59 protein-coding genes and 1 pseudogene (1 of these 60 only partly in view) are annotated in these 53,865 nt (G+C 68.6%); 26 read left to right on the forward strand and 34 right to left on the reverse strand.

What is annotated here, in order from left to right; all coding sequences use genetic code 11:
* The first annotated feature begins 180 nt into the window (after positions 1–180).
* Positions 181–1,257 (forward strand): pirin family protein, encoded by a 1,077-nt coding sequence (locus tag ACG00X_RS19705; RefSeq protein ID WP_394490674.1) that lies wholly within the window; start codon positions 181–183, stop codon positions 1,255–1,257.
* A gap of 22 nt (positions 1,258–1,279) precedes the next feature.
* Here ACG00X_RS19705 and ACG00X_RS19710 read toward each other — a convergent pair whose 3' ends face one another.
* Positions 1,280–2,191 (reverse strand): AraC family transcriptional regulator, encoded by a 912-nt coding sequence (locus tag ACG00X_RS19710; protein WP_394490676.1) that lies wholly within the window; start codon positions 2,189–2,191, stop codon positions 1,280–1,282.
* Positions 2,192–2,428: 237 nt separating this feature from the next.
* On the opposite strand from ACG00X_RS19710, the gene ACG00X_RS19715 reads away from it, so the two are divergent.
* Entirely contained in the window at positions 2,429–3,190 is a 762-nt protein-coding gene (locus ACG00X_RS19715; protein WP_394490678.1) for an SDR family NAD(P)-dependent oxidoreductase, read from the forward strand.
* 136 nt (positions 3,191–3,326) lie between these two features.
* Here ACG00X_RS19715 and ACG00X_RS19720 read toward each other — a convergent pair whose 3' ends face one another.
* The 5 genes from ACG00X_RS19720 to ACG00X_RS19740 all read right to left on the reverse strand — a co-directional run bounded on the left by ACG00X_RS19720 (position 3,327) and on the right by ACG00X_RS19740 (position 6,452).
* Positions 3,327–4,058 (reverse strand): SEL1-like repeat protein, encoded by a 732-nt coding sequence (locus tag ACG00X_RS19720; protein WP_394490680.1) that lies wholly within the window; start codon positions 4,056–4,058, stop codon positions 3,327–3,329.
* 72 nt (positions 4,059–4,130) lie between these two features.
* On the reverse strand, positions 4,131–4,517 hold the full coding sequence (locus ACG00X_RS19725; RefSeq protein ID WP_394490682.1) for a VOC family protein: 387 nt from the start codon (positions 4,515–4,517) through the stop codon (positions 4,131–4,133).
* A 42-nt stretch (positions 4,518–4,559) separates the two neighbouring features.
* The gene (locus ACG00X_RS19730; RefSeq protein ID WP_394490684.1) at positions 4,560–4,859 is read right to left on the reverse strand and encodes a cyclic-phosphate processing receiver domain-containing protein; all 300 of its coding nucleotides are present in this window, start codon (positions 4,857–4,859) and stop codon (positions 4,560–4,562) included.
* Between the two features lie 319 nt (positions 4,860–5,178).
* On the reverse strand, positions 5,179–5,925 hold the full coding sequence (locus ACG00X_RS19735) for a hypothetical protein (protein ID WP_394490686.1): 747 nt from the start codon (positions 5,923–5,925) through the stop codon (positions 5,179–5,181).
* A gap of 212 nt (positions 5,926–6,137) precedes the next feature.
* Positions 6,138–6,452 (reverse strand): hypothetical protein, encoded by a 315-nt coding sequence (locus tag ACG00X_RS19740; RefSeq protein ID WP_394490688.1) that lies wholly within the window; start codon positions 6,450–6,452, stop codon positions 6,138–6,140.
* A gap of 227 nt (positions 6,453–6,679) precedes the next feature.
* Here ACG00X_RS19740 and ACG00X_RS19745 point away from each other — a divergent pair.
* Together ACG00X_RS19745 and ACG00X_RS19750 are read left to right on the forward strand one after the other, a co-directional pair.
* Positions 6,680–6,820: pseudogene (locus ACG00X_RS19745) on the forward strand (HNH endonuclease); the annotation flags it as partial.
* A 33-nt stretch (positions 6,821–6,853) separates the two neighbouring features.
* Complete coding sequence (locus tag ACG00X_RS19750) at positions 6,854–7,342, forward strand: DUF4265 domain-containing protein (RefSeq protein WP_394490873.1); 489 nt, start codon at positions 6,854–6,856, stop codon at positions 7,340–7,342.
* 160 nt (positions 7,343–7,502) lie between these two features.
* Here ACG00X_RS19750 and ACG00X_RS19755 read toward each other — a convergent pair whose 3' ends face one another.
* From ACG00X_RS19755 to argC, 4 genes are all read right to left on the reverse strand, one after another.
* Positions 7,503–7,841: a hypothetical protein gene (locus ACG00X_RS19755; RefSeq protein WP_394490690.1), complete on the reverse strand. Its 339-nt coding sequence runs from the start codon at positions 7,839–7,841 to the stop codon at positions 7,503–7,505.
* Complete coding sequence (locus ACG00X_RS19760; RefSeq protein WP_394490692.1) at positions 7,838–9,208, reverse strand: esterase/lipase family protein; 1,371 nt, start codon at positions 9,206–9,208, stop codon at positions 7,838–7,840. The genes ACG00X_RS19755 and ACG00X_RS19760 overlap by 4 nt, the downstream gene beginning before the upstream one ends.
* Positions 9,205–11,664, reverse strand: coding sequence for a hypothetical protein (locus ACG00X_RS19765; protein WP_394490694.1), 2,460 nt, complete (start codon positions 11,662–11,664; stop codon positions 9,205–9,207). The genes ACG00X_RS19760 and ACG00X_RS19765 overlap by 4 nt, the downstream gene beginning before the upstream one ends.
* A 64-nt stretch (positions 11,665–11,728) precedes the next feature.
* Positions 11,729–12,676, reverse strand: a complete 948-nt coding sequence (gene argC / locus ACG00X_RS19770; RefSeq protein ID WP_394490696.1) for an N-acetyl-gamma-glutamyl-phosphate reductase — start codon at positions 12,674–12,676, stop codon at positions 11,729–11,731.
* 54 nt (positions 12,677–12,730) lie between these two features.
* On the opposite strand from argC, the gene ACG00X_RS19775 reads away from it, so the two are divergent.
* From ACG00X_RS19775 to ACG00X_RS19785, 3 genes are all read left to right on the forward strand, one after another.
* Positions 12,731–13,219, forward strand: a complete 489-nt coding sequence (locus ACG00X_RS19775; protein WP_394490698.1) for a hypothetical protein — start codon at positions 12,731–12,733, stop codon at positions 13,217–13,219.
* 80 nt (positions 13,220–13,299) lie between these two features.
* On the forward strand, positions 13,300–13,659 hold the full coding sequence (locus ACG00X_RS19780) for a DUF2846 domain-containing protein (protein WP_394490700.1): 360 nt from the start codon (positions 13,300–13,302) through the stop codon (positions 13,657–13,659).
* 55 nt (positions 13,660–13,714) lie between these two features.
* The gene (locus tag ACG00X_RS19785) at positions 13,715–14,269 is read left to right on the forward strand and encodes an RBBP9/YdeN family alpha/beta hydrolase (protein ID WP_394490702.1); all 555 of its coding nucleotides are present in this window, start codon (positions 13,715–13,717) and stop codon (positions 14,267–14,269) included.
* Here the strand turns inward: ACG00X_RS19785 and ACG00X_RS19790 are convergent.
* A complete protein-coding gene (locus ACG00X_RS19790) occupies positions 14,240–15,274 on the reverse strand; it encodes a tetratricopeptide repeat protein (RefSeq protein WP_394490704.1) in 1,035 nt (344 codons plus the stop codon). The genes ACG00X_RS19785 and ACG00X_RS19790 overlap by 30 nt on opposite strands.
* 62 nt (positions 15,275–15,336) lie before the next feature.
* Between ACG00X_RS19790 and ACG00X_RS19795 the strand changes: the two genes are divergently transcribed.
* From ACG00X_RS19795 to ACG00X_RS19815, 5 genes are all read left to right on the forward strand, one after another.
* Entirely contained in the window at positions 15,337–16,236 is a 900-nt protein-coding gene (locus ACG00X_RS19795) for a ParB/RepB/Spo0J family partition protein (protein ID WP_394490706.1), read from the forward strand.
* 435 nt (positions 16,237–16,671) lie between these two features.
* On the forward strand, positions 16,672–18,594 hold the full coding sequence (locus ACG00X_RS19800; RefSeq protein WP_394490708.1) for a PrkA family serine protein kinase: 1,923 nt from the start codon (positions 16,672–16,674) through the stop codon (positions 18,592–18,594).
* Between the two features lie 48 nt (positions 18,595–18,642).
* Positions 18,643–19,923 (forward strand): YeaH/YhbH family protein, encoded by a 1,281-nt coding sequence (locus tag ACG00X_RS19805; protein ID WP_394490710.1) that lies wholly within the window; start codon positions 18,643–18,645, stop codon positions 19,921–19,923.
* Complete coding sequence (locus tag ACG00X_RS19810) at positions 19,920–21,521, forward strand: SpoVR family protein (RefSeq protein WP_394490712.1); 1,602 nt, start codon at positions 19,920–19,922, stop codon at positions 21,519–21,521. Before ACG00X_RS19805 ends, ACG00X_RS19810 begins: the two co-directional genes overlap by 4 nt.
* Positions 21,522–21,546: 25 nt before the next feature.
* Entirely contained in the window at positions 21,547–21,891 is a 345-nt protein-coding gene (locus ACG00X_RS19815; protein ID WP_394490714.1) for a hypothetical protein, read from the forward strand.
* Positions 21,892–21,901: 10 nt separating this feature from the next.
* Here ACG00X_RS19815 and sugE read toward each other — a convergent pair whose 3' ends face one another.
* From sugE to bla, 7 genes are all read right to left on the reverse strand, one after another.
* The gene (sugE, locus tag ACG00X_RS19820) at positions 21,902–22,216 is read right to left on the reverse strand and encodes a quaternary ammonium compound efflux SMR transporter SugE (protein ID WP_394490716.1); all 315 of its coding nucleotides are present in this window, start codon (positions 22,214–22,216) and stop codon (positions 21,902–21,904) included.
* A gap of 76 nt (positions 22,217–22,292) precedes the next feature.
* Positions 22,293–22,670: a VOC family protein gene (locus tag ACG00X_RS19825; RefSeq protein WP_394490718.1), complete on the reverse strand. Its 378-nt coding sequence runs from the start codon at positions 22,668–22,670 to the stop codon at positions 22,293–22,295.
* Between the two features lie 24 nt (positions 22,671–22,694).
* Positions 22,695–23,153 carry a GNAT family N-acetyltransferase gene (locus ACG00X_RS19830; protein WP_394490720.1) on the reverse strand — a complete coding sequence of 153 codons (459 nt, stop codon included), beginning with the start codon at positions 23,151–23,153 and terminating at the stop codon, positions 22,695–22,697.
* A gap of 118 nt (positions 23,154–23,271) precedes the next feature.
* Positions 23,272–23,961 (reverse strand): ArsR/SmtB family transcription factor, encoded by a 690-nt coding sequence (locus ACG00X_RS19835; RefSeq protein WP_394490722.1) that lies wholly within the window; start codon positions 23,959–23,961, stop codon positions 23,272–23,274.
* Positions 23,958–24,281, reverse strand: a complete 324-nt coding sequence (locus ACG00X_RS19840) for an antibiotic biosynthesis monooxygenase family protein (RefSeq protein ID WP_394490724.1) — start codon at positions 24,279–24,281, stop codon at positions 23,958–23,960. The genes ACG00X_RS19835 and ACG00X_RS19840 overlap by 4 nt, the downstream gene beginning before the upstream one ends.
* On the reverse strand, positions 24,278–24,589 hold the full coding sequence (locus tag ACG00X_RS19845; RefSeq protein ID WP_394490726.1) for an NIPSNAP family protein: 312 nt from the start codon (positions 24,587–24,589) through the stop codon (positions 24,278–24,280). Before ACG00X_RS19845 ends, ACG00X_RS19840 begins: the two co-directional genes overlap by 4 nt.
* A 108-nt stretch (positions 24,590–24,697) precedes the next feature.
* Positions 24,698–25,561, reverse strand: coding sequence for a class A beta-lactamase (bla, locus tag ACG00X_RS19850; RefSeq protein ID WP_394490728.1), 864 nt, complete (start codon positions 25,559–25,561; stop codon positions 24,698–24,700).
* 134 nt (positions 25,562–25,695) lie between these two features.
* Here bla and ACG00X_RS19855 point away from each other — a divergent pair, with 134 nt between their 5' ends.
* Both ACG00X_RS19855 and ACG00X_RS19860 read left to right on the forward strand, forming a co-directional pair.
* A complete protein-coding gene (locus ACG00X_RS19855) occupies positions 25,696–26,259 on the forward strand; it encodes an outer membrane beta-barrel protein (RefSeq protein WP_394490730.1) in 564 nt (187 codons plus the stop codon).
* A gap of 222 nt (positions 26,260–26,481) precedes the next feature.
* Positions 26,482–28,686 carry a TonB-dependent receptor gene (locus ACG00X_RS19860; RefSeq protein WP_394490732.1) on the forward strand — a complete coding sequence of 735 codons (2,205 nt, stop codon included), beginning with the start codon at positions 26,482–26,484 and terminating at the stop codon, positions 28,684–28,686.
* A 67-nt stretch (positions 28,687–28,753) separates the two neighbouring features.
* On the opposite strand, the gene ACG00X_RS19865 is transcribed toward ACG00X_RS19860, so the two are convergent.
* The 4 genes from ACG00X_RS19865 to ACG00X_RS19880 form a co-directional block, all read right to left on the reverse strand.
* Positions 28,754–29,152 (reverse strand): VOC family protein, encoded by a 399-nt coding sequence (locus tag ACG00X_RS19865; RefSeq protein WP_394490734.1) that lies wholly within the window; start codon positions 29,150–29,152, stop codon positions 28,754–28,756.
* A gap of 192 nt (positions 29,153–29,344) precedes the next feature.
* On the reverse strand, positions 29,345–30,862 hold the full coding sequence (locus tag ACG00X_RS19870) for an IS5 family transposase (RefSeq protein WP_394490736.1): 1,518 nt from the start codon (positions 30,860–30,862) through the stop codon (positions 29,345–29,347).
* Between the two features lie 153 nt (positions 30,863–31,015).
* Positions 31,016–31,753 (reverse strand): hypothetical protein, encoded by a 738-nt coding sequence (locus ACG00X_RS19875; protein WP_394490738.1) that lies wholly within the window; start codon positions 31,751–31,753, stop codon positions 31,016–31,018.
* Entirely contained in the window at positions 31,750–33,159 is a 1,410-nt protein-coding gene (locus tag ACG00X_RS19880; RefSeq protein ID WP_394490740.1) for an FAD-binding oxidoreductase, read from the reverse strand. Before ACG00X_RS19880 ends, ACG00X_RS19875 begins: the two co-directional genes overlap by 4 nt.
* A gap of 88 nt (positions 33,160–33,247) precedes the next feature.
* On the opposite strand from ACG00X_RS19880, the gene ACG00X_RS19885 reads away from it, so the two are divergent.
* Genes ACG00X_RS19885 through ACG00X_RS19895 form a run of 3 tightly spaced genes read left to right on the forward strand, consistent with a single transcriptional unit; the run spans position 33,248 to position 34,538 of the window.
* Positions 33,248–33,478: a hypothetical protein gene (locus ACG00X_RS19885; protein WP_394490742.1), complete on the forward strand. Its 231-nt coding sequence runs from the start codon at positions 33,248–33,250 to the stop codon at positions 33,476–33,478.
* A gap of 37 nt (positions 33,479–33,515) precedes the next feature.
* Entirely contained in the window at positions 33,516–34,100 is a 585-nt protein-coding gene (locus ACG00X_RS19890; protein ID WP_394490744.1) for a cob(I)yrinic acid a,c-diamide adenosyltransferase, read from the forward strand.
* A 21-nt stretch (positions 34,101–34,121) separates the two neighbouring features.
* Positions 34,122–34,538: a GFA family protein gene (locus ACG00X_RS19895; RefSeq protein ID WP_394490746.1), complete on the forward strand. Its 417-nt coding sequence runs from the start codon at positions 34,122–34,124 to the stop codon at positions 34,536–34,538.
* Between the two features lie 20 nt (positions 34,539–34,558).
* On the opposite strand, the gene ACG00X_RS19900 is transcribed toward ACG00X_RS19895, so the two are convergent.
* From ACG00X_RS19900 to ACG00X_RS19915, 4 genes are all read right to left on the reverse strand, one after another.
* Positions 34,559–34,861, reverse strand: a complete 303-nt coding sequence (locus tag ACG00X_RS19900; protein WP_394490748.1) for a hypothetical protein — start codon at positions 34,859–34,861, stop codon at positions 34,559–34,561.
* Positions 34,858–35,244 carry a phage holin family protein gene (locus tag ACG00X_RS19905; protein ID WP_394490750.1) on the reverse strand — a complete coding sequence of 129 codons (387 nt, stop codon included), beginning with the start codon at positions 35,242–35,244 and terminating at the stop codon, positions 34,858–34,860. Before ACG00X_RS19905 ends, ACG00X_RS19900 begins: the two co-directional genes overlap by 4 nt.
* 19 nt (positions 35,245–35,263) lie before the next feature.
* Positions 35,264–35,572, reverse strand: coding sequence for an ElaB/YgaM/YqjD family protein (locus ACG00X_RS19910; protein WP_394490752.1), 309 nt, complete (start codon positions 35,570–35,572; stop codon positions 35,264–35,266).
* Between the two features lie 90 nt (positions 35,573–35,662).
* Positions 35,663–36,631: a helix-turn-helix transcriptional regulator gene (locus tag ACG00X_RS19915; protein WP_394490754.1), complete on the reverse strand. Its 969-nt coding sequence runs from the start codon at positions 36,629–36,631 to the stop codon at positions 35,663–35,665.
* 114 nt (positions 36,632–36,745) lie between these two features.
* On the opposite strand from ACG00X_RS19915, the gene ACG00X_RS19920 reads away from it, so the two are divergent.
* A complete protein-coding gene (locus ACG00X_RS19920) occupies positions 36,746–37,789 on the forward strand; it encodes a hypothetical protein (protein ID WP_394490756.1) in 1,044 nt (347 codons plus the stop codon).
* Positions 37,790–37,837: 48 nt separating this feature from the next.
* Here ACG00X_RS19920 and ACG00X_RS19925 read toward each other — a convergent pair whose 3' ends face one another.
* The 3 genes from ACG00X_RS19925 to ACG00X_RS19935 form a co-directional block, all read right to left on the reverse strand.
* Entirely contained in the window at positions 37,838–38,356 is a 519-nt protein-coding gene (locus ACG00X_RS19925; protein ID WP_394490758.1) for a GNAT family N-acetyltransferase, read from the reverse strand.
* A 92-nt stretch (positions 38,357–38,448) separates the two neighbouring features.
* Entirely contained in the window at positions 38,449–39,099 is a 651-nt protein-coding gene (locus ACG00X_RS19930) for a 3'-5' exonuclease (RefSeq protein WP_394490760.1), read from the reverse strand.
* Positions 39,096–39,413 carry a nucleotide pyrophosphohydrolase gene (locus ACG00X_RS19935; RefSeq protein ID WP_394490762.1) on the reverse strand — a complete coding sequence of 106 codons (318 nt, stop codon included), beginning with the start codon at positions 39,411–39,413 and terminating at the stop codon, positions 39,096–39,098. The genes ACG00X_RS19930 and ACG00X_RS19935 overlap by 4 nt, the downstream gene beginning before the upstream one ends.
* A 410-nt stretch (positions 39,414–39,823) precedes the next feature.
* Between ACG00X_RS19935 and ACG00X_RS19940 the strand changes: the two genes are divergently transcribed.
* From ACG00X_RS19940 to ACG00X_RS19955, 4 genes are all read left to right on the forward strand, one after another.
* Positions 39,824–41,020 (forward strand): SGNH/GDSL hydrolase family protein, encoded by a 1,197-nt coding sequence (locus ACG00X_RS19940; RefSeq protein WP_394490764.1) that lies wholly within the window; start codon positions 39,824–39,826, stop codon positions 41,018–41,020.
* Between the two features lie 30 nt (positions 41,021–41,050).
* Positions 41,051–41,719, forward strand: coding sequence for an OmpW/AlkL family protein (locus tag ACG00X_RS19945; protein ID WP_394490765.1), 669 nt, complete (start codon positions 41,051–41,053; stop codon positions 41,717–41,719).
* Between the two features lie 242 nt (positions 41,720–41,961).
* Entirely contained in the window at positions 41,962–42,540 is a 579-nt protein-coding gene (locus ACG00X_RS19950) for a PEP-CTERM sorting domain-containing protein (RefSeq protein ID WP_394490766.1), read from the forward strand.
* A 179-nt stretch (positions 42,541–42,719) separates the two neighbouring features.
* Positions 42,720–43,331 (forward strand): PH domain-containing protein, encoded by a 612-nt coding sequence (locus ACG00X_RS19955; protein WP_394490769.1) that lies wholly within the window; start codon positions 42,720–42,722, stop codon positions 43,329–43,331.
* A gap of 39 nt (positions 43,332–43,370) precedes the next feature.
* Here ACG00X_RS19955 and queE read toward each other — a convergent pair whose 3' ends face one another.
* Both queE and ACG00X_RS19965 read right to left on the reverse strand, forming a co-directional pair.
* A complete protein-coding gene (queE, locus tag ACG00X_RS19960; protein WP_394490771.1) occupies positions 43,371–44,000 on the reverse strand; it encodes a 7-carboxy-7-deazaguanine synthase in 630 nt (209 codons plus the stop codon).
* Positions 43,997–45,091, reverse strand: coding sequence for a 6-carboxytetrahydropterin synthase (locus ACG00X_RS19965; protein ID WP_394490773.1), 1,095 nt, complete (start codon positions 45,089–45,091; stop codon positions 43,997–43,999). The genes queE and ACG00X_RS19965 overlap by 4 nt, the downstream gene beginning before the upstream one ends.
* A 71-nt stretch (positions 45,092–45,162) precedes the next feature.
* On the opposite strand from ACG00X_RS19965, the gene ACG00X_RS19970 reads away from it, so the two are divergent.
* Positions 45,163–46,527 (forward strand): MFS transporter, encoded by a 1,365-nt coding sequence (locus tag ACG00X_RS19970; RefSeq protein ID WP_394490775.1) that lies wholly within the window; start codon positions 45,163–45,165, stop codon positions 46,525–46,527.
* A gap of 49 nt (positions 46,528–46,576) precedes the next feature.
* On the opposite strand, the gene ACG00X_RS19975 is transcribed toward ACG00X_RS19970, so the two are convergent.
* The 3 genes from ACG00X_RS19975 to ACG00X_RS19985 form a co-directional block, all read right to left on the reverse strand.
* Entirely contained in the window at positions 46,577–47,308 is a 732-nt protein-coding gene (locus ACG00X_RS19975; protein ID WP_394490777.1) for a response regulator, read from the reverse strand.
* 144 nt (positions 47,309–47,452) lie between these two features.
* Positions 47,453–48,613: a sensor histidine kinase gene (locus tag ACG00X_RS19980; protein WP_394490779.1), complete on the reverse strand. Its 1,161-nt coding sequence runs from the start codon at positions 48,611–48,613 to the stop codon at positions 47,453–47,455.
* Positions 48,603–49,901 (reverse strand): sigma-54-dependent transcriptional regulator, encoded by a 1,299-nt coding sequence (locus ACG00X_RS19985; protein WP_394490781.1) that lies wholly within the window; start codon positions 49,899–49,901, stop codon positions 48,603–48,605. The genes ACG00X_RS19980 and ACG00X_RS19985 overlap by 11 nt, the downstream gene beginning before the upstream one ends.
* Positions 49,902–50,055: 154 nt before the next feature.
* On the opposite strand from ACG00X_RS19985, the gene ACG00X_RS19990 reads away from it, so the two are divergent.
* The 3 genes in view from ACG00X_RS19990 to ACG00X_RS20000 are tightly spaced (at most 3 nt apart) and all read left to right on the forward strand, a layout consistent with a single transcriptional unit that may run on beyond the window.
* Positions 50,056–52,515 carry an ABC transporter permease gene (locus ACG00X_RS19990; RefSeq protein WP_394490783.1) on the forward strand — a complete coding sequence of 820 codons (2,460 nt, stop codon included), beginning with the start codon at positions 50,056–50,058 and terminating at the stop codon, positions 52,513–52,515.
* Positions 52,515–53,777 (forward strand): efflux RND transporter periplasmic adaptor subunit, encoded by a 1,263-nt coding sequence (locus ACG00X_RS19995; protein WP_394490785.1) that lies wholly within the window; start codon positions 52,515–52,517, stop codon positions 53,775–53,777. The genes ACG00X_RS19990 and ACG00X_RS19995 overlap by 1 nt, the downstream gene beginning before the upstream one ends.
* A gap of 3 nt (positions 53,778–53,780) precedes the next feature.
* Positions 53,781–53,865, forward strand: the 5' portion of a protein-coding gene (locus ACG00X_RS20000; RefSeq protein ID WP_394490787.1) for an ABC transporter ATP-binding protein. Its footprint extends 599 nt past the window's final position; the window shows 85 of its 684 coding nt (coding positions 1–85); it begins with the start codon at positions 53,781–53,783; its stop codon lies off the right edge, out of view.

Here is a 53,865-nt window from a genome sequence, read left to right on the forward strand (position 1 = left end):
TGGGGGGGGGGGGGGTTGGGGGGGGGGGGGGGGGGGGGGGGGGGGGGGGGGGGGGGGCGCGGGGGGGGGGGGGGCCGCGGGGGGCGCCGGGGGGGGGGGGGGGGGGGCGGGGGGGCCCCCCCCCCCCCCCCCCCCCCCCCCCCCACAGCCTCCTATGCCCGCATCGACACCGAACCGACCATGACCACACCGCCCACCACCTCCGCCGTCCTCTCCGTCGCCCCGCTGGGCATGCCGTGGGAGACGCTCGACCCCTTCCTCTTCTGCGTCCACCACGACGACGCCTACCCGCCCGGCAACGGCCGCCACGGGCCCGACCCCGCGCTGCTGGCCGGCCGCCAGATGGGCGCCGACTTCTCCGGCCAGGCGGGCTGGAGCATGTACCACGGCGAGCAGGTGCCCGGCTTCCCGGCCCACCCGCACCGCGGCTTCGAGACGGTGACCATCGTGCGCCAGGGGCGCGTCGACCACTCCGACTCGCTCGGCGCCGGCGCCCGCTTCGGCGGCGGCGACGTGCAGTGGCTGACGGCCGGCCGCGGCATCGTGCACGCCGAGATGTTCCCGCTGCTGCGCACCGACCAGCCCAACCCGCTGGAGCTGTTCCAGATCTGGCTCAACCTGCCGGCCGACAGCAAGATGGTGGCGCCGCACTTCACGATGTTCTGGTCGCAGCACATCCCCCGCCACCGCTTCGCCGACGACGCCGGCCGCGCGACCGAGGTCGTGTGCATCGCCGGCCCGCTGCCCACCCCCGACGGCGCCCTGCAGCCGCTGGCCCCGCCGCCCGACTCCTGGGCCTCGCGTGCGCCGGCCGACGTCGCCATCTGGACGCTGCGCCTGGCGCCCGGCGCGCGCTGGACGCTGCCCGCCGCCGCCGGCCACGGCACGCGCCGCAAGCTCTACTTCTTTGCCGGCCGCACGCTGGCCATCGACGGCCAGGCGGTGCCGATGCGCTCGGGCGTCGAGGTGAAGGCCGGCGTGGCCGTCACCCTCGTCAACGGCGACGAACCGGCCGAACTGCTGATGCTGCAGGGCCGCCCCATCGGCGAGCCGGTGGCGCAGTACGGCCCCTTCGTCATGAACACCGAGCAGGAGCTGCGGCAGGCCTTCGACGACTACCGCCGCACCCAGTTCGGCGGCTGGCCCTGGCCCGACGCGGCGCCGGTGCATGGCGACGACGCCACCCGCTTCGCCCGCCATGCTGACGGCAAGACCGAGCGGCACACGGCGCAGGACGAGGGCGCCGCCACGCCTTGACGGGGCGCCCGGCCGGCACTGCTCACGAGGCCTCGGCGCCCCCGGCCCGCGGGCCCACGGCGGCGCGCAGCCCCAGCCGCAGCTTGTCCCGCCCCGGCGGGGCGCCGAACAGGCGGCTGTACTCGCGGCTGAACTGCGAGGGGCTGTCGTAGCCCACGCTGTAGCCGATGGCCGCCACGTCGCCCGCGTCGGCCATGATGCGCGCCCGCGCCTCCTGCAGCCGGATCAGCTTCTGGTACTGCAGCGGGCTCATCGTCGTCGCGCCGCGGAAATGGCGGTGGAAGGACGACTCGCTCATCGCCACCATGTCGGCCAGCTTGGGGATGGAGATCGCCTCGGCATGGTGGGCGCGGATGAAGCGGATGGCCCGCCCGATCTGGGACAGCCGGCTGTCGGCCAGGCCGATCTGGCGCACCATCGCGCCCTGCGGCCCGTGCAGCAGCCGCCACACCAGCTCGCGCTCCACCAGCGGCCCCAGCACGGCCGCATCGCGCGGCGAGTCCTTCAGCCGCAGCATGCGCACCACCGTGTCCAGCAGGTCGGCCGGCGCATTGCTGACCGCGAAGCCCGCCGGCTCCATCGCCGGCACGTCGGCCGGGTTCATCTCCAGCAGCAGCGACGAGATGGTGGCCGCCTGCAGCGTCAGGCCGGTGGCGAGATAGGGCAGCTCGGGGCTGGCCTCGATCACGCAGCCGGCGATGGGCAGGTCCACGCCCACGACGAGGAACTGGCCGCCGCCATACTCGAACACCTCGTCGCCCAGCATCGCCCGCTTGGCGCCCTGCGCCACCAGCACGAAGGTCGGCTCCAGCACATGGTGCTGAACCTCGGTAGGCGCCTCGGCCGTCACCGCGAACACGTCGCCCGCGCCACGGTCGCCACTTGCCGTGGCATGGCGCGTGATCAGCGCCCGCAATTCTTCCAGTGAACCCATGGCGCGACCGTACCCGTTGCCCCCGGGCGGCTCAAGGCCCGGGCACGCGGCACGGCCCGGATTGAGCGAATCAGGCAAGAGCTTGGCGGTTTTGGGCTATCGCACCCGGCACCATCAAGTCGCACGGAGAGCTGCCATCCAATGATGGGTGAATCGTGCAATCACCTGCGTGGATTTGACTGCCCGATCCGGCCGCCAGCCGCTTCAATGCGGGCCTTCGTCCCAGGGAGGTCGCGCATGATGAAGATGACTGGCAACACGGTGCTCGTGGCCGGCGGCACACAAGGCATCGGCCGTGGTCTGGCCGAGCTGCTGTGCCGGCTCGGCAACGACGTGCTCGTCTTCGGCGGCGAGCCCGGCGCCGCCCAGGCGCTGGCCCGCGCCACGCCCGGCATGCGCGCCGTCGACCTCGACCTGGCCGACCCCTGGAGCGTGGCCGGCTTCGCCGAACAGGTCACGGCGACCTGCCCCGGCCTGAACATGCTGCTCACGCTGTCCATCGCCTTCCCGGTCAGGCACCTGCCCGGCCTACAAGCGCTGCTGGCCGCCGACGACAGCGACGCCAAGCTCGAAGCCCAGCAGCTGGGCCTGCAGCACCTGACCGGCGTGCTGCTGCCTCACTTTCGCAAGCGAACGCACAGCGCGGTGCTGCACGTGTCCGCCGGGCCGTTGCTGGCGCCGCAGCCGGCCAGGCGGCGAACACCGCTCGTCGCGGCCGGCCTGCCGGTGTGCACGCTGTCCGTCCGCAAGCGCTGGGCTGGCGCGTCCATCGAGGTGACCGACGTGGCCCTCCCCTCCCGCGCCGAACGCGTCAGCGCCGCCCATGCCGCCTCGCCCCAGGGCGTGCCGCGAGCCGAGTTCATCTCCGGCCTGGCCTACCTGCTCGCCGAAGGCCCGCAGGAGGCCGCGGCGCTGGCCCGCCTGCAAGCCCTGTGGCCGGCAGCCCGCCCGGCGGTGCGCGACACGCGCGACGACGACCTGATGTCTGAAGCGGTCTGATGCGATCTGAGGCGGCGGCTCGCACCCCAGCGGGCCTGCAGCGCTGCTCACCGATGGGGTGAACGTCGCCGCAAACGCAAGGCGTTGATGCGGCTAGCGTTTCGATGCGGAGCGAGCGGTCGACAGCCTCCTGGGCTCAGTGCTCCAGCGAAGCGATCAGCGCGGGCACGCCCTTCAGGCCGGCGCGAGCCTGCAGCGTCAGCGGTGACGGCGCTGTGACCCAGCTGTCGCGCAACGCCGCAGCCGCCGCCTTCTCGTCGGCCGACAGCGTCCCCTCCAGCGAGGCCATACGCTCCAGCAGTTCCTTCGGCGGCTGGGGCATGCGGGCCTGCAACAACTGCAGCAGCGCATAGCCCGTGTGCTTGTCGGCCGAGCCCGGGCGGGACAGCTGGTCGGCCAGATAGGCCGTCGACGGCAGATCGCCCTGGTGCGACGCGCGCTCGAACCAGCGCTGCGCCGTCGCGGCCTCGCCCGTCCTGGCGTAGTGCAGGGCCACGTCTTGCTGGGCCAGGTCATAGCCCGCCTCGGCGGCGCGCAGCTTGAACTTCAAGCCCTCGGCCGCATCCACCGGCACGGTGCCGGGGAACTGGCCCATCAGGTAGCAGCCCACCTTGAATGCCGCCAGCGCATGCCCGGCCGCGGCAGCCTCGGAAAAGCGCCTGAACGCCGCCGTGTGGTCAGCCGGCGTGCCGATGCCGTTGTTCAGGAACATGCCCAGGTTGTAGAGCACCTCCGCGTTGCCGGTCGACGCAAGCGCCGACATCTTCGAGAACATCGCCTCCCGCGACGGTCCCTCCGGTGCGGCGGCGGCGGTGCAGGACAAGGCGACCATCGCCAGCGCAGCGGCGCAATGCTTGATGCGGAACATGGACCTCCTGATGGGGCGTAGCCAGCGGCGCCGAGATGGCCGGCGACATGGCAGTTAGCTTATCGCACCGGCTCAGTTGGCTGAAACCTCGGGCGCGTGGCACACCGCCTCGATGTTGTGGCCCTCGGGGTCGATGACAAAGGCCGCGTAGTAATGGGCGTGGTAGTTCGGTCGCAGGCCCGGCGGCCCGTTGTCGCGGCCACCTGCCGCCAGCGCCGCGCGGTAGAACGCGTCGACCTGCTCGCGCGTGGCCGCCGTGAACGCCAGGTGCAGGTGCGCCGGCTGCTCATCGGTCTGAAACAGGCACAACGATGCCGGGTTGCCGTCGATGAACAGCTCAATGCCGTAAGACGGCACACCCTCCGCGCCGCCCTTCACGCCCAATGGCGCCAAGGCCTGAAGGTAGAACGCCTTGCTGGCCGCGTAATGGCGGACGCCGAACTTGACGTGGTCGAACATGGACGCTGCTCCTGCCGCTGTGGGTGAATCGAGCGGGCCGCCTCAGCCCTGGCTGCATGCCAGGGCCTCGATCGCCGCGATGCCGGCCAGCATCTTCTGCCGCGCCGACGAGTTCGCCGAATGAACCACCCTCTTCGGCGGCCGGAACCGACGCAAGGCAACGGCCTCCTCCACCCACAGCACCACGTCATAGCCCGTGCCGCGGGCATCGTCGCCGAGGTCATGGTCGAGGCCGCTCTCGTCGACCTTCCCCGTTTCGAGCAACGCGATGGCCTCGTCGGGCCAATACACCCTCACCCAGCCCGGCGGCGTACGGCGTTCGTCATCGAGGTAGATGCGCATGGGGCAACGGGTTGGCGATCCAGGCCGGCTGGCGGCGACGACTCAAAGGGACGTGGTGCGCGGAAACCCGGTCAGTTGGGTGCGGGCCAGACATCAAGGGATGGGCAATTGTTGGGCTTCTCTGCGTTCAGCCCAACCTACCGGGCTGAAACACGTTCTTGGCCAAATCCAGGCCGATCGTCGTAATCTCCATCTCGGACGCCCCTTCCGGTCAGTGGTTGAACATTGCCCTTCCACTTTGGCACTTCGATGCCGTTCAAGGTGGGGGCGTCCATCCCATTAACCTACCGAGCTGATGTACCGCACCACGCGGGGTTTGCTACTTCTTCGCCGGCGGTTCGCCCTTCATGCACATGAAGCCGTGCCGCGTCTCGACCTCCCGCGTGTCGTTCAGGCCTTGCCAGCCTTCGGGGTGCAGCTGGAACAGGCTAGCCAGCGTCTGGGTGCCTCCAGCCTCGCGACGCCGCTCGAAGAACTCCCGGCGCTCCCGCTCCATCTCGGCTTGAGCGTCCTTTGTCGAAAGCGCCGCAAGCGGCAGGATGACTGCATCTAGCAGGATGCGCCTGAAGGCCTTGCCGAGCCAGCTGAAGTCGTCGGCCTCCTTGTGCCTGTCGTCGCCTTCGAGCGTCAGCAAGTGGTTGCTAAGTTCCACCTTTTGGTACGGCGTCAGGCCGTCGACGTACTCCTGAAGCGACTTCGACAGGTTCTCGACCCGATGGGCGAACTGGTTTCGCACGTGCGCCAGCTTGGCCAGGATGAGTCTCTCGTCCTTCTTGAGGATGCCCAGCTTCTCGCACAGGTTGAGCCGTGCGGACTGGCTGAGGCCAGAGACGTGGTCGAACATCAGCTCGTTGTGCAGCGACGAGACCAGAGCCTGGGTGACTGCCGCCTCGACGAGGACTGCAAGCTTGATGAGGAACTCCCAGTCGCTGCCATTCTCCCGCAGCTGAAGCACGTACCGCTCCGGCAATCCAAGCCGCTGCTCGGTTCGCTGGAGCGCCTCCGCGCACATGTCGTCGTAGCGCCTCCTGCGCTGCTCCTGAGTTAGCTGCACGTAGTCGGCCATAGGTTGCCCTCCTGGGTTCCATTGTGCGCATCTCCCTACACGAGGGGATGAGCACAACGACCTACATCAGCCGCGCCCAACTGGAGGCCCTGCTTGGGGTCGCTGAACTCGAGGGGTTCACCAGGGCTGGCACCGGCAATTCGGAGGCTGACAGCTACGTGCGGACGGCTCGGCCGTCCGACTTCGGTGACGGGATCAAGTCTCAAATCCCGCTAGAACGACCTCGCCCGCCACGCATGCACGAAGCTCGGCACGTCATGCGTCCAGCGCGGCAGCACCGCGGAATTGGCCAGCCCCTCCAGGTCGGCCACCACGCCCACCCAGATGGCCGCGGCCACCGGCCAGCCCGGCTGGCCCAGGGCGAGCAGCGCGAAGAAGCCGGCGAACAGCGCGATGCCCCAGCGCTTGGACGACCACATGTGATAACTCGCCTCGCGGCCGAACTTGCACAGGTCGTAGGCGTAGCGGGCCACTTGCAACGCCACCACCACCGGCGCCAGCCCCGCGCGCAGCAGCGTGAGCGCCAAAGGCAGCTCGGTAGGTTGGGCTGAACGCCGTGAAGCCCAACAAATTTCTTTGGCCCAGCTGCTGGTATTCACGTACTCATTCCGATGGATTGTTTGCGAAAACGCTGGGGTTCGCATAACTCACCCCAGCCTACCGAGCTGATGGCAAGCGGGGCTCTACCGGTGGTCCAGGGGCCGGCAAGCGATTCCCGGCTGAATCTCCTGAGACAAAGGAGTCGAAGGAGGGTGTGCCCTGCCGCTACTGCGGTCGTCCGACGACGAATGAGCCAGGTAAAGATAATTCCCGCGAGCGAGAGCACATCGATCCAAAGAGCAAAGGTGGCAACAACACGCCGGAGAATGAGGGGGACTCGTGTAGAAGTTGCAACCGTAGCAAGGGGGGGGGGGCGAACCCCAGAGGAATGGAAGCGACCACCAGAGGAGAAGAAGTCGACATGATTGCTGAAGCGAAACAAACGATGGTTTCATTCCTCTCCAACGAAGCGGGGCAGGCAGTTGTTGAAAACATGCATGCAGTGCCTGTTGGCGAAGACCTGTACTGCTTGGACAACTCTCCCTTTTACGTTTACGGCGTGAGCTTCGGGGACGTCGTTCATGCGCCGATGAGCGACGGCCGGCCGGTCTTTGTTGGGGTCATGGAGCACCGGGGGCATTCAACGTATCGCGTGCGACTACCGGCCGGGAGTGGTCATGATGACTTTGCACAGCACTGGTCGCCTCTGGAGCAGCTGGGTTGCTCGTTTGAAGGATCTGGAGTGTCAACTCGCCGGCTCTATGCGATCGATGTTCCTCCTACCTCGGATGTCGTGGCCGTATACAAAGTCTTGGAGGACGGAGAGAGTGCGGGGTGGTGGGAGTTCGAGGAAGCGCACTATTGCGCGCGTCCTTAGCATTGCGAGATGCTGACCACGCGCGTGGTCGGCCTACCAAGTAAAGCTGCCCTGCGATGCGTTGCAAGCCCGCTCGTCCCCTTGCGCGCAGGTGAAGGGGTCAAGTCTCAAATCTAAATCCCTAGCACCAGGTCACGGGGTCAGTCTCAAATCCAAACCCCTAGAACGACCTGACCCGCCACCCATGCACCAGGCTCGGCGCGTCATGCGTCCAGCGCAGCACCACGGAGATGGCCAGCCCCTCCAGGTCGGCCACCACGCCCACCCAGATGGCCGCGGCCACCGGCCAGCCCGGCTGGCCCAGGGCGAGCAGCGCGAAGAAGCCGGCGAACAGCGCGATGCCCCAGCGCTTGGACGACCACATGTGATAACTCGCCTCGCGGCCGAACTTGCGCAGGTCGTAGGCGTAGCGGGCCACTTCCAGCGCCACCACCACCGGCGCCAGCCCCGCGCGCAGCAGCGTGAGGGCCAACGGCAGGTGGCGCAGCGCGGCGCTCACCGCAGCCGCCCGTCCAGCCAGCCCAGCACGCGCGGGTCCTGGAAGTAGTTGGTGTGGTGCGTCTCGGCGCTGACGCCGAGGTTTTCCCACTGCGGCGCCGCCAGCGCCAGCTCGCCCAGGCGGTTCATCGAGGCCGTGTCGACGACCAGGTCGTTGGGCTGGTCGAAGATGAGGTCGGCCCCCGCGTGCAGCAGCTGGCCTTTCAGGTTCGTCATGCGCTTCCAGAACTTCCACAGCGGCTCGTTGGATTCGGCCGGCATGAAGCTGCCGCCGATGGCGCGCACGTCCGCGCCCGCCGGCAGCGGCCACAGCTGGGCCAGCTCCAGGTTGTTCTCGACGCGGCCCTGCGCCAGCAGCCCGGGCACCAGGCCCACGGCAGCGTCGGCCAGCGGCGTGCGGGCGCCCAGTTGCAGCACCTTGCCGAGCACACAGGCCAGGCCGCCCACGCCCAGCGCCAGCGTGCTCAGGCCGGGCGGCGCGAGCGCGCCGGTGCGCAGCGCCGCCTCGGCCACGGCGTCGGCGAAGCTGGCCAGCGTGTCCAGCGCCTGGCGCAGCTTGTCGGGCGCGGCCAGCGAGGTGCCGGCCAGCGGCGAACCCACGAACAAGGCCTGGCGTGCCCGCAGCGCCGGTGCCAGCCGCAGCAGCCACGAGATGACCAGGCCGCCGCGGCTGTGACCGACAAAGTCGAACTCGGCCGGGCAGGCGTCGAGTGCATCGCGCAGCGCAAGCGCGTTCAGCCACGGCGCGACGGACAGCGTCGGGTGGTCGAAGGCCAGCACGGCCGCGTAGCTGCCGCTCGCATCGGCCAGGCGCTGCAGCAAGGCCTGGCCCTCGGCCGTTGCGGTGAACTCGCGTGCATACATCGCGCTGGCGCTGAAGGTGCCATGCACCAGCACCAGCACCCGGCCGCGCAGCGCGGCCAGTTCACCGGCGGCCAGCGGCACCCAGCCCTGCCCGGCCCAGCGCCGCAGGCCTTGGGACGGCAGGGCCAGCCCGGCCAGCACGGGGTTGAGGCGGCGGTCCAGGCCCTGCAGTGCGGCCGTCAGCTGGTTGGCGCCCAGCTCGGGGAAGGCGATGCGCTGCACGGTCTCCCGCGGCTCGGTGCCAAAGGCGCGCCAGCTGCGCCGCCCCGGCATCGCCTGCGCTCGCACCGGGGGTTCGTACACCCAGCGCAGCAGGCCGCCCTCGTCGTCGGCGCGCACCAGCCGCACGGCCGCGCGGCCGTCACTCGCCCGCTGCGCCTCGAAGCCGCGGCGGCGGCGTTGCTGGATGGGTGCGCGCGCCGCATCGGCGGCCGCAGCCGGCGTGTCGAGCTGCTGGGCCACGCCGGCCCACAAGGCCCGGCGGGCGGTGCCGGCCGCCGTCATGGCGCGCCTCCGGCTTCACGCAGCGTGGGCAGCATGGGCAGCGGCGTGATCTGCCGTTGCCGCGCGGTGATGATGTCCAGCATGGCGTCGTAGTCGGCCCGCTCGGCCAGCGCATCGATGCCGGCCTCGATGGCCTCGATGAAGCCGCAGTGCTCGGTCAGCCGCACGGTCTCGATGGGCACGAGCTTGCGCTGCCGCACGAGGTGGCGCACCTCGTCCCAGCTGGCGCGGCCGGCATGCCAGGGCACCACCTGCGCGTTGGCGGCCGAGCTGCCGCTCTCGTCGGCCTGCAGCGCGTCGCTGTAGCTGCCGGTCATCTGCATGTACTCCTCCCGGAACGACGCATGCCGCCACCAGCCCGGCAAGGCATGGCCCTCCAGCAGGAAGACGACGGGGTAGATGTCCACCAGCTCCAGGCAGGCCGCGAACAGCAGCGCCAGGTCGATGCAGGTGCCCGCGCGCTCGGCCAGCACGGCAGACGGCGTGCGCAGGCGCTGCGAGTCCAGCTGCTTGCTGTAGCTGGGCGGCGGGTTGATGTAGCCCAGCTGCCAGTCGTGCAGCAGCGTGGCCCACAGCGCCTCGACCTGGCGGTCCACGCCGCGCAGCAGGTCTTCGTCGATGCGGCCGTCGGCCGGCACGGCGCCGTCGGGCACGCACTGGTAGCCCTCGAAGCCGGCCGTGGGGTCGTCGCGCAGCACGCGGTTGTAGCGCTGCGCCTGCGCCACGGCACGCACGACGGCCGGGTCGCGCGGCAGCACGAACGACGGCAGCCAGCGGCCGTCGCGGCGGTTGTCGCGCCACTGGTCCACCGGCAGCAGGCGCAGCCGGTGGCTGTCGTGATACAGCACGCGGTCGCCCTGCCGCACGCGAACCTGCAGGCTGGTGTTGATGGCCTCGTGCACGCCGCGCGCCACGTCGGCCGTCAGCGGCACATGGATGTCTGCCGTGAGGTTCTCGCGCTCGTGCCGCATGACGACACGGCGCGCGTACCGCGCCTGCTCGTCGCCCAGGTGCACGGCCACTTCCACATCCACGGGCTCGGCGCGGTCGGGGGCGTCGCAGCTCAGCACGAAGCGCCGGAACAGCGGCTGCGCGTTGTGCAGCACGGCGTAGTTCAGCTCGGGATAGGGTTCGATGGCGCAGCGCACCTCGGCGGAGGCTGGTGCGGGCAGGGCCAGCGCGAGGCGGCGGGCCGCGTGGGCGGCGCTGGTGGCCGCGTCGACGAACACGGGCCCGTCCAACCACAGCGTCACGCCGGTCGCATCCACCGACTCCGGCAACGCCCTCACCTCCTCCCACACGGCGCTGAAGGCGCTCGGCAGATCGAACCCGCCAGCGAAGAGATGGCGCAGCAACTGCACCAGCGCGTACTCGGCCAGCGAGTCGTCGAAGGCGTCCTGGAAGCCCAGCGCGGCGCGCGTGGCGCCCTCGGCCACCATCATCGGCGCCAGCCGCGCCGCGCTGTTCCACACGTTGAACGTCGTCAGGTAGCTCGGCCGCGCCGCACCGGCCAGACACGCGGCCAGCATCTGCGCCGGCACCAGCTGCGGCACGCCATGGCTGCCGCGCAGCAGCAGGCCATCCACCATGCGCCGCCGGTCGGCCATCACGTCGGCCACGCGGCACAGGTCCCCCACGCCCACCGGGCGCTTGGCGACGGCATCCCAGCTCACCGGCTCCACCAGCGCTGCGTCGCCCTTGGCCTCCTGCAGCCCGCGCAGGCCCTGGTGGCTGTCCATGCCTGCGATGTGCAGCAGGTGGGGCGGCCGCGCCCGCAGCTCGGCGGCCAGCTCGTCCAGGCTGGGCCAGTTCAGCACGCGCGGGGCCGGTACGCCGGGCGGCAGCGCGGCCGCCAGGTTCTTCAGTTCGGCCTCGACCGTCCAGCCCCCGTTCAGTTCGGTCGGCAGCGCGTTGACGAACAGCACGCGGAAGTCCTTCAGCGCGGGAAAGACGACCACCTCGCGCGGCACCGGGCGCCACGCGCCTTCCACCTCGTGCTGCACCTGCAGCTCACGGATGACGGTCACCGGCCGGGGCCCGTCGACCGCGCCGCGGCGCGCCTCGCGCGTGGCCGCCGCCAGCACGTACTCCCACGGGAACACGCGCCCTTCCCAGCAGACGGCCTCGTGCTGGTAGGGCACGCGCACGACCAGCGTCTGCGCCTCGCCCAGCGCCCGCAGCTCCTCGGCGCCCAGGCCCAGCGTCCTCAGCGTCTGGGCGGCCTCGGCCTGGTGCTGCTGGCGCACCTTGGCGTCACGCAGCCAGCGCTGGCGGGAGCGCAGCAGATAGGTCCAGCGCAGCGCCTGCTGGGCCATGCTCTGGCGCGAGCGCACATCCACACTGGCCAGCGGCAGGCCCAGCACATCGCCGGGCCGCGCGATGTGCACGGCCTCCAGCAACTGCTCATGTTCGGGTGGCGGGCGGCGTTTCCTCTGCGCTCTGCCGGATGTGCTCACGGTCGGGCCTCCTCATCAAGACGGCCCGCAGTATCGCGATGCGGCAGCCCGCCGCAACACCGGGTTAGACCAGACCCAGACTTTCTTCCAGGCCCAGGTGCACATTCATGCTCTGCACGGCGGCGCCGCTGGCGCCCTTGCCGAGGTTGTCCAGCCGCGCGATGACCAGCGCCTGCGTGTCGCTGGCGAACACAAAGATGTCCACGCGGTTGGTGTCGTTGCAGGCCTGCACGTCGAAAAAGCCGCCTTCCAGCGTGGCCGCGTCGCGCAGCGGCATGACGCGGATGAAGCGCTCGCCGTCGTAGTGCGCCGCGAGGGCCGCGTGCAGATGCTCCGGCGTCGTGCCGGCCTTCAGCTGGCTCAGCTGCAGCGGCACGCTGACGGCCAGGCCCTTGTAGAAGCTGCTGACGATGGGCATGAACACCGGCGGCGTGGCCAGCCCCGTGTGGGCCATCATCTCCGGCAGGTGCTTGTGCTTCAGGCCCAGCCCGTAGGGGCGCGGTGCCTGCAGATGGGCCGGCAGCGGCTGCTGCTCGTACTCCGCGATCATGCTCTTGCCGCCGCCCGAATAGCCCGTGATGGACGTGGCGCTGACGGCCGCTTCCCGGGGCAGCAGGCCGGCATCCACCAGCGGCCGCACGGCCAGGATGAAGGCGCTGGCGTGGCAGCCCGGGTTGGCGATGCGCTTGGCCGCGCGGATGGCAGCGCGCTGCCCCTTGACCAGCTCGGGCAGGCCGAAGGTCCAGCCCGGCACGGTGCGGTGGGCCGTGCTGGCGTCGATGAGGCAGGTGTTGGGGTTGCTGATCATGGCCGCCGCCTCGCGCGACGCCGCATCGGGCAGGCACAGGAAGGCCACGTCGGCGGCGTTCAGCAGCCGGGCGCGCTCGGCGGAGTCCTTGCGCTTGTCGGCGTCAATCTTCAGCACCTCGATGTCGCTGCGGGCCGCGAGGTACTCGTGAATCCGCAAGCCGGTCGTGCCCTCCTGGCCATCCACAAACACTCGGTAAGTCATCGCATCGTCCTTGCTGAAACGGTTCCCTCTCCGGGAAAGCCCGAAGCATAGACGGTGACGAATCACCTCCCTGGTCTTCTCGACCGTTATCGTGCCGAGGCTATCCTCCGCGCGCTCAAAACAAGACAAATCAGGGAGTTGAAAATGCTGTCACCCAAGATGGGCCTGGCTGCGGCGCTGGCCGCCGTCGCGCTGCTTTCTGGCTGCGCGAGCGCCGTGCGCACCGAAGCCACGAACTTCACACCGGTCGCGGCCGGGCAACCTGCCACCGTCGTTCGGCTCACCAGCGACGCCACCGCCACCCCATCGGCCGGCTATCCCCGTACCCTGAAGGCCGGCAGCCAGTGGCGCTTGGCCGGACAAGTGACGCAGGGGCAGGTTTTCCGCCCCATCAATTCGGTCTTCACCATCGAAGGCCGTCAAGTCCACGAGGCCTACCTCGTGGTGTCGGGCGGCAAGCTGGTGGGCTTCTACCTGCCGGGTGAAGCCAACTACGCCGCCCTGAATATTCCTGTCCCCCTGTCCATCGGAGATTCTCAGTGATTCGTCGTTTCGTCCTCGCCGCCGCCCTTGTGGGTACCGCCATCCTGACTGGCTGCGCCTCTGGCCCGAAATTCGCGGAAATGTCCAAGACCATCCCGACGCTGAAGGCCGGCGAAGGCCGCGTCTACTTCTTCCGTTCGGACTCGATGATGGGCGCCGCCCTCCAACCCGACATCCGTCTGAACAAAGAGGTTGTGGGCGCTTCCAAGCCGGGCGGCTTCTTCTATGTCGACCGCCCGGCCGGCAGCTTCTCCGCCGCCACCGCCACCGAAACCGAGAAGACGCTGTCGTTCACCCTGGACGCTGGCGAGACCAAGTACGTTCGCACCTCGCCGAGCTTTGGCGTGCTGGTGGGCCGCATCGTGCTGGAACTCGAAGATCCGAAGAAGGCGCAGGCGGAAATTGAGAGCCTGAGCTTCGTGCCGCTGGTCAAGAAGTAAAGCCTCACCCGGCGCTGGCGCCAGCCAGCGCCGGGCGTCTTACAGTCCGCCGGACATGAAGACGCCCCGAATTCTCCTTCTCCCCGGCTGGCAGAACTCCGGCCCCGACCACTGGCAAAGCCGTTGGGAGCGGCTGCATGGCGATGAACGCGTGGAGCAGCACGACTGGGACTGGCCGCGCCGTGGCGACTGGATGGCCCGGCTGGACGAGGTGCTGCTGCAAAGCGACGCGCCCGCCGTGCTGGTGGCGCATTCGCTGGGCTGCCAGCTGGTGGCGGGTTGGGCCGAGCACTCACAGCACACGGCGCGCGTGAAGGGCGCACTGCTCGTCGCCCCGCCCGACACCGAACGCGAAGCTACCCCACCCCAGCTGCACAACTGGCGCCCCATCCGCCGCCAGCGCCTGCCCTTCCCGAGCATCGCGGTCATCAGCAGCGACGACCCTTTCTGCACACCCGAACGCGCCACGCAGATGGCGGCCGACTGGGGCGCCAGCGTCGTCATGGCCGGGCCACGCGGGCATCTGAATGCCGACTCGGGCCTGGGCGACTGGCCTGAGGGCCGGGATTTTCTGCTCAGCCTAGGGCGTTCGAGCCAGCTTCAGGCGTGACGGCCCCATGGCCTCCCCGGGCCGCCATTGCGCGGCCAGGCGGCGGGCCTCGGCGAGCTGCGCCGGCGTCAGCGTCGCGGCGAGTTCCTCCCCTTCCTCTTTGTCGATCTCGCCGTTCAGCGCCAAGGACAGCCAGGCATAGGCCTGCACCGGCTCTCGCGCCAGTCCCTTGCCTGCTTGCAGGAAGCGCGCGAATTTGCGTTGGCTGCGGCGATCGTTGGCGCGCGCCCCGGTCTCGTACCAATGCGCGGCCTGCTGGAAATCCTGATGCACGCCGAGGCCGAACTCGAAGCAACGGCCCAGCGCGTAAGCCGCGATCTGCGGCCCGGCGATTCCCTTGACCGCCTTCAGATACCAAGACGCCGCCGCCGCTTCGTCCTTGGCAGTGCCCTGGCCCCGCTGCAGCATCTCTGCCAAGTAGAACTGGGCGAGCCCATCCCCCTTGTGCGCCGCCATCCCAAACCATTTCACGGCTTCGTGCTCATCCTTGGCGGTACCGCGCCCTGCGCGCAAAGCCTGGGCCAGATAAACCTGCGCCCACAGATCGCCCGCTTCGGCCGCCTGGCGATACCAGTGGGCGCTTTCCGCTTCGTTGACGGCAATGCCGGCATAGGGAAAACCGAGGGCGTTGCCGAGTTTGACCTGAGCCGACACGGTGCCCTGGGCGGAGGCCTGGCGCAGCCGGTCCAGCGCCTCCTGCAGGGCGGGCTTGTCGGCTTGGTCCGCCAGAAGCATGTCGGTCAGTTGCATAAGCGCCTCCTCGTGACCCTGCGCTGCAGCCTTGCGCAACCACGCCAGCGCCTCTTGCGGCCGGCCCCAACGCAGCAGTTGCGCGAGCTGCCATTGCACTTCAACGTCGCCCGCCTCGGCCACAGGCCTCAGCACCGACGCCCGCTCTTCGAGTTCGGCCGCCTGCCGCACTGGATCAATAGGTGGCGGCATGGCATGCGCCACCTTCCCAGCCGCCGCCAGCCATACCGCGACCACCAAATGCACGAGCTTCACGCGTCTCTCCCTGACCCGACCGAAACATCATGCATGAGAGCATGCCGCGCGAGAATCAGCACATGGTCACGAAAAAACCCAAAGGCCTCGGCCTCGGTCTGGAAGCCCTGTTGGGCCCCAAAGTCAGCGACACCCCCGCTCCCGAACGCGACGGCATGCCCAGCACCTTGAAGCTGGAGCAGTTGCAGGCCGGCAAATACCAGCCGCGCACGCGCATGGACGAGGGCTCGCTGTACGAGCTGGCCGAATCCATCAAGGGCCAGGGCATCATGCAACCGATCCTGGTCCGGCCCATCACGCCCAACGGTGGCGTCAGCTACGAGATCATTGCCGGCGAGCGCCGCTTCCGTGCGGCCAAGCTCGCGGGCCTGCGCGAAGTGCCGGTGCTCGTGAAGGCGGTGCCCGACGAATCAGCCGCCGCGATGGCGCTGATCGAGAACATCCAGCGCGAAGACCTCAACCCGCTCGAAGAGGCCCAAGGCCTGAAGCGCCTGACCGACGAGTTCGGCCTCACGCACGAGCAGGCCGCGCAAGCCGTGGGCCGCTCGCGCAGTGCGGCCAGCAACCTGCTGCGGCTGTTGAACCTCGCAACGCCGGTGCAGAACATGCTGATGGCCGGCGACCTCGACATGGGCCACGCGCGCGCACTGCTGCCGCTGGACGGTGCAACACAGATCACGACGGCCAGCGAGATCGCGGCCAAGAAGCTCAGCGTGCGCGAGGCCGAGAAGCTCGTCGCCAAGACGCAGGGCGCCGCTCGCCAGGCGCCGCTGCTGCGCGTGAAGACCGACAAGAGCCGCGACGTGCTGCGACTGGAAGAAGAACTGGCCGATGCGCTCGGCACCACGGTCGAAGTCCGCGTGAAGAAGCACAGCAAGCGCGGTGGCCAGAGCGGTGAAGTGGCCATCCATTTCGACTCGCTGGACGCGCTGTCGGGCCTGCTCGAGAAACTGCGCGGTTGAACCCGGCAGGGCCGCTGCGGTCGACACGGCTCGACGGCAGCGGCGCGCACCGCCATCGGCCACGCAGCGCACCAGCACGCAGCGAACTGTCACCGCGCTGTTACCGGGCCAACAGTTTTTCACCCGCTGTGCAGGGCTTGCGACAAGCTCGACGCGACCCGAGGGTAATTCCATGAAAAGTGTCGGGTCTTGTCCCCCGCGGCGGGCGTATGCTGGACTACGCTTCCTGCCGAACATCAACCGCGTTGTTGAGGTGCGTCTGGCGGCTTATTCTTGCGATTGACCGGCCAACCGCGACAGCAAGCTCAGGCTGTCGACACGCCGAGTGGAGAGTTCTGATGACGCCTTGCAGTTGAGGCGCGATCAGAACCCCCCAGTTCCCGCGAACACGGCTCGTGCGCGCGGCCCTGTGGGTTCAAACCGCAGGAGATCGGCATGGACGTCATCAGCCATTTCGCAGCTCGCTACGAGCGCACGAAGGTCGAGGAACTCACGCTGGAGGAGTACCTTGCCGAGTGCAAGCGAAACCCCCTCGCGTACGCCACCGCAGCGGAGCGGATGCTGCAGGCCATCGGCGAGCCGCAGATGCTTGACACGCGCAACGATCCGCGCCTGTCGCGCCTGTTCGCCAACAAGACCATCAAGATCTATCCGGCCTTCGCGGAGTTCTACGGGCTGGAAGAAGCGATCGAGCAGGTCGTGTCTTACTTCCGGCACGCCGCGCAGGGTCTGGAAGAAAAAAAGCAAATCCTCTATCTGCTGGGACCGGTGGGCGGCGGCAAGAGTTCCATCGCCGAGCGGCTGAAGGTGCTGATGGAACATGTGCCGTTCTATGCGCTGGCGGGCTCGCCGGTGAACGAGTCGCCGCTGGGCCTGTTCGACCCCGTCGAGGACGGCCCGCTGCTGGAGCGCGACTTCGGCATCCCGCGCCGCTACCTGAACCGCATCCTGTCGCCCTGGGCCGTCAAGCGGCTCGACGAGTTCGGTGGCGACATCCGCAAGTTCAAGGTCGTCAAGCGCTACCCGAGCGTGCTCAAGCAGCTGGGCGTGGCCAAGACGGAACCGGGCGACGAGAACAACCAAGACATCTCGTCTCTCGTCGGCAAGGTCGACATCCGCAAGCTCGAGACGTTCGCACAGGACGACCCCGATGCCTACAGCTATTCCGGCGGCCTGTGCCTGGCCAACCAGGGCCTGCTGGAGTTCGTCGAGATGTTCAAGGCACCGATCAAGGTGCTGCACCCGCTGCTGACGGCCACGCAAGAGGGCAACTACAAGGGCACCGAAGGCTTCGGCGCCATTCCGTTCGATGGCATCGTGCTGGCACACAGCAACGAGAGCGAGTGGAAGACCTTCCGCAACAACAAGAACAACGAGGCCTTCCTCGACCGCGTCTACATCGTCAAGGTGCCGTACTGCCTGCGCGTCAGCGAGGAGGTCAAGATCTACGAGAAGCTCATCCGCGGCTCGTCGCTGGCCGAGGCCAAGTGCGCGCCCGGCACGCTGAAGATGATGAGCCAGTTCGCGGTGCTCACGCGCCTGAAGGAACCCGAGAACTCGTCGCTGTATTCCAAGATGCAGATCTACGACGGCGAGAACCTGAAGGACACCGACCCGCGCGCCAAGAGCTATCAGGAGTACCGCGACTACGCCGGCGTCGACGAGGGCATGAGCGGCATCTCCACGCGCTTCGCATACAAGATCCTGTCCAAGGTCTTCAACTTCGACTCGGCCGAGGTCGCCGCGAACCCGGTGCACCTGATGTACGTGCTGGAGCAGCAGATCGAGCGCGAGCAGTTCCCCAAGGAGATGGAGGAGAAGTACGTCGGCTTCATCAAGGAACAGCTGTCGCCACGCTACGCTGAGTTCATCGGCAAGGAGATCCAGACGGCCTATCTGGAGAGCTACTCGGAGTACGGCCAGAACATCTTCGACCGCTACGTGACCTATGCCGACTACTGGATCCAGGACCAGGAGTACCGTGACACCGACACCGGCGAGGTCTTCGACCGCGCGGCGCTGAACGCCGAGCTGGAGAAGATCGAGAAGCCGGCCGGCATCTCCAACCCCAAGGACTTCCGCAACGAGATCGTCAACTTCGTGCTGCGGGCTCGCGCCAACAACGCCGGCAAGAACCCGCTGTGGACCAGCTACGAGAAGCTGCGCACCGTCATCGAGAAGAAGATGTTCTCCAACACCGAGGAGTTGCTGCCCGTCATCAGCTTCAACGCCAAGGCCAGCGCCGAAGACGCCAAGAAGCACGAGAACTTCGTGCAGCGCATGGTCGACAAGGGCTACACGGCCAAACAGGTGCGGCTGCTGTGCGAGTGGTACTTGCGCGTGAGGAAGTCGAGCTGAACATGAGCCCCTCGGCCGACGCTTGCGTTGGCCTGCGGAAAGGTAGCGATGTCGCTTCAGCAAATCATCGACAGACGACTCTCGGGCAAGAACAAGTCCATCGGCAACCGTGAGCGTTTCCTGCGCCGCCACAAGGAGCAGATCCGCGAGGCCGTGAAGCGCGCGGTGGACGGCCGCGGCATCCGCGACATTGAGCGCGGCGAGGACGTGAAGATCCCGAAGCGGGACTTGAACGAGCCCGTGTTCGGCCACGGCGACGGCGGCGTGCGGGAGGTGGTGCGGCCCGGCAACCAGGAGTACGTCAAGGGCGACCGCGTGCCCAAGCCCAAGGGCGGGCAAGGCGGTGGCAGCGGCGCGGGCGAGGCCAGCGACTCCGGCGAAGGGGAGGACGACTTCGTCTTCCACCTCAGCAAGGAAGAGTTCATGCAGGTCTTCTTCGACGACCTCGCCCTGCCCAACCTCGCCCGCACGTCGCTGGCCGACACGCCCGAATGGAAGTCGCAGCGCGCCGGCTTCGTCTCCGACGGCACGCCCACAAACCTGCACGTCGTGCGCTCGATGCGCGGCGCATTAGGCCGGCGCATCGCGCTGGGCATGGACAAGCGCCGCGAACTGCACGAGCTCGAAGCCCGCGAGCAGGAGCTGCTGAAGGAAGACCGCCCTGAGACGCCACGCCTGCTGGCCGAGACGCGCGAGCGCATTGCGCTGCTACGCAGCCGGCTGGAGGCCATCCCCTTCCTCGACCCCATCGACCTGCGCTTTCGCGCCCGCACGCGCATCCCGGTGCCGACGACGCGCGCCGTCATGTTCTGCCTGATGGACGTGTCCGGCTCGATGGACGAAGGCCGCAAGGATCTCGCCAAGCGCTTCTTCATCCTGCTCTACCTCTTCCTCACCAGGCACTACGAGAAGATCGATGTCGTCTTCATCCGCCACCACACCCAGGCGCAGGAGGTGGATGAGCAGAACTTCTTCCACGCCACCGAGACGGGCGGCACGGTGGTCTCGTCGGCTCTCGTGCTGATGGAGCAGATCATCAAGGAGCGTTACTCGCCCACCGAGTGGAACATCTACGGCGCCCAGGCCAGCGACGGGGACAACTGGCACCACGACAGCGGCCGCTGCCGCGAACTGCTGGCCGACAAGATCCTGCCGCTCTGCCGCTACTTCGCCTACGTGCAGGTCGCCGAGCCCGAACAGAACCTCTGGGAGGAATACCAGAAGCTGCAGGACGACGTGGCCCACTTCGCGATGCGCAAGGCCGTCGAGGCCTCGCAGATCTACCCCGTCTTCCGCGAGCTGTTCAAGAAGGAAGGGGCCGCGGCATGAGTTGCAAAGAGGATCGACGCCACCCCGAGCGCGCCGCCGTCCCGCCCAAGGGCATCGCCGACCGCCGGCAACGCCAGCCGCTGCAGCGCATGCGGCCGCTGCCGCAACGGCCCGGCCAGCCGCTGCCGTCGCCCAATGACTGGACCTTCGAGCTCATCGAGGAATACCACGCCGTCATCAAGGAAACGGCCGAGCGCTTCGGCCTGGACACCTACGCCAATCAACTGGAGGTCATCACCGCCGAACAGATGATGGACGCCTACGCGTCGGTCGGCATGCCGGTGAACTACCGCCACTGGAGCTACGGCAAGGAGTTCATCGCCACCGAGCGCAGCTACAAGCGCGGCCAGATGGGCCTGGCCTACGAGATCGTCATCAACTCCGACCCCTGCATCGCCTACCTGATGGAGGAGAACACGCTGGCCATGCAGGCGCTGGTCATCGCCCACGCCTGCTACGGCCACAACTCGTTCTTCAAGGGGAACTACCTGTTCCGCATGTGGACGGATGCCTCGTCCATCATCGACTACCTCGTCTACGCCAAGAACTACGTCGCCGACTGCGAGGAGCGCCACGGGCTGGACGCCGTCGAGACGCTGCTGGACAGCTGCCACGCGTTGATGAACCACGGCGTGGACCGCTACCGCCGGCCGGCCAAGCTGTCGCTCGCCGAGGAGCGCGCGCGGCTGAAGGACCGCGAGCACCACGCGCAGATGCAGGTCAACGACCTCTGGCGCACGCTGCCCAAGAAGCCCGACCGCCCCGACGAAGCCGCCGAGAGCCGCCGCTTCCCCGAGGAGCCGCAGGAGAACCTGCTGTACTTCATCGAGAAGAACGCGCCGCTGCTGGAGCCCTGGCAGCGCGAGATCGTCCGCATCGTCCGCAAGATCGCGCAGTACTTCTACCCGCAGCGTCAGACGCAAGTCATGAACGAGGGCTGGGCCACCTTCTGGCACCACCGGTTGCTCAACCAGATGTACGACGACGGCTACCTGAGCGACGGCATGATGATCGAGTGGCTGAAGTCCCACACCAACGTCGTCTACCAGCACCCCGGCGCCAACCTGAACCCCTATGCGCTGGGCTTTGCGATGTACACCGACATCAAGCGCATCTGCGAGAACCCCACCGCCGAAGACCGCGACTGGTTCCCCGACATCGCCGGCAGCGACTGGCTGCCCACGCTGGATCACGCGATGCGCAACTTCAAGGACGAGAGCTTCATCGGCCAGTACCTGAGCCCGAAGATCATGCGCGACTTCCGGCTCTTCTCCATCCTCGACGACGAGGCCAAGAGCGAGTACGAGATCTCCGCCATCCACGACGAAGGCGGCTACCGCCACCTGCGCCAGGCGCTGTCGCGCCAATACGACCTCTCCACGCGCGAACCCAACATCCAGGTCTGGAACGTGAACCTGCGCGGCGACCGCTCACTCACGCTGCGCCACCAGCAGCACATGAACCGGCCGCTGCACGACAACGCGCAAGAGGTGCTCAAGCACGTCGGCCGGCTGTGGGGCTTCGCGGTCAACCTGGAAAGCGTCAACAGCCGCGGCGACGTCACCCGCCGCTGGAACGTGCCCGCCCAGGCGGGCTGAAGCGGCCTCCCCGATACTGACCCCCATGTACCGTCCCCTGCTCTCGCTTCTCCTGCTCCCGCTGTTCTCGCTGCCCGCCTCTGCGGCCGGATTGACCGAACGCCAGGCCTGCCTCAAGCTCATCAGCACCGCCCATGCGCTGCGCCTGGCGGGCCCCGACAAGCGCGGTGACTACCGCTGCCGCCGCCATGCGACGGATGCCGACTTCGTGTTCACGCTGCGCTTTGACGGCCCCAAGGAGCCCGACGACGCCACCCACCTGCTCGGCTACTACGCCGTCGACCCCACCACGCGGGACATCTACGAGTGGGACATCACGCTGCAAAAGCGCGGCGCCGTGCTGGTGGTGCCGCAGCGCAAGAAGCGCTGAACCAGCGCCGTCAGGACGCCAGTTTCAACCCCACGATGCCGGCCACGATCAGCCCCAGGCTGACCAACCGGCCCACGCTGGCCAGCTCGCCGAACAGCACGATGCCCAGCGCCGCCGTGCCGACCGCGCCCACGCCCACCCACACGGCGTAGGCGGTGCCGACGGGCAGCGACTTCATCGCCACGCCGAGCAAGCCCACGCTGAGCAGCATGGCCGTCACCGTGCCGACGCTCGGCCACAGCCGCGTGAACCCCTCGGTGTACTTCAGGCCGATGGCCCAGCCCACCTCCAGCAAGCCGGCAACGACGAGCAACAGCCAAGCCATGGTTTGAACACCTGTGATGAAGAGAGGCCGGCATTGTGCCGACCGCACGCCCCGCGGCGGCCCGTGGGGCCACCGCCTACCGGTAGCAGCGGATCTCGATCAGGTGCCGGTTCGGGTCGTTGAAGTACAGCGTCGGCCCGCTCCCGCGCGCGCCCACCTCGCTGCCCACGCCGGTGTTGGTGCCCACCGCATCGAACGTCGGTCCGTAGCCCAGGCCGGCGGTCTGGATGCGCGCAAAGATGGCGTCAAACTCATCGGGCGACACGGCGAACGCATAGTGCTCCATGCCCGGTGTGCCCCACGGCGCCAGCTGCAGCTGGCAGTCAGGCCCCACGCGCACGACCGTGAACGGCCCGTCCTGGCCGGCATCGGTGAAGCCCAACACCTGCGTGTAGAAGCGCAGGCTCGCGTCGAGGTCGTTGACCTTGAGGATCAGGTGGTCCAGCGTCGCCATGCGGTTCTCCGTTTGACCAACATCTCACGTCTGCACATCCTTGGCATAGGCCGCGTAGACCTCGTCGCGCCGCCATCCCAGCGACTCGTAGACCGCCTGCGCCGTCTTGTTCGTGTGCGCCGTCGTCAGCTCCAGCCGCGTGCGGCCGGTGTTGCGCGCATGGCGCTCAGCGGCCAGCAACAGCGCCCGCCCGGCGCCCGAGCGGCGCATTTCGGGCACGACGAACAGGTCCGACAGCGAGTAGATGGGCTTGGCGTCGATGGAACAAAAGATGGGGTAGAGCTGTGCGAAACCGACGGCCTGCTGCTTGTCGTTCAACGCAAGCAGGATGGTGGATTCATCGCGCTGCAGCCGGTCACGGATGAAATGCCGCGCCGCAGCGGCGTCAGGTGCCTGCTCGTAGAACTGGCGGTAGGCGTCGAAGAGCGGGGCGACGAGGTCGAGATCGGCCGGCGCGGCGGTTCGGATTCGGAAGCTGTTCATGGGATGGGCTTGTAAAGGCAAACGCCCGATGTGCGTCTGGGTCGATCTCCCTAGTTCGCGACGCCATCCGAGCAGCGCCCGTCTCACGGAGCCGCCGTACGCCGGCATCAAGCCGGCATCAAGCCCGCATCCACGCCGCCCAGGCGCGATGCCCCGGCGGCATGAGCTGCAGCTCGCGCGAGCCGGCAACACGCCGCAGCCAGCCACGCTCCACCATCGCCTCCAGCCATGCCACCGCCAGAGGCCCTGCGAAATGGTCGCGCCGTTCTGACCAGTCCACGCAGTCGTAGAGCACACGCCCCGTCGCCGCAGGGCCGTCGGGCATCAGCTCGGCCAGCGCCTGCCGGCCCGCATCGCTGACCTCATACCGCCCATCCGCCGCGGCCCTCACCCAACCCTTGGCCAGCAGCGTCTCACGCCACTTCACACCCAGCTCGCCGGCCAGATGCCCGTAGCAGCTGCGCGCATGCCGCAGGCCGCGCATCTCGGGTTTCTGCCAGCGCTTCAGGTCGGCAGCCGGGCCAGCGTCGCGGCCATCGGCCACGCGCAGCAGGGCTTCCAGCGCGTGGGCCACGTCACCATCCGCCAGGCCGAAATAGCGGTGCCGGCCCTGCGGCCGCACGCGGGCCAGGCCCTCGTCGACGAGCAGCTTCAGGTGGGCCGACATCGTCGGGGCCGTCACGCCGGCATGTGCCGCCAGCTCGCCCGCCGTGTGCAGGCGACCATCGAGCAGCCGCGCAAGCACGCGCGCCCGGGTCGGGTCGGCAATGGCCGCCGCCACACGGGCCAGGCGAGGCTCCGAATTCACCTCGGCACCTGCTCGCGGTCGCTCAGGCCGTAGTCCCGCACGACATGCGCCACGCGCAGCCGGTAGTCGGCAAACAGCCCGCCACGCCCGGCGGCTTGCGCCTCGCGGTGCTGCGCCAGCTCGCGCCAGCCGCGCACGGCGGCCTCATCGCGCCAGAAGGACAGCGACAGCAGCTTGTCCGGATCGGTCAGGCTCTGGAATCGCTCGACCGACACCAAGCCGTCCTGCTGCGCCAGCAGCGGCTTCAGCGCCGCGGCATGGTCGAGGTAGGCGGCACGGCCCGCTGCGGTCGGCCGCGCTTCGAAGATCACGGCGATCATGGGCACACATCCTCGCAGAAGCTGCGCTGCTCGCGGCGGATGAAGCGCTGCGCCTGCGCGAACTCGAAGTTGGCACGCGCCTCGGGGTCGGCCTTCAGCCGCGCGCGGTAGGCCTCGTAGTCGGCCAGCGAGTCGAAGCCCACCAGCCCCCAGGCTTCGTCGTTGCTGCCCTCCCAGGGCAGCCAATAGCCCAGCAGGCGCCCGCCCAGGCGGGGAATGATGCGAGCCCAGTTCTGCGCATAGGTGCGAAAGGCCTCGCGCTGGAAGGGGTCCAGCTCGTAGCGGATGAAACAGGTGATGGCGGCCATGCGGCGGCTCCGTGAAGTGGAGCCGCCACTGTGCGCGGCGTGGGCCCGCCGATGCTTAGGCCCGCAACGAAACGTGGCCCAAGGGCAAACTTCGCAGCGGGCCTCGCGTCACGCCCAGGCCTTCACCAGCCACCGCATGGCCTGGGCATGCACGTCGGACAACGCGTCGGTGCCGGCCGTGGAGTCCGATTGCAGCGCCGCCACCACCCACGGCGCCCGGCCCTCGGGCGGGAACACCAGCGCCACATCGTTGACCGCACCGCGCATGCCGGTGCCCGTCTTGTCCAGCACCCGCCAGCCTTGGGCGGGCACGCCGGCACGCAGCCGCTTGAGCCCCGTGCGGGAGGCCTGCAGGTCGGCCCACAGGCGCGCCTGGCTGGGCCGCGTCAGCCCCGGGCCCAGCAACAGGTGTTGCAGTGTGGTGGCGAAGGCGCGCGGCGAACTGGTGTCGCGCTCATCGCCCGGCGCGTTCGCGTTCAGCTCCGTCTCCCAGCGGTCCAGCCGGGTGACCGTGTCGCCCTGTGCGCGCAACCAGGCGGTCAACCCTGCGGGCGACTCGCAGCAGTGGCGCAGCAGCACGTTGGCGCAGGGGTTGTCGCTCTCGATGACGATGCCCGCGCACAGCTCGGCCAGCGTCGCCCGGCCGCGCGGCAGCCAACGGTCGAAGGCCGGCGAATGCGGCACGCGTTCGCTGTCGCGCAGCGGCACCTCGTCCTCCCAGCGCCAGCGCCGCTGCTCCACGCCCTGCGCCACCCGCGCGGCGAGCAGGATCTTGAAGGCCGACGCGGTGGCGAAGCGCTCGTCGGCGCGGTGCGCCAGCGTGCGGCCGCTGCCCGTGTCGACGGCGAAGAAGCCCAGCCGGCCGCCAACGCGTTGCTCCAGCGCTGCGAACTCAGGCGTCGAAGCGGGATCGGCCGCAGCCGCGGCCCACGGCGACAGCGCCCAGGCGGTGATGAGGTGGCGGCGTTGCATGCCGGCATTCTGGCGGACGGCAATGTTCACGCCGGTGTTGCTCGCATACATCCCGATACCGGCAAACGCGACGGTCCCCACTACATTCGCGCCGCCGTCAGGAGGACGGCGTTGTTCAAAACATAAACCTCAACATGAAAAAGCAAATCGCTGTCGTCGCCGCCATGCTGGCACTGTCTGTCAACTGCCAGGCCGAGGGCCTGCGGCCCATCGTGGGCGCCAGCATCACCGGCGGCGGCGAGACGCTGCTCGAGCTCCATTACACGGACGGCAGCACCCAGAAGATCCGCAGCGGCGGCTTCCTGCACATGTTCGGCGGCGCCGAGTACGAGTTCGACAACTTCGCACTGCAGGCCAACATCGGCTACCACGTCGACGACAGCACCGCCAAGAACGGGTCGGCCAAGTTCGCGCGCTGGCCGGTCGAACTGATCGGCCTCTGGAAGATCGACAACAACCTGCGCGCGGGCGTCGGCGTGCGCAAGGCCACAGGAGCCAAGATCAGCAGCTCGGGCGCGTTGTCCTTGGGCGGCTCGATCGATCTCGAAAGCAAGGCAGGCTTCATCGTGCAAGGCGAATACCTGTTCACGCCGCAAATGAGCGTGCTGGTTCGCTATGTGAACGAGAGCTACGAGATCGGCCGCGGCATCGAGATCCAGGGCAACCACGTCGGCCTGGGTGCCAGCTACCGGTTCTGATGCGCCAGCGGGGCCGCCAGCGGCCCCGCTGCATCGCGGGTCAACCGGCCCTGTCGCGGTGCATTTCGCACCACGATCGCCCTCGTCGGGCGCTGAAGCTGACAACTTCGTCGGACTTGCGCAACACCCCCCGCCATGACAGGCGGCATCGCGCCTGGGTATCCGCACAATCGACGCCGGCCCTGCATTTGGGGCCGTTTTCAATTCTGGAGTCGTCGTCCGATGAACGCACCGCGCCTGAGCCTGATGGCCCTCGCACTGATCACCGCCCTGCCCGCCCTGGCTCAGGAAACCCAGGCCAAGGACCGCAGCCAGCTTGAAGCCGTCGTCATCACGGCCGAGCGCCGCGCCGAGAACATCCAGGACGTCCCCAGCGCCGTCAGCAAGATCAGCGGCGAGAAGCTCGACGTGCTGGCCTCCGGCGGCCAGGACCTGCGCTTCCTGTCGGGCCGCGTGCCCAGCCTGAACATCGAATCCAGCTTCGGCCGCGCCTTCCCGCGCTTCTACCTGCGCGGCTACGGCAACACCGACTTCCGCCTGAACGCGTCGCAGCCGGTCAGCGTCATCGTCGACGACGTGATCCAGGAGAACCCCATCCTGAAGGGCTTCCCGATCTTCGACACGGCCGCCGTGGAAGTCGTCGCCGGCCCGCAAGGCACACTGTTCGGCCGCAACACGCCGGCCGGCGTCGTCAAGTTCGACTCCGTCAAGCCCAGCCAGAAGCAGGACGGCTACGTCAGCGCCACCGTGGGCAACTACGGCACCGTCAACCTCGAAGGCGCGGCCAACCTGCCGCTGTCGGGCGACTGGGCCGCGCGCATCTCGGCACAAACCCAGCGCCGCAGCGACTGGGTGGACAACACCGCCCCTAACGCCGTGACGCCCAAGACCGAGGGCTACCGCGACAGCGCCGTGCGCGGCCAGGTGCTGTACGAGCCGCACAAGCAGTTCAGCGCGCTGCTCAACGTGCACTTCCGTGACCTGGACGGCAGCCCCCGCCTGTTCCGCGCCAACGCCATCAAGCGCGGCACCAACGACCTGGCCGACGGCTTTGACGCCGAGAAGGTCGCCTTCGACGGCGTCAACGAGCAAACGCTCAAGCAAAGCGGCGGCAGCCTGCGCCTGAAGTGGTCGCTGCCCGAGCTGAACATCTACTCGATCACCGGCGGCGAGCACGTCAAGCCGCTGTCGCGCGGCGACATCGACGGTGGCGTCCTCGGCCAGGCCGGCATCCCCTTCCCCTCCGAGACCGGCAGCGGCATGAACGGCCACCGCCAGCTGACGCAGGAAGTGCGCCTGGAGTCCAACACCAGCGGCCCGATGAGCTGGCAAGCCGGCGTGTACCTCTTCGACGAAAAGTACACGATCGACAACATCACCTACGACACGACGACCCACGTCGCCAACGACCACATCTACTCGGAGCAGACCAACAAGGCCTGGGCCGTGTTCGGCTCGGTGAACTACGCCGTCAACAAGGACCTGACGCTGCGCGGCGGCCTGCGCTACACCAAGGACAAGAAGGACCTGGCCACCACGCACGCCGGCTCGGGCGGCTTCAACACCTCCACCGGCACCTCGGCCAGCACCGACGACGGCAAGTGGAGCGGCGACCTGTCGGCCACCTACAAGCTCGACGCGACGACCAACGTCTACGCGCGCTTCGCCAACGGTTTCCGCGCCTCATCGATGCAGAACGCCTCGGCCTTCGCGGGCCAGTCGCAGGCCGGCCCGGAGAGCGTGAACTCCTACGAAATCGGCTTCAAGAGCGAACTGCTCAAGCGCACGCTGCGCCTGTCGGGCTCGTTGTTCACCTACACCGTCAAGGACCTGCAGCTCACCGCCGTGGGCGGCAGCAGCAACGCCACCCGCCTGCTCAACGCCAAGAAGGCCACCGGCAACGGCGCCGAGCTGAACCTGGAAGCGCTGATCACGCCTGATCTGCTGGTCACCTTCGGCGGCTCGCTGAACAACACAAAGATCAAGGACGCCGCGCTGGGCGTGCCGCCGGGCGGCTCGCTGCAGGTGGGCACGGCCTTCCCCACCGTGTTGGACCCGATGGTCGGCGGCAACGCCATGGTCGACGGCAACCCGCTGCCCAACGCCCCGAAGTGGACGGCCAACCTGACCGCCCGCTACAGCATGCCGCTGGCCGACGGCAGCGAGGTCTACGTCTACACCGACTGGGCCTACCGCTCCAAGGTCAACTTCTTCCTGTACGAGGCCACCGAGTTCACCGGCAAGGCGCTCACGGAAGGCGGCCTGCGCGTTGGCTATATCTGGGGCAATGGCAAGTACGAAGCCGCCGGCTTCGTGCGCAACATCACCAACCAGATCCGCGTCACCGGCGCCATCGACTTCAACAACCTGACGGGCTTCATCAACGACCCGCGCACCTACGGCGTGCAGTTCAAGGCCATGTTCTAAGGCCTGGCCTCAGCTGTGCAAACGCCGCCTTCGGGCGGCGTTTTTCATGGGCCTCGCGGCGGCGCGATCAGGCCTTGGGCACGCGCCACACGGCACAGAGCTTGTTGCCGTCGGGGTCGCGCACATAGCTCAGGTGCATCGCCCCCAGCGCCCCTTCACGCAGGCCGGGCGGCTCTTCGATGGACGTACCGCCATGGGCCACCGCCACGTCGTGGAAGGTCTTCACCTGCTCGGCCGATTCGCACTTGAAACCGATGGTGCCGCCATTGGCATGGCAGGCCGGCTCGCCGTTGATGGGCTGGCTGATGCCGAAGCTGTTGCCCGCGTGGCGGTAGAACACGCGCTGGTGGCCCGACGGCGCCGTGTTGCGCACGCCCTCCGGCGCGCCGAGCACGGCCAGCACGGCGTCGTAGAAGCGCTTGCTGCGCTCGATGTCGTTGCTGCCGACCATGAGGTGGTTGAACATCGTCTGTCTCCTGGATGAGGTGGGAAAGCGCAGCATTGTGGTCAAGTCCGGCCGGGCCGCTGTCACCACGGTGCCGCGCGGCGCCGGCCACGCTGCGGGCGCATGCTCCTGCGGTTGCCGTCAGCGACGGCAGCCCACACCGTGACGCCACTGGAACTCAGTAGTCAGACCTGCAAATTCCGAATCGCAAGTTCAAGCGACTGCGACGAGGTCGTTGGACCAGCGGCGCACTGGCGTCGGGAGCGCGATTGCGCTGCGTGGCCCGTGCGGTGGCGCAGCCGGGGCGCGCAAGCTGGCCGGCAAGCCGGTGAGCTGTTTCGCGCATAGGGCCATCAGGGCCAAAAAAACATGCTTCAGCCCGCTGGCGCCGAGCTGGCGCAGCAGCGCCCGCATCAGCCAGCGGATGTTGAACCCGGCCGCGCACAGCACCGCGTGCAGCGCGTCGCCGTCGCCGCCCTTGAGCCAGCAGCGCTGCATGCCGTGGTCCTGCTTGGTGTGGCCGATCAGCGGCTCGATGGCTCGGCGCCGCTTGAGCCAGCGCTTTTGCTCCTGGCTCAGGGACTTGTGCTTGCCCCGGTGGATCAGCTCGACCGGCGCAATCTCCTTGTCCACGCCGCGATAGCCCAGGTCGACGACCGCGATCTTCGGCGCCGCGCCGATGTCTTGCAGCAGCGCGCCGGCCTGTTCCAGTTGGGCGGCCAGCGTGTGGCCGTCGAACGGGTTGCCGGGGAACGACCTGGCCCCCACCATCAGCCCGCTCTTGTGTGTGACCGCCAGGCTGACCTTGACGCCGAACTCGTAGGGCTTCCTGGCCTTGCCCTTGCCGATGCACTCGACCTCCGGCGCGTGCAGCGCGTAGAGCTTGTTCTTGTCGCTGGGGCGCTGGGCGTGGATGCGCTCGGCGCGCTGCAGCCAGACCTCAAGCTGCGCCTGGGCGACCTGAGTCAGCGTCGTCATCTTGCGCCGCACCTCGCGCAGCAGCACCCCGAGGATGGTGCGCTGGCGGCGCAGCACCTGGCGCAGCCGCTTGAACTGCTTGGCGTGGGCATAGCCACCGGCCCTGCGGCGCAGCGTGCGGCCTTCGCGCTCGTAGGTCATCTTGAGCTTCAAGCCTGCTCGCTGAGCCAGCCGCACGATCTTCTCGCGCGCCACCTCCAGCAAGCGGCTGTCGGTCGGGTGGGCAATGGCCTTCTCCTGCACGGTGGAGTCCACGATCACGCGCTCGAACTCAGGCTTCTTGACGGCCTTGATCGCCAGCGCCGTCTCGATGGTGGTCTTGAGCAACTGCTCGACGCCGGCCTCGCCCAGCACGCGGCGAAAGCGCCCGATCTGCGTGGCGTCGCACGGCAGCTTGGTCTGGTAGTACTCCATGCCGCTGAACAGTTGCCAGACGACGTTCTCGCTCCAGCGCTCGCACACGGACTCGTCGCTCTCGTTGAAGGCGTGCTTGAGGTACAGCAGCGAGACCATGAGCCGGATGGGCAAACGCGGGCGCCCGGCGCGGCTCACGCCGCCGGCGGTCACACACGCGGTGGTGCCGAACAGGTCGGCGTCGGCCATCAACTTCCCCGAGCGGGCCTTGCGCGCGAACAGCGGCGCAAGCGAGGACTCGATCTGCGCCCAGGGCATCCGCTGGGCCAGCACGGCCAGCGGGTGGCGAGGGTCCACCATGCCGTCCAGTCGCGCTCTGAAGAAGTCATCCGTGGCCATCAACTCGCCTCCCAAAACTCCCAGCAACTGGTGGGGATTGAATATCTTCCTGGGAGTTCTGACCATTGGCACTCACCCGGAAAACCTAGTGTTCATGCGGGTTGGCGGGGTTCTGCAGGGCCGACTAATTACTAAATTTTTCGCAAATCATAATCATCCACCATCAAACTGAGCATAGACGACCAGTTTTCCTTCTCTAATCGCCGTTTCGCAGAGAGCCAACAAAGACTTCAGGTAGGCAAATAGGTAGTTGAAATCGTCACCGTCATCCACTTTCGGGTTCAACGATGCGGTGGAATTGTGTAAGCACTCCAAAATATCATATTCCGACCTGCCTTGGTCCGCTATGGCAATTAGCTCAGACGGGTGCGTTTCAAAGCGATCAAATAATTCTCTTATAGTTTCAACAACGGAATTAAGTCGATCTCCGCCTAGCACTGTTGCATAGCATCCATCTTCACATAGCCATGGCTCGCAATACAAGAAATCAAGACACGATATTCCGTACCTTTTGGATATGCATTCGACCACCAAAGCCAGCCATCCTTTATAAGAACCTCCAGAAAGCATGTTACCTTGCTTGTAACCAACCTCGAGCAACTCGTAAATCTTCTCCGGAGTTTCTAGTCGATCAGGCAATAGTCCCGAATCCATTGCAAAGGCAAACGCTGGGAACGTGCGAGCCATCGCCTCTGGGCCTAACGTGTTCTCGGCAGACAGCCAACGCCCGTGATGCAGGCGCACTGCGCCATGAATCGCCGCATAGCGGAATCGCCAAGCAATTGAATCTTCATAAGAATTCTCCCTTTCAGCCGCATTCCCTGCAGCATTGAATTTCCAGCAACAGCGGCAGGTCGTGACAGGTTCTCTTACCGCCGCTGACCACGTCAACCGGCGAATACCTTCCCCGGATTCATGATCCCCGCCGGGTCCAGCGCCGCCTTCACCGCACGCATCAGGGCCACCGCTTCCGCCCCCGTCTCGTCCAGCAGAAACCCCTGCTTGTGCAGCCCGATGCCGTGCTCGCCGGTGCAGGTGCCCTCCAGCGCGATGGCCCGCGCGACCATCTGCGCGCTGAGCCGCTCGGCTGTCACCAGTTCCTCCGGCCGGGCGGGGTCCAGCAGATAGGCCATGTGGAAGTTGCCGTCACCCACGTGGCCGACGATGAAGTAAGGCAGGCCGGCGGCCTCGACCTCTTCGATCGATGCGTTGATGTTCTCGGCCAGCCGCGAGATGGGCACGCAGGTGTCGGTGGTCACCGCGCGGCAGCCGGGGCGCATCTGCAGGCCCGACAGATAGGCGTGGTGCCGCGCCGTCCACAGCCGCGTGCGGGCCTCGGGCGTCGTCGCCCACTCGAAGGCTTCGCCGCCGAACTCGGCCGCCACGCCCTGCACGGTCGCTGCCTGCTCGGCGACGCCGGCCTCGCTGCCGTGGAACTCCATCAGCAACATGGGTTGTTCCTTCAACCCCAGCTTGTCGTGCGCGTTCACGGCGCGAATGGCGTTGGCATCCAGCAGCTCGCAGCGCGCGATGGGCACGCCGAGCTGGATGACCTGCATGGCCGTGCGCACGGCCGCGTCGATGCTGGGGAAGAAGCACACGGCGGCCGACAGGGCCTCGGGCAGCGGGTGCACCTTCACCGTCAGCTCGGTGATGACGCCCAGCGTGCCCTCGCTGCCGATGAGCAACCGCGTCAGGTCGTAGCCCGCGCTACTCTTCTTCGCGCGTGAGCCGGTGCGCACGATCTCGCCGTTCGCGGCAACGAAGCGCAGCGCCAGCACGTTCTCACGCATCGTGCCGTAGCGCACCGCGTTCGTACCGCTGGCGCGCGTGGCGGCCATGCCGCCCAGGCTCGCATCCGCGCCGGGGTCGATGGGGAAAAACAGCCCTTCGTGCTTCAACGCCTCGTTCAGCTGCCGGCGTGTGACGCCCGGCTGCACCGTCACGGTGAGGTCGTCGGCGTCGACGCGCAACACCTGGTTCATGCGCGACACATCCAGGCAAACGCCACCACGCACGGCGAGCAAATGACCTTCCAGCGACGACCCCGCGCCATAAGGAATGAGCGGCACACGGTGCGCGGCACACAGCGCAACGACCTGAGCCACTTCGGCTTCACTGCCGGCAAAGACCACTGCCTGGGGCGGCGGTACGTCGAAGACGGATTCATCGCGCCCATGCTGCTCGCGCACGGCCAGCGCCGTGGAACAGCGCGCGCCGAACGCGGCCTGCAAGGCGTCGAGCAGGGGCTGCGACAAGGGCAGCACGGCGGCTTCGACAAGGGCGGGCGCGTTCATCGACGGACTCCTGATCCAGATCAGCCCATTGTGTTGCAGCGCCGAGCCGCCAGTGCCAGCATGGCATCTCCAACCTGGGAGTGCTGCCATGACCCTGACCTGGCTGTTGCTGATCCTGGCCGTTGCGCTCGTGGCGCTCGGCACCCTGCGCTTCGATGTGCTGGCGGCCCGCTGGCGCGAGCTGATGGGCCAACCCCGGGCCGGCCAGGCACCGCCGCCCAAGCCGGGCACGCAGCCCGTGCCGCACGGTGCCGGCCCGCAAGCCCATGCGGACGCGGTGCAAAAGCCCGACTTCCATCGCAGCGGGCGCCGGCACTGACGAGAATGGCGGTCTCGACACCCTCGCAGACCGCCACATGGGCAACCGACTCTCCCAGATCGCCACCCGCACCGGCGACGACGGCACCACCGGCCTGTCCGACGGCAGCCGCGTGCCCAAGAACCACCTGCGCGTGCAGGCCATGGGCGATGTCGATGAACTGAATTCCCACCTCGGCCTGCTGCTGGCCGAGCCGCTGCCCGACGACGTGCGTGAACTGCTCGTGACGATTCAGCACGAGCTGTTCAACCTCGGCGGCGAACTCTCCTGGCCCGGCGGCGAGCTGCTGAAAGACGCCGCCGTGCTGCGGCTGGATGAAGCGCTGGCGCACTACAACGAGCATCTGCCGCGCCTGAAGGAGTTCATCCTGCCGGCCGGCACGCGCAGTGCGGCCATCGCGCACGTATGCCGCACCGTGGCGCGCCGCGCCGAGCGGGCCGTCATCACGCTGGCCGCGACAGAGCCGATCCGCGCCGCGCCACGGCAATACCTGAACCGCCTGTCCGATCTGCTGTTCGTGCTGGCCCGCGTGCTCAACCGCGCCAACCTCGACGGCCTCGGTGGTGATGACGTCTACTGGCAGAGCGAGCGCATGAAGCGCCTGGACGCCGCCGATCACTGAACACTGAACACTGAAATGACCATGAATATCACCGGCCAATGCCACTGCGGGGCCATCCGCTTCACGGCCCTGGTAGACCCCGCCAAGGTCTTTGCCTGCCACTGTGCCGATTGCCAGATCTTCTCCGGCGCGCCGTTCCGGGCCGTCGTGCCCGTTCCGGCCGGCCAGGTCCAGATGACGGGCTCGCCCAAGCATTACGTCAAGGTGGCGGCCAGCGGCAACCGCCGCGCTCAGGCCTTCTGCGCCGATTGCGGCACGCAGCTGTACGCCACCGAAGCCGACGAACCCAAGACGCTCAACATCCGCCTCGGCTGCGTGACGGAACGCGCACAGCTCAAGCCGACGGTCCAGCTGTGGCGAGCCTCGGGCATGCCGTGGCTGCACGATCTCGATGCGGCCCCGGCGCACGGCCGCGGCCGCGACAGCCCGCTCCTCTAGGGTCAACAGGCCCTCACCGGTCAGCCCCTCTGGCGGAACAGCCGCCAGGCTAGCCACGCCCAGCGCAGGCCGCGCCAGACGCGACTGCGGCGCTGACCGCGACCGGCCGCGAAGAAGGCAGCACCGCCTCCCAGCGTGGCCAGCACGATCGGGTTGGACAGCAGGTTGCGCCAGGCCATCAGCCGCACCGCCCAACCGTCGGCGCGGCCGCCCAGGTCGTCGACCGCCACGGCGGCCTGGCCGCGCAACAACTCGGAAGCGAGCAGCAGGTTCGCCTTGCGTTCCGCGCGCTCGGCGGGGTCGGCCGGGATCTTGGGAATCATGGGCCGGGGCGGCGCCGCAGCGCGTCGGCGTCGGCGCGCAGCTCACCGATGCTGGACTGGAACAGGCTCGCGGGCTGCGCGATCAAGGCCTTCACCTTCAGCATGGCCACCACCGCAGCCGCGATGAGCACCACCGTGCCGCCGGCAAGCGCCAGCAGCCGATGGCTGTCCCACAGCGCCACGGTGACGAGCGTCAACGCCATCAACAGGCCGAAGCCCGCCAGCAATGCGCCCAGCACGGCCCACAACAGCAGGCCGGCGATGCGCTCCTTCTCCTCCTGCGCCTCGATGGCGAACAGCTCGAGCCGGATACGCCCGAGCGTCAGCAGCGAAGCACCGAGCCGCCGCAGCGGCGCGGAGACGGGTTCCTTGTCGTCGCTCAAGGGGCTGCCTTTGCGTTGATCAGCGGCGGCCGATCAGCACGCCGATCGCCAGGCCGACGGCAGCGGCAACACCGACCGCCTGCCAGGGCTTGGCGTGGACGTAATCGTCAGTTGCGGAGGCAGCGTCCTTGGCGCGCTGGATGGCTTCGTGCTGGGCGTCCAGCAGCTTTTCCTTGGCGCCGGACAGGCGTTCCTGGATGCGGGCGCGCAGTGCCTTGACCTCGACGTCGGCCTTGTTGGTCGTGGCGGTCATCAGCGCATCGACGTCGTCCATCACGGCACGGAAGTCGGTGGCCAGCTTGTCCTTGGCTTGGGCGGTTTCGCTCATTTCGGGCTCCTCGATGGGTTCAAACACGCATGAAGCCTAACCCGGTTGAGCGTGGCCGACATGACGGCCATCAAATGACGCGGACTTGTCCTACAGCGCCGCGACCGCCTGGCGAAGCCGCTGCGCATAGGCCTCGCGCAGTGCGGCCGGCTGCACCACCTCCACCTGGCCCGCGTGGCGCAGCAGGTCCATCAGCAGCTCGGTGTCGTCCACATACGGCAGCCGCAGACGCCAGCGGCCGTCGGCCAGAAACTCGCTCTGTTGCGTGGGGTGCCATTCCTCGCGCGAGACCCAGGCGGCTGCGTCGGCGCTGAACAGCAGTTCGGCCTCCTGCGGCGTGCCGCCGGCGAAGATGCCGTAGCCCCGGTCCAGCTCGGCCTCCAGCTCGGCGAGGGCCAGGCCTTGCGCCTCGGTGTCCAGCAGCGTGGCCGCCTCGATGCCGTCCAGCGCAAAGCGACGCAAGCCCTGGCTGCGATGGCAGAAGGCGTCGAGATACCAGGCGTGGCGATGGTGCACCAGCCGCTGCGGCGACACCTCTCGCTCGCCGCCCGCGCTGTCGCGCTTCTTGCGGTAGCGGATGGCCAGTCGTCGGCGCTTCACGACGGCGCTGCCCACGGTCTCGAAACAGTCGCTGGCCATGCGCCGCCGCGCCGTGCCGATCAGCTTCACGCGCCGCCTGAGCTCATCGGCCTCCGCGGCATCGACGCCCAGCATGCCGGTGACCTTGTCGAACATCGGCTGCAGGTGACGGCCGACGACGCCCTGCTCATCCAGCCCGGCCAGCATCTGCTGCATCGTCAGCAGCGCATGCAGCTCGGCCTCGTTGAACCACATGCCCGGCAGTTCATGCTTGCCGCCACGCCATTGCTGGCCGAAGCGGTAGCCGTTCTCGGCGGCGTCGTATTCGATGGGAGCGTCCAGCCGCTCGCGCAGGTAGGCCAGGTCACGCTTGAGCGTGGCCGGCGACACCTCCAGCGCGTCGAGAAGTTCGGCAAACGACACACAGCCGCGGGAGCGGATCAGGTGCTCGATCTTGTAGAAGCGCTCGGTGCGATCCATCCTGAAAATAACCACAGTGTTTTCCAGGTGGATCATCTCATGAGCTACCTGGCTCAGAGACTGCTTGCAAGGCCCGCGACTCATCGGCGTGCCTCTCACTTCAGGAGCCCCGACATGCAAGCCGTCCACAACACCGCCGCCACCGCGCAGACCGCCCTCGTCCAGTTCGACCTGGACATGGACCACGCCCCTGCCGCCATCAGCGCGCATGAACACGTGGGGCTGGCCCTGGGCCGCGACTACGCCCTGCACGGCGTGACGCCGCCCATCGCCCACCTCTACCCGCAGTCGCCGCTGCAACGCGGCTGGATGGCCGCCCACGGCCGCACGGTGCGCACGCCGGCCAGCCCGCAGGTCGAGCTGTGGCTGGCCCTGCGCACCCACGCCTGGACGCGCGGCCGCAGCTTCGAGGACATCCAGCTCACGCCCAACCACCTGGCGCAGCTGGACACCAGCCATTGCCCCATCACGCGTGAGCGCCTTGACGGCGACAACCGCAGCATCGACCGCGTGCGCAACGACGCCGGCTATGCCGCGGGCAACCTGGCCGTCATGAGCGAGCACGCCAACCAGGCCAAGGGCGACCTCGACCACCCGGCGCTCGCCGAACGGGCTGAGCGCTGCGCGGCCGGCGCGATCACGCGCATCGGTGGCCTGACGCAGGCCCAATGGGAACGGCTGACGGTGCTGGTGAGCTTCGTGACGCCGATGAGCCACGAAGACGCGGCCCGGACGCCGCTGCGCGTGCTGCCGCCGAACCGGCTGCGCCTGTTCAACCCCATCCAGGCCCTGCAGGCGCTGGTCACGCGCCAGCTGGCGACGCCGGGTTGGAGCGCCCGCCTGAGCCGGCTCGAGGCCTTGCTGCCGACGGACGCGTTGCGGACCGACTTCAACCGCTTCGTGCTGGCGCTGGCACCGCGTGTGCTGGCGGCCGCAGAGCTGCAGCAGCCGCACGAGATTCGCTGGGCGCTGGAAGATGCCTGGGCGCTGCCGCTGGTGCAAAAGCGCTGGGTGCGCTTCGCGCTGCAGCTGACGCCGGACCAGGCCGAAGCGCTGGTGGAACGTGCCGCCGCGCGCAAGCTCTGCCCGGTGCATGTGCAGCGTCACGACGACGCCACCGACGGCTGGGCACTGGCCACGGGCGGCTACGCCGCCTGAACGCTCAGTCCCCGATGAACAGCGCCCTGCGGGGCGCTTCTGTGCGTATCAGACCAGCGAGCGGAACAGGCGGATCTCTTCGACGCGGGCGCCACCGACCTCGGTCGTGCGGGCGCTGCCCAGCTCGCGCTTGAAGCCGGCGAGCTCGAAGAAGCGCAGCGCGCGTTCGTTGCGCAGGTAGCACCACAGCGTGGCCTTGGTGCAGCCTTCTTCCTGCAGGCCGTCGCGCGTGGCATCCCACAGCGCCAGGCCCACGCCCTTGTCCCAGTGCTCCGGGCTGGCGAACAGCGCCCAGACCTCACCGGTCGTGGCGGGCGTGCCCTTGTCGCGCGAACGATCGAAGCCGGCGAAGCCCATGATCTTGTTGTCCAGATGGGCAACGATGACCTGCGGCTCGCACAGGTCGATGGCCTCGCGCCAGAAGGCCTGACGCTTCTGCACCGACATCGCGTCCAGCGCGGCAACGGGCAGCAGGGACTTGTAGGCATCCTGGCTGGCGGCAACGTGGATCTCGGCGATGGCCTTTGCATCGCGCAGGGTGGCGGGGCGAACCTGGATCACGGACATGGAACTCTTTGGGCAATGACGCGAGACGAAAGGGCGGGATTGTCCTTGTCCAAGTCCGTAGTGCTGGGTCTTGACAGAAATTTTTCCTTTGTTCAGGAACTCTGCCTGCGCGCCTTCACGTGATCCACCAAACCGCGCCGTAACCAGCGCAAGGGCGTGCGCTGCAGGCAGGCCAGCAGCGCATGGTCGACCTCAGCGTCTCCCAGGTCGAGCGCGAAGCGCTGGGCAACCTCGGCGCGTACTTTCAGCAACAACTCCGCCGTGACCAGCGCATCGGCCATCGCACGGTGTGCACGGCCCTGGAAGCGGATGCCGTGGAAGTCGGTCATCGCGCCCAGCGAATGGCTGCGCGCCTCGGGCCAGAGCCGACGTGACAGCAACACCGTGCAGGCGAACTCATGGGCCGGGTCGGCCGTGACGCCCGCCTGTGCCATCTCGGCCTGCCAGAACCCGCGATCGAACGCGGCGTTGTGGGCCACCAGCGGGCAGCCCTGCGTGAAACGCGCGAGCTCCTGCATCACGGCCGTCGAATCGGGCGCGCTCGCGAGCATGTCGTTGCTGATACCCGTCAAGACCTGGATGTGTGGCGGCACCCAGGTGCCGCTGTTCATCAGGCTGCTCCAGCGATCCACGACGGTGTCTCCGCGCACGAGCACGGCCGCGATCTCCGTCGCTCGCCCGCCGCTGGTAGGCCCGAGGCCCGTGGTTTCGAAGTCGACGACGGCGATGGTCTCCATCGTCATGACGACTTCAGCGGCGGGTGCTTGACGGCATTCATCGCCAGCTTGCGTTCTAGCGCGGCTTCGAGGTCCACGCCCGCGTGGTCGGCGATCTGCACCAGGTAGAGCAGCACATCCGACAACTCTTCGCCGAGATGGCGGCGCTGGTCGTCGCTGAGGTGCTGCGACTGCTCAGGCGTCAGCCACTGAAAGATCTCCAGCAGCTCGGCGGCTTCCACCGTCATGGCCATCGCCAGGTTCTTGGGGGTCTGGTAGGGGTGCCAGTCGCGCTCGTCGGCGAAGCGGCGCAGCCGGCGCTGCAGGGCGGGAATGTCCATGAGGAAGTTGTCCGATGTATTCCAAACTGTATTCAAGATTTCAAAGTAGTCGTTGTAGTAGAGGGCGGGCCGCGCTGTGGACAAGGCAAAAAAATCGTTTCGCGACAGATGTTTGTGTCGTGAAGAAGCCTGTGCGCCAGACCAGGGACGACCGGGTTCGCGATTGGGAACAACTTCGGGCGACGCGTTCCGGCTGTGGATATCTGGGCGGTTGTCCCGGCGCCGTCCACAGACTTGCTCAGTGGCCTGAGAGGGCCTGAAAAGGCCGTTTGCAGGGCCCTGGCAGGCCCCAGGCGCGCTTCTTTACGCGCGCTAGGGGAAAAAACGAACGACCGTTCGAAAAATCAGCGTTTAGAGTGGCGTCCCCGAATTTCACGCGACCGTGCAGTGCTGTCGCTTAGGAGACATAGATGAAACCCTTCCTTACCCGGATCGCTGCGGCCTCTGCTGCGCTGTTGGGCGGCATGCTCGTATCGGGCTGTGGTGGTGGAGCGACGGCAGACACGACACCGGCGATCTCGATCAACTCGGTCAAGATCTTTGGCGACAGCCTCCAGGACAGCGGCACCTTTGGCTTCAAGTTCACCGTGCAGGCGGCGAGCAACCCCATCTATGTCGAGCGCGTGGCCGCCAACTACGGCCAGACCCTGTGCAACTACTTCGCGGCAACCGGCGAAACGACCTTCGTCCCCAACACCACCAAGACTGGTTGCACGAACTACGCCATCGGCGGTAGCCGCATCACGAGCACCAGCGTGGCGCCCACCAACCCGCTGAACATCGGCACGCAGATGTCCACGTTCGCGGCGACCGGCAGCTTCACGGCCAACGACCTGGTCATCATCGACGGCGGTGGCAACGACGCCGCCGATCTGGTTGGCGCCTACCTGAAGGCCCGCACCGATTCGGGCGCCACCTACTCGGCCCTGCTCGGCACGCTGCTGACGCCGGCCCAGATCAGCGCTGCGCTGACCGGCGGCGCCCAGACGACCGCCGCGATCGGCGGCACCTACATGACGGCGCTGGCCGACAAGTTCTACGCGTCCATCAAGACCAACGTGCTCGACAAGGGCGCCACCCATGTCGTCTTGATGAACATCCCGGACATCACCTTCACGCCGCGCTTGCAGATGGTGCTGGCAAGCGTCGCGTCGGCCACGGCCGCTGCCGCGAAGGCGGCGGGTGCCACCGACGAGGCTGCTGCTGCTGCGGGCAAGAAGGCCAGCGCCGACAGCCAGGCGCTGTTCCAGGGCTGGGTTTCGGCCTTCAACACGCAGATCGCGAGCAAGCTCGCCGGCAACGACGGCGTCATCGTCGTCGACTTCTACAAGGGCCTGCAGGACCAGGTGGCCACGCCGGAGCAGTTCGGCCTGACCGACGCGAAGACACCGGCCTGCCCGGCCACCGGCACTGACCCCAGCACCGGCCTGCCGACCTACACCTTCCCGACCTGCACCGAGACGGCCCTGGCCGCCACGGCCGGCAAGACCAGCACCGATTGGTGGAAGAGCTATGGCTTTGCCGACAGCTTCCACCCGACGCCGTATGGGCACCAGCTGACGCAACAGCTCATCGCCAAATCCTTGGCCACCAAGGGCTGGCTGTAAGTCGCGGCACCCAAGAATCGGAGACTTTCCATGAAAACCAAATTCCTCTTCGGTACGCTCGCCGCGCTGTTCGCGATGGGCAGCGCTTGTGCGCAGTCGGCCGGCAGCATCGTGGTCTACGGTGGTTTCACGCAGATCAATCCGCGCGTGCAAAGCGGTGACCTGACCGCGCCCAGCCTCTCCGGCACCAAGGTCGACGTGAAGAAGGACACCTCCTTCGTCGGCGGCGTCACGTACTACTGGACGGACAACATCAGCATCGACGTGCCGATCGGCCTGCCGTTCGAGCACGACGTCGTGGGCGCTGGTGCCATCGAAGGCACGGGCAAGCTCGGTAGCGTCAAGTCGCTGCCCATCACGCTGCTGGGTCAGTACCGTTTCGGTGAAGCCACCAGCGCCTTCCGCCCCTTCGTCGGCGCCGGTCTCACCTATGGCCACTTCTACAAGCCCAAGGCCACGGCCACGCTGTCCGGCATCACCGGTGGCACGCCCAGCAACCCGACCACGCTGTCGATGAAGAGCCGCCTCGGTGCCACGTTGGAACTGGGCGGTGCCTACAACCTGACCAAGGACTGGTCGGCGAGCCTGTCGGTCACCAAGACCTTCATCAAGACCACCGGCAGCCTGTCCACTGGCCAGACGATCGAGACGACGCTGGACCCGGTGTCGATCAAGTTCGGCGTCGGCTACCGGTTTTAAGCCCACCCCCTACTGGCTGCGCCAGCCCCCTCAAGGGGGCGCCATTGGCGGCCCGGCGTAGCCGGATCCGCGATGGCCGCTGGATGACTCAAAGGGAGCCCGTCGGCTCCCTTTTTCATGCGCGCCTTCATGCGCGCTTGGTGTGACTTCAACCTAGGGAGGCACCCCATGCACCGGGGGGCGGGAGGGCCAGGGTTTGCGCGGATGATCCGCCGCGTCAAACATCGCATGAGGAAGTTGCCGTGTCCGTTTCTTTGAAATCCGTCGTCGCCATCGGTCTGCTGGGTCTGGCCGCCGCTGCGCAGGCCTCCACCGCAGGTGTCACCGTGGTGGGCAGCTCCGCCGCCGTGAACAACGCGGCCTTCGCCGCCGATGGTTTCACGCCGGCCAACAGCACCTTCTGGCAAAGCAACGCCGCCTGGTGGAATGGCAGCGCGAACACCATCGATTTCAAGCTGGACCAGGCCTATCAGCTGTCTTCGGCCACCGTCACGCTGGACTGGAACGATGTCTATCGCTTCTCGGCTTCCACCGATGGCGTGAACTACACGACGCTGTTCACCACGTCCGGCCTGTTCGATCAGCCGGTGGGCGCCAATGTCGGTGCCGGCCAGGTCACGCTGCCGGTCACGTTCGCGCAGTCTGCCGATGCCTTCCGCTTTGTTCGCGTGCAAGCCCTGTACGGCGACAACTCCTACTCGGTCGGCGAGGTGAGCTTCAGTGGTGTGGCTGCCGCCGTGCCGGAGCCCAGCTCGGTGGCGCTGATGCTGGCTGGTGCCGGCCTGCTCGGCGCCGTGGCACGCCGCCGTCGCGCGCGCTGAACGCAAGCGAACGTTCATCGCTTTGTTCCGAAGGGCTGGTTTTCCAGCCCTTTGTCGTTTCCGCCCGCGGCCGCGCGCAACGGTGGCGGCGCCATGGGCCATGCGTGGAGGGTTCTTATTGCCCAGCTTTCGTTGCCATTGCGGCAGGCAAACTCGCACCTCTTTCCGAGGAGTGAGCGATGTTCAAGAAACTGGCTTCCGAGGCCCTGGGCCTCAGTGATATTGGCGTCATCGTGCCGGCGTCCGAATTCAACAAGGTGGACGCGGACGACTACCTGTTCAGCGAAGACGGCGAGAAGATCTTCTTCCTCATCAAGTCCAAGAAGGACGAGTACTGCTTCACCAACCTCGCGCTGGTGCATGTGGATGGTGAGTCAGCCGTGTCGTCCAAGCGCGTCATCAAGCGCTATGACTACCTGAGCCACCGCATCAGCCACGTCACGCTGGAGACCGCCGGCACCATCGATATGGATGTGGAGATCAAGTTCCGCATTGGCGCCGGCGAGCCCTTCAGCATCGACGTGCGCAAGAACTTCATCGAGCAGCTGAAGGATCTCTACAAGGCGCTGCACAGCATCGGCAAGTTGCAGGAGCGCGATGAGCAAGCCCGAGACATCGCCATGCAATGTCTCGGCGTGACCGGCCAGATGTTCAAGCTGGGGCAGGAAGTCAGCGAAGAGGCGGTGAGCCGCCACTACGTGTCGCTGCTCAACACGGTCAACAACGTCGTGCTCGAGAAGTTCAGCCGCAAGGACTATGCGGCGGTGTTCGAGCGCTATATCCAGAACTGAAGCCGGCCCGGACTCATCGGGGCTGCCGCCGAGGCGGCCTCACGCGATGCCCACCACCTTGTGCATCTGCACCGACAGCCGCCACTGCGGGTGGGCCATGCAGTAGGCCACGGCGGCCTTGGTGTGGTCGCGCTGCAGCACCGAGTCCATGGGCTGCAGGAAGAAGTTCTGGAAGTCCAGCCCTGCGAAGCGTTCCGGTGGCGCCAGCGGTTGCGGGTAGACGAGCTTCAATTCGTGTCCCGACGTCAGCACCAGCGGCGCGTCGGCCTTGGGGCTGACGCAGATCCAGTCCAGCCCCGGCGGTGCGGGTTGCGTGCCGTTCGTCTCCACGGCGACCTCGAAGCCGCGCGCATGCAGCGCGTCGATCAGCGGCGTGTCCAGCTGCAGCAGCGGCTCACCGCCCGTGCACACCACGTACGGACGCCCCCCGCCCGGCCAGGCCTTGGCAATCGTGTCGGCCAACGCCTCGGCTGTCGCGAACTTGCCGCCGCCCTCGCCGTCGGTGCCGACGAAGTCGGTGTCGCAGAAGGTGCAGACCGCCTTCTCGCGGTCCTGTTCGCGGCCGGTCCACAGGTTGCAGCCGGCAAAGCGGCAGAACACGGCGGCGCGGCCCGCTTGCGCGCCCTCGCCTTGCAGCGTGTAGAAGAGTTCTTTAACGCTGTACGTCATACGGGAATCAATTCTTCGGAGTCGGCGCGGCTGACGATGGCGCCGGAGCCGCGGGTCTCGTACAGGTCCACGCGGTCGATCTGCGGCAGCACGCTGCCGCCCTCGCGCAGGACCCACGCGGCAATGGACGCCGCATCGCCATCCGGCAAGTTGGCGATCTCGAACAACGGGTGATGGTCCAGCCGCTTGAAGATGGGGTTGAACAGCGTCTTCACGTCGCCGAAGTCCACTGTCCAGCCCATCACCTGGTCCAGCGGCGCGGCCAGGTGCAGGCGCAGCGTGAAGGTATGGCCATGCGTGCCAGCCAGCGGATGGCCGGCGGGCGCTTGGCGCAGGCGAACGGCGCTGTCCAGCGTCATCTCCTTCCAGATGCGGTAGCTCTGGCCGTTGAAGTTGGCGCCGCTGGAGCCGGTCTCGTAGACGGTCACCCACGAAAGTTCCGGCAGCTGCGGCTTCAGCTGCGCCCAAAGCCAGGCCGAGATGTTCTCGCTGGTGGGGTTCTGCAGCCCGGGGATGTCGTTCAGGCAGCGGTAGTTCAGCGCGAAGTGCAGCGGCGCCCAGACCTCGTCGAGGTGGTCGTAGTCGATGGACAGGTCGCGCTCGCCCAGGTCGGTGTTGGCGTGCAGGATGACCTCGAAGCCATGGCCGTGCATGCGGCCGCACTGGTGGCCCGCCGGCACGTTGGGCAGCTGGTGCGCGGCCTGGAAGCGGTAGCGCCGCCACACGTGGGCGTGGCCGGCGCCGTCGAGATCCACACCGCTGTGCGTGGTGCTCTGCACGCCGACCTGCACGATGCCCGGCACGGCCAGGCGTTCACGCACCCAGCGCGCGAGGTTCTCGTCGGTGGGCTCGGGCAGGTGGTCGTTCAGCAGGGTGTGGTCCAGCGGCGCCACGGTCTCGGTCATGCGGGCCCGCAGCGCCTCCACCTCGGCGCCGGCGAACGGCGCCCAGCCGGGCGGCAGCGCGGTGCGCACGGTGGCGAAATAGCTGTGGCCATGCAGCCCATGGCTGCGGTGGCTGGCGGGCAGGGCTGGAATGCGGCAGGCCGACTCGAAGCCGGCTGAGGCACAGTGCAACACGGAAAGGGACATGCCGTGATTGTCCCTTGCGCTCCAAAGGCTTGCTTGACTTGAAGTGGGCTTGAGCTTCTAGCCTGCACTCCATGAATCTGTCCGATCCCGTTCAACATCCCGCTGCTGTCGATGCACAAGGGCTCTTCGCGCCCGGCCGGCGTGCGGCCTGCCTGGGCGCCGTGGCGCTGATTTCCATGCTGGCGTTCGAGGCCATCGCCGTCGCCACCGCGATGCCGGCGGTGGCCGAGGCGCTGCACGGCCTGCCGCTCTACGCGCTGGCCTTCGGCGCCACGCTGGCCACCTCGGTCATCGGCATGACCGTGGCCGGGCAGCTGTGTGACAAGCGCGGCCCCTACCGCGCGTCGCTGCTGGGGCTGGCGGCCTTCCTGCTGGGCCTGCTGCTGGCGGGGTTGGCGACGTCCATGGGCGTGCTGGTGCTGGGCCGCGCCTTGCAAGGGCTCGGGTCCGGCGTGCTGGGGGTGGCGCTCTATGTGGGCGTGGGGCGCGTCGTGCCGGCGCGGCTGCACCCGCGCATGTTTGCGATGTTTGCCGGCGCCTGGGTGTTGCCGGGCCTGCTGGGGCCGGCGCTGGCGTCCGGGCTGGTGCAGTGGGTCGGCTGGCGTTCGGTCTTCCTGGCCGTGGCGGCCGTCGTTCCGGTGGCGGCGCTGGCCATGCTGCCGGCGCTGCGGCGCGTTGGCCCCGGCACGGGTGAGGCCTTGCGCTGGGACGGCCTGCGCTGGGCCGTGCTGGCCAGTGCCGGCGCGCTGATGCTGCATGGCGCCAGCCAGCGCGAGGGGGTGAGTGCGGGCTTGCTGTTCGCGCTGGGTGCTGCGGCCGCGTGGCTGGCCGCGCGCCGGCTGCTGCCTGCCGGCACGCTCGTGGCGGCGCGAGGCCTGCCTGCCGTGGTGCTGTTGCGGGGCTTCATCGCGGCGGCGTTCGCGAGTGCGGAAGCCTTCCTGCCGCTGCTGCTGACGCAACAGTTCGGCTGGAGCCTCACACAGGCTGGCATGGCTTTGAGTGCCGGCGCCGTCACGTGGAGCATCGGCAGCGCCGTTCAGGCGCGTGTGCAGGACGAGGCGCTGCGCCGCCGCCTGCTGCCGGCCGGCTTCGCCGTCGCAGCGGTGGGGCTGGGCGTGGTGATGGCGCCGGGGTGGGTGGCGGCGCTGCCGTCGTGGTTGGCGCTGGCCGGCTGGATCGGCGTGGGCCTGGGCATCGGGCTGTCGTTCCCGATGCTGTCGGTGTTGTTGCTACGACTGTCGGCGCCCGAGGAGCAGGGGGCCAACACGTCGTCGCTGCAGCTCAGCGACGCGCTGGTCAGCAGTGCCGCGTTGGGGGCCGCCGGGCTGCTGTTCGACCCCGCCACGCGCCAGGTCTTGCCCGTGCTGGCCTTGGCCTGCGCACTGGCTGCCGCGGCCGCCGTGCTGAGCCCCCGGGCGTGGCGTTCGGGACGCTGAACAATCTGCGGCGCCCTGAAGGCGCGCGGGCCGTCGGCCGGCCGAAGACTCAGGCGCTGGTGGCCGGCGGGCGGAAGTCGGGCTGACGGCGCCCGCGCCGGTTGCCGGCATAGCGCACGTGCATCAGCGACTGCACGCGCTTGAGCAGCTCGCGGTCATTCCAGGGCTTCTTGAAGATGCCGTAAACGCCTTCGATCTGGCCCACGCGGCCATGCAGCTCGTCATGGCCGGTGATCGCGATGACGGGCAGGTCTTCGGTCGCCATGGTGCCGTGCACGTCGGCGATCAGCTCGAAGCCGTCCTTGTTGGGCATTTCCAGGTCGGTGATCAGCACCATGATCTCGGGGCGCTTCTCCAGCTCTGCCAGCGCCTCGGCGCCGTCGTTGACCTGCACGACCGTGAAGCCGGCGCCTTCCAGCAGCCGCTTGAGCTTGGTGCGCACGACGGCAGAATCGTCCGCCACGAGCACGGCCGGCGGGCCCTTGGGGGCAGGCGGCGGTGGCACGGCGGGCGCCTGCATCGGCGATGGCGCCATCACGAACGCGCTGGCCATCGACGGGCCGCCGGCACCGGGCAGGCCCGGCAGCGGTGGCAACGCCACGGGCGCGGGATCGGCCCGCGAACGCTCGGCGCCAGGCGAGCGCTGCGGTGGCGTGTAGTCACGCGGTGGGCGGTAGTCGGTGCGCTTGAAGGCGGCGATGAGCACGATGATGGCCAGCGTGATCGCGACCATGAGCGGCATCAGATAGGCGCCCAGCAACTCCTGCAACTCGTGAAACATCGACTCCATCCCGGGGTGTTTGGGCGGGAAGCCTATCACCCGCGACCCCTGGTCACCATTCAGGATTGCAGGCATGCACGCGGCTTGTGCCGGACATTGCATGCAATTACATGTTGGTCCGGCCGATGCGCCGGCGTCAGAACGTCAGAACGTCAGCACGAAGCAGGCGCCGCCGCCGGGCCGCCGGGCATGCCGCACCGTGCCGCCCAGGCCATGCACCAGTTGGCGTACGACGGCCAGGCCCACGCCGCTGCCGCCTTCACGAGTGGTGAAGAACGGGGTGAAGATGCGCTGCTCCAGCCCCGGCGCCACGCCGGGGCCGTTGTCGGCCACCGTCAGCCGCAGCCGTGCGCCCCGGCTGAGCCGGGCCTCGATCTGCAGTTGCGGTGCCGGCCGGCCGGCGCAGGCCTGCAGCCCGTTCTGCGCCAGGTTGATGAGCACCTGCTCCAGCTGGGCGGCATCGGTGCGCAGCGTCAGCGTCTCGGGGTCGATGCTCAACGCCACCGTGCCGCCCGCCGCCTCCCAGGCCGGCGCGACGAGGCGCTGCACGGCCTGCAGCAGCGGCAGCAGCGGCGTGTCGGCCAGCGTCGGTGGCGGTGGCTGGCTGACGCTGCGGTAGCGCTCGACAAAGCCCTGCAAATGCGCTGCCCGCCGCGCCAGCGTCGCCAATGCGGCCTGCAGTTCGTCGTGTTCGCCGGCTTCCAGCAGCGCCGGCGCACTGCCGGCCAGTGACGCGATGGGCGTCAGCGAATTCATGATCTCGTGCGTCAGCACCTGCACCAGCTGGCGCCAGGCGCCCAGCGCCTCGGTCTCCAGCTCCGACTCGATGGGCGCCAGCGCCGCCAGCCGCCAGGCCTGGCCCTGCACCGTCAGCGCCGAGACGGCCAGCACCGCGCGCTCCTCGCCATGTTCGGTGGGTAGCGTCACGACACGCCGGCCGGGCCCGGCGTCCAGCAGCGCCAGCAGCGCTGCGGGGTCCACGGCACGGCCCGGTGCGACCAGGCGGCGCGCAGCGGCGTTCAGCGCCAGCGGCGGGCTGCCGGCGACGAAGCGCCACAAGGCCAGCGGCGCGTGCTGGAGGGCTGCGTCCAGGTCGGGGTGCGGCGCGGGTGGCGGGTCGGGCGGCAGAGGCGCGGGCCGGCGGGCGAGACGGGTCAGCCCGGCCCAGCCGACCGCGGCAGCGGCGAGGCCGACGAGCGCGCAGGCCACCAGCAGCCGCGGTGAGTCCCACCACGCGCCCGCGCCGGCCGCGCTGGCGGCCAGCATCAGCGCAGCGACGGCGGTGCGAGCCTTGTCAGAGGCCATGCTTGTCCAGCCGGCGATACAGCGCCGCGCGGCTCACGCCCAGCAGCTTGGCGGCCTGGCTGATGTTGCCGTCGGCCTGGGCCAGCGCGGCCTGCACAGCCTCGCGCTCGCGTCGCTCCAGATCCAGCGTGGGCTCTTCGGGCGCGGCCACGGTTGGGGCAACGAGGCCGAAATCCGGGAACGTGAACAGCGGCCCGCGCGCCAGCAGGGTCGCCCGCTCGCAGGCCTGGCGCAGCTCGCGCACATTGCCGGGCCAGCGGTAGGCAGCCAGGCGCGCGAGCGCGCCGGCGTCGATGTCGCGCGCCGGTCGGCCTTGCGCAAAGTGCGCGAGGTAGTGGCGTAGCAGCTGCGCGATGTCGCCGGCACCGCGCTCGCGCAGCGGCGGCACGCGCAGCACGACGGTGTTGAGGCGGTACAGCAGGTCGGGCCGGAAACGCCGCGCGTCGAACAGCTCGGACTCGGCCATGTTGGTGGCCGCCAGCACGCGCACGTCCACCGGCACCGGCTTGTCGCTGCCGAGTGGCGTCACCTCGCGGCGCTCCAGCGCGGCCAGCAGCTTGGCTTGGCTGGCGAGCGGCAGGTTGCCGATCTCGTCGAGGAACAGCGTGCCGCCCGCCGCCGCGACGAAGCGACCGGGCCTGGACTCGCGCGCATCCGTGAAGCTGCCGAGCCGGTGGCCGAACAGCTCGCTCTCCACCAGCGCCTCGGGCAGCGAGCCCATGTCCACGGCCAGCAGCGGTCCGCTGGCGCGCCGGGATGCGCGGTGCAGCGCGCGCGCCACCAGCTCCTTGCCGACACCGTTCTCGCCGAGGATGAGCACGCTGGCCTCGCTGGGTGCCACCTGCGCGATCTGCGCGCGCAAGCCCTGCATCGCCGCCGAGTCGCCCAGCAGTTCGCCCACCGCCGGTGCCGGCGCCCGCCGCGCCAGCGCCGCCTGCACGCAGGCGACCAGCCGCTCGTTGGCCCAGGGTTTGGTGATGAAGTCCACCGCGCCGTCTTTCAGGGCCTGCACGGCCAGCTCGACCCCGGCATAGGCCGTCATCACGACGACGGTTGGTGGGTCACACCACGCCAGCACCTCGCGCAGCAGCGCGAGGCCGGCCGCGCCATCGCTGGCGCCGGGTGTGAAGTTCATGTCCAGCAGCAGCACGTCGGGCCGGATCTCGTCCAGCGCCGCAGCCAACTGGTCGGGTGAATGGCGCACGGTGACGGCGGCAAGCTTGCGCAGCGCCAGCCGCGCGGCCAGCGCCACGTCGGGGTCGTCGTCGAGGATGAGGATGCCGGGCATGGAAGGGCGCGACTGTAGGCGCCCGCTGTCCGCGCCGGCAAGGCGGTGTCCGGAAGCGGACAGTGCGGCTGTCCGCAAGCGGACGGCGGCCGGCCGTTGAGCGGACTCTTCCCTGGGGCCGGCGCTTTGGCCCGGCTTTTGCACTGAAGCGCCCATGCCCAGCCTCACACCCCTCAAATTTGCCTGGCGCCAGTTGCGCGCCGACCCAGCGCAGAGCGCTCTGGTCGTCGTCGGCCTGGCCCTGGGCCTGGCCCTGTGCCTGGTGGCCGGCGCCTTCGTGCGCGGACTGGTCTGGGCCGATGCCGATGCGCCTGCGCCGGAGCAACTGATCGGCTTCGAGTTCCGTGTCCGTGAGCCGGGTGGCCGCTACAGCGAGTGGTGGGACGAGGTGCCCGGCGGCGCGCTGCAGGCGGCGCTGGTGCAAGCTGGCGCGCCGCTGCTGGCCAGCAGCAAACAGATGACCACCATGCTGGTGCTGCGTGCCGACGAGAGTGGCGCACCGCACCGCGCCCGCCTGCCCACCAGCCTGGTGGACCCCGCCATCGTCGGGCTGTTCGGCATGCGGCCCCTGCGTGGTGACCTGGCCGCGGCGCTGGCCCGCCCCGAAGGCCTGGTGCTGACGGTGGCCGGCGCCGAGAAGCTGTTCGGCACGCAAGACGTCATCGGCCGCCAGGTCAGCGCCAGCCTGCTGGTCGTCGACGGCAAGGAGGACGCCGTGCGCCTCACCGTCATGGCGCTGCTGCCCGACCCCGCCGTCGACGGCGTGTTGGGCGATTACCAGGCGCTGGCGGGCTTCGGTTCCGCGCCGGCGCGTACGCTGCTGGAGGAGGAGGGCAGCTCCTGGACCATGACGTCCGGCAAGCTGTTCGCGCGGCTGGCGCCCGGCGCTGATGCGGACCGGCTGACCGCGCTGGCCCAGCAGCTGCTGCAGCGCCAACCCTTGCCCGAGGGCATGCCGCTGCCGGACTTGCTGAAGGATGGTGCCTGGTGGGGCAATCTGCGTGCTATGCCGCTGACGCAGCGCGCGCTGCACGGTGCCGGCAGCCCGGCGCGGCGGCTGCAGGTCTTCGGCGTCGTCGCCGCAGCGGCGGCCGTGCTGGCGCTGGCCGTCATCAACTTCGTCAACCTGTGGAGCGTGCGCACGCTGGTGCGCCAGCGCGAGATCGGCCTGCGCAAGTCGCTGGGAGCCGGCGCGGCGGCGCTCGCGGGGCAATTCTTCTTCGAGGCGCTGGCGGTGGTGGGTCTCGCGGTGGGGCTGGCGCTGCTGCTGGCCTGGTGGGGCTCGCCGGCCTTCGAGGCGCTGATGCAGCATCGGCTGGACGTCAGCCCGCTGGCACCCGAAGCGCTGCTGGCCGTGGTGGCGTTGGGTGTCGTCATCGCGGCGCTGTGTGCGCTGCCGCTGGCTGCCATCGCCATGCGCGTCAGCGCCCAGGCATCGCTGGCCGGCCGCCAGCACAGCGAGGGCCGCGCGGCACGTTGGCTGCGCCGCGCGCTGACGGTGACCCAGTTCGCCGGCGCGGCGTTGCTGGCGGCGCTGGCCATCGTCGTGCTGTGGCAGCACCAGCACCTGGCAAGGCTGCCGCGCGGCATCGACGTGAACGATCGCCTGGCCTTCGACCTGCCCTTCGGCAGCCCGCCCGCGCGCGCGTCGCTGCTGCTGCGCCAGATCCAGGCCTGGACCGAGGTCGTGCAGGCCAGCGCCTCCAGCGACGTGCCGGGCCGCGCCTTCCGCCAGACCATGTCCGACTACACCGGCCCCGACGGTCGGCGCGTGACGCTGCGTGGCGGCGACCAGATCAGCCCTGGCTACTTCACGCTCTATGGCGTGCCGTTGCTGGCCGGCCGCCTGTCGGCCGACCATGTGGCCGAGCAGGGCGGCCAGGCCATCGTGCTGGATCGCGCGGCCGTTGCGCGACTGGGTTTCGCCAACCCGCAGGCTGCCGTGGGGCAGGTGCTGGCCCGGCCGCCCGGCGGCGGCGCGCCGCAGACCATCGTGGCCGTTGTCGAGAACGTGCGTCTGGAAGGCGTACGCGACGCCGCAGCGCCGCATGTCTTCCAGCCGCGCGTCGAGGTTGGCCGCGGTGTCATCGGTGTGCACAGCCGCGACCCGGCTCGCACGCGCGAGCGCCTGGCGGCGGCGCTGCGCGAGGCCTATCCCGACGACCCGCCGCCGGTGCTGGCCTTGCGCGAGCAGCTGGGCCGCCAGGTGGAGTCCGAAGCCCGCATCGGCCAGTTGACCGGCTTCGTCGGCCTGGTGGCGCTGGGCCTGGCGGCGGTGGGCCTGTACGCGCTGGCCGCCTATTCGCTGCGATTGCGCGAGCGCGAGATCGTGCTGCGCAAGCTGCATGGGGCCGGCCCCGGCGCGGTGGCGCGGCTGCTGGCGACCGAGTTCTGCGGCGTGCTGGTGGCCGCCTGCGTCTTCGCGCTGCCGCTGGCGGCCTGGCTGGCCGAGCATTACCTGGCCGGCTTCGCCGAGCGCGCGCCCATGGGGCCGTTCTCGTTGTGGGCGCTGGGCGCCGCCGTCGCCCTGCTGGCGGTCGTCACGGCGCTGGCCGTGGCGAGGCATCTGCGCGCGGCGCTGGCGTTGAGGCCGTTGCAGGCGCTTCGGGGCTGATGAGTGCGGTGTTGACCTCCGGCGCCGCGATGGACCGCCGCGTGAAGGCGCCGCGCCGTTACGGCCTCATCGCGCTGGCCGTCGTCGTCGCGCTGGCGGCCGCCGCAGCGCTGGTGCGCTACTGGCCGCGCGGTGTGCCGGTGTCGCGGGCCGATGTCGAGATCGCCGCCGCGAAGGCCGGCGCCTTTCGCGACGTCGTCGTCGGCCGCGCAACGGCGCAGCCGCTGCAGTCCGTGCTGCTGGACGCCACCGAGGACGGGCGCGTCGAGCGGGTGCTGGTGAAAGACGGCGAGCGCGTCGAGGCGGGCCAGTTGCTGGTCGTGCTGAACAGCACGCAGCGCGCGCAGGAGCTGATGGCGCGCAGCAGCGAGGCGGCGCAACAGCTCGCCAACTTCTCGACGCTGCGCGCCGCGTGGATGCAGGCGCAGGCGGCGCAGCGCCGCACGCTGACGGAAGGCGAGTTCGAGCTGGAGCGCGTGCGCCGCCTGCACCAGCGCAACCGCGGGCTGGCCGCGCAGGGCTTTCTGTCGCCGTCGGCGCTGGAGGACTCGGCCGACAAGCTGGCGATGGCCGAGCGCCTGTTCGCCCAGCAGCAGGCCGACGGCCGCGAGGAGCTGGCGGTGCGCGAGCAGTCCGTGCAGGCCATGCAGCGCGCCGTGGCCGACCTCAACAAGCGGCTGGACGCGATGCGCACCGCCAGCGAGGGCCTGGCCGTGCGTGCGCCGGTGGCCGGCCGTGTGACGGGGCTGGCGCTGCAGGTCGGCGAGAGCGTGCGCAGCGGAACGCGCATCGCGCGGCTGGACAGCCTGGGCCGCTTCAAGCTGGAGCTGCGTCTCGACGAATTCCACCTCGGCCGCGTGCGCGAAGGCTTGGTCGCCACGTTGACGCACGACGGCCGCGAGCACGCGCTGCACGTCGCCCGCATCGATCCGCAGGTCAGGGACGGCCGCTTCAGCGTCGAGCTGGCCTTTGACGCCGACCCGCCACCGCTGCAGGTCGGCCAGGGCCTGGACGTGCGGCTGACGCTGGGCGAGCCCAAGCCGGCGCTGCTGCTGCGCGACGGCGGCTTCTATGCCGACACCGGCGGCGCGTGGGCCTTCGTGCTGGGCGCCGACGGCCGCCACGCGCCGCGCCGCCCGCTGCAGCTGGGCCGCCGCGCCGACGGCGTCATCGAAGTCCTCGGCGGCCTGCAGCCCGGCGAGCTCGTCGTCGTCTCCCCTTACCGCGCCTTCGTGGGCGCTTCAGCCATCGAGCTTCAATAGACCATGTTCACCCTCAAGCACCTCAGCAAGACCTTCCGCACCGGCGACATCGAGACCACGGCGCTGGACCGCGTCGACCTTGACATCG

The organism is Pelomonas nitida (assembly GCF_043555975.1).
GTDB classification, from domain to species: Bacteria; Pseudomonadota; Gammaproteobacteria; order Burkholderiales; family Burkholderiaceae_C; genus Pelomonas; species Pelomonas nitida.

Excerpts from the sequence above, each read along its gene's own strand:
- ACG00X_RS19980 (WP_394490779.1), bottom strand. The coding sequence starts at position 48,613 with ATGGCCTCTGACAAGGCTCGCACCGCCGTCGCTGCGCTGATGCTGGCC.
- ACG00X_RS19720 (WP_394490680.1), bottom strand. The coding sequence starts at position 4,058 with ATGTTCCGCATCAAGCATTGCGCCGCTGCGCTGGCGATGGTCGCCTTG.
- ACG00X_RS19785 (WP_394490702.1), top strand. The coding sequence starts at position 13,715 with ATGAAGACGCCCCGAATTCTCCTTCTCCCCGGCTGGCAGAACTCCGGC.
- ACG00X_RS19910 (WP_394490752.1), bottom strand. The coding sequence starts at position 35,572 with ATGAGCGAAACCGCCCAAGCCAAGGACAAGCTGGCCACCGACTTCCGT.
- ACG00X_RS19810 (WP_394490712.1), top strand. The coding sequence starts at position 19,920 with ATGAGTTGCAAAGAGGATCGACGCCACCCCGAGCGCGCCGCCGTCCCG.
- ACG00X_RS19865 (WP_394490734.1), bottom strand. The coding sequence starts at position 29,152 with ATGTTCAACCACCTCATGGTCGGCAGCAACGACATCGAGCGCAGCAAG.
- bla (WP_394490728.1), bottom strand. The coding sequence starts at position 25,561 with ATGCAACGCCGCCACCTCATCACCGCCTGGGCGCTGTCGCCGTGGGCC.
- ACG00X_RS19990 (WP_394490783.1), top strand. The coding sequence starts at position 50,056 with ATGCCCAGCCTCACACCCCTCAAATTTGCCTGGCGCCAGTTGCGCGCC.
- ACG00X_RS19735 (WP_394490686.1), bottom strand. The coding sequence starts at position 5,925 with ATGGCCGACTACGTGCAGCTAACTCAGGAGCAGCGCAGGAGGCGCTAC.
- ACG00X_RS19925 (WP_394490758.1), bottom strand. The coding sequence starts at position 38,356 with ATGTCCGTGATCCAGGTTCGCCCCGCCACCCTGCGCGATGCAAAGGCC.
- ACG00X_RS19995 (WP_394490785.1), top strand. The coding sequence starts at position 52,515 with ATGAGTGCGGTGTTGACCTCCGGCGCCGCGATGGACCGCCGCGTGAAG.
- ACG00X_RS19985 (WP_394490781.1), bottom strand. The coding sequence starts at position 49,901 with ATGCCCGGCATCCTCATCCTCGACGACGACCCCGACGTGGCGCTGGCC.
- ACG00X_RS19860 (WP_394490732.1), top strand. The coding sequence starts at position 26,482 with ATGAACGCACCGCGCCTGAGCCTGATGGCCCTCGCACTGATCACCGCC.
- ACG00X_RS19955 (WP_394490769.1), top strand. The coding sequence starts at position 42,720 with ATGTTCAAGAAACTGGCTTCCGAGGCCCTGGGCCTCAGTGATATTGGC.
- ACG00X_RS19975 (WP_394490777.1), bottom strand. The coding sequence starts at position 47,308 with ATGTTTCACGAGTTGCAGGAGTTGCTGGGCGCCTATCTGATGCCGCTC.
- ACG00X_RS19780 (WP_394490700.1), top strand. The coding sequence starts at position 13,300 with ATGTCCAAGACCATCCCGACGCTGAAGGCCGGCGAAGGCCGCGTCTAC.
- ACG00X_RS19890 (WP_394490744.1), top strand. The coding sequence starts at position 33,516 with ATGGGCAACCGACTCTCCCAGATCGCCACCCGCACCGGCGACGACGGC.
- ACG00X_RS19880 (WP_394490740.1), bottom strand. The coding sequence starts at position 33,159 with ATGAACGCGCCCGCCCTTGTCGAAGCCGCCGTGCTGCCCTTGTCGCAG.
- ACG00X_RS19920 (WP_394490756.1), top strand. The coding sequence starts at position 36,746 with ATGCAAGCCGTCCACAACACCGCCGCCACCGCGCAGACCGCCCTCGTC.
- ACG00X_RS19825 (WP_394490718.1), bottom strand. The coding sequence starts at position 22,670 with ATGGCGACGCTGGACCACCTGATCCTCAAGGTCAACGACCTCGACGCG.
- ACG00X_RS19935 (WP_394490762.1), bottom strand. The coding sequence starts at position 39,413 with ATGGACATTCCCGCCCTGCAGCGCCGGCTGCGCCGCTTCGCCGACGAG.
- ACG00X_RS19915 (WP_394490754.1), bottom strand. The coding sequence starts at position 36,631 with ATGGATCGCACCGAGCGCTTCTACAAGATCGAGCACCTGATCCGCTCC.
- queE (WP_394490771.1), bottom strand. The coding sequence starts at position 44,000 with ATGACGTACAGCGTTAAAGAACTCTTCTACACGCTGCAAGGCGAGGGC.
- ACG00X_RS19855 (WP_394490730.1), top strand. The coding sequence starts at position 25,696 with ATGAAAAAGCAAATCGCTGTCGTCGCCGCCATGCTGGCACTGTCTGTC.
- ACG00X_RS19885 (WP_394490742.1), top strand. The coding sequence starts at position 33,248 with ATGACCCTGACCTGGCTGTTGCTGATCCTGGCCGTTGCGCTCGTGGCG.
- ACG00X_RS19715 (WP_394490678.1), top strand. The coding sequence starts at position 2,429 with ATGATGAAGATGACTGGCAACACGGTGCTCGTGGCCGGCGGCACACAA.
- ACG00X_RS19795 (WP_394490706.1), top strand. The coding sequence starts at position 15,337 with ATGGTCACGAAAAAACCCAAAGGCCTCGGCCTCGGTCTGGAAGCCCTG.
- ACG00X_RS19800 (WP_394490708.1), top strand. The coding sequence starts at position 16,672 with ATGGACGTCATCAGCCATTTCGCAGCTCGCTACGAGCGCACGAAGGTC.
- ACG00X_RS19760 (WP_394490692.1), bottom strand. The coding sequence starts at position 9,208 with ATGACGGCGGCCGGCACCGCCCGCCGGGCCTTGTGGGCCGGCGTGGCC.
- ACG00X_RS19710 (WP_394490676.1), bottom strand. The coding sequence starts at position 2,191 with ATGGGTTCACTGGAAGAATTGCGGGCGCTGATCACGCGCCATGCCACG.
- ACG00X_RS19705 (WP_394490674.1), top strand. The coding sequence starts at position 181 with ATGACCACACCGCCCACCACCTCCGCCGTCCTCTCCGTCGCCCCGCTG.
- ACG00X_RS19815 (WP_394490714.1), top strand. The coding sequence starts at position 21,547 with ATGTACCGTCCCCTGCTCTCGCTTCTCCTGCTCCCGCTGTTCTCGCTG.
- ACG00X_RS19845 (WP_394490726.1), bottom strand. The coding sequence starts at position 24,589 with ATGGCCGCCATCACCTGTTTCATCCGCTACGAGCTGGACCCCTTCCAG.
- ACG00X_RS19930 (WP_394490760.1), bottom strand. The coding sequence starts at position 39,099 with ATGACGATGGAGACCATCGCCGTCGTCGACTTCGAAACCACGGGCCTC.
- ACG00X_RS19945 (WP_394490765.1), top strand. The coding sequence starts at position 41,051 with ATGAAAACCAAATTCCTCTTCGGTACGCTCGCCGCGCTGTTCGCGATG.
- ACG00X_RS19725 (WP_394490682.1), bottom strand. The coding sequence starts at position 4,517 with ATGTTCGACCACGTCAAGTTCGGCGTCCGCCATTACGCGGCCAGCAAG.
- ACG00X_RS19965 (WP_394490773.1), bottom strand. The coding sequence starts at position 45,091 with ATGTCCCTTTCCGTGTTGCACTGTGCCTCAGCCGGCTTCGAGTCGGCC.
- ACG00X_RS19830 (WP_394490720.1), bottom strand. The coding sequence starts at position 23,153 with ATGAACAGCTTCCGAATCCGAACCGCCGCGCCGGCCGATCTCGACCTC.
- ACG00X_RS19900 (WP_394490748.1), bottom strand. The coding sequence starts at position 34,861 with ATGATTCCCAAGATCCCGGCCGACCCCGCCGAGCGCGCGGAACGCAAG.
- ACG00X_RS19870 (WP_394490736.1), bottom strand. The coding sequence starts at position 30,862 with ATGGCCACGGATGACTTCTTCAGAGCGCGACTGGACGGCATGGTGGAC.
- sugE (WP_394490716.1), bottom strand. The coding sequence starts at position 22,216 with ATGGCTTGGCTGTTGCTCGTCGTTGCCGGCTTGCTGGAGGTGGGCTGG.
- ACG00X_RS19840 (WP_394490724.1), bottom strand. The coding sequence starts at position 24,281 with ATGATCGCCGTGATCTTCGAAGCGCGGCCGACCGCAGCGGGCCGTGCC.
- ACG00X_RS19895 (WP_394490746.1), top strand. The coding sequence starts at position 34,122 with ATGAATATCACCGGCCAATGCCACTGCGGGGCCATCCGCTTCACGGCC.
- ACG00X_RS19750 (WP_394490873.1), top strand. The coding sequence starts at position 6,854 with ATGGAAGCGACCACCAGAGGAGAAGAAGTCGACATGATTGCTGAAGCG.
- ACG00X_RS19940 (WP_394490764.1), top strand. The coding sequence starts at position 39,824 with ATGAAACCCTTCCTTACCCGGATCGCTGCGGCCTCTGCTGCGCTGTTG.
- ACG00X_RS19805 (WP_394490710.1), top strand. The coding sequence starts at position 18,643 with ATGTCGCTTCAGCAAATCATCGACAGACGACTCTCGGGCAAGAACAAG.
- ACG00X_RS19970 (WP_394490775.1), top strand. The coding sequence starts at position 45,163 with ATGAATCTGTCCGATCCCGTTCAACATCCCGCTGCTGTCGATGCACAA.
- ACG00X_RS19730 (WP_394490684.1), bottom strand. The coding sequence starts at position 4,859 with ATGCGCATCTACCTCGATGACGAACGCCGTACGCCGCCGGGCTGGGTG.
- argC (WP_394490696.1), bottom strand. The coding sequence starts at position 12,676 with ATGACTTACCGAGTGTTTGTGGATGGCCAGGAGGGCACGACCGGCTTG.